Consider the following 52,900-nt stretch of genomic DNA (forward strand, 5'->3'; position numbering starts at 1 on the left):
ATCACAACGCCGAGACAGCTGAGCAGACTTCAACAGAGGCTCCTCGGAAGGCTGACGAAAAGACTGAAGTAGAAGCTTGAGGAAGGCGCGGGTGAGGGAACCCGCCTCTTTTCGCCTTCCTGCGACGACGCGTCGAGCGGAGGGGTCGCTTCAACTTTCTAGACATCCCCTTACAGAGCTTCAACTAAGCCTTAATGCTTAGTTCGGATGGCCGAAGCAATCTGCGCGAGGCCATGGATGGAGGGTTCCGCGGGGCACAGTGTTCAGCGAAGGCGTGATGCCTTCATTGCGTCGAGCGGGGAGCAGGCTGAGGGGCCGACCTCCCTTTTTTTATCAGCGCTTGACCCAACGCCACAGGCGAGCGACAAAGCCATTGTGATTCCGCTGAATCTCGCGGTCCTGCCAAGCCTCGCAATCAGCCAGATCAATCTCTTCAGGCAGTGGAGCCCAGCCACCTATCCATGCGTTGATCTTCTGCGGCTTGCGGTTGCAGGGCAGCGTTGAGAGCCAGTCGATGTAGACCCGATTCATGATCCGTGGCTATGGGTGGAGATGAGACGAGATGCCGAGGTAAACGGCGGTCTTGGCTCGGGGGATCTGATCGCTGGCTGACGGATCCCCCTGCGTGGAAATGGTGTGAGGCCTCGTTCTCAGCCGAGGCCCCATAGTGGCGGGAAAGCTCAAAAAACAGCCACCGAGGAGGAGTCATGGAGATGGGCTGAGCTCAAGAAACTGGCTGAGGACAAGCGAAAAACCGTCCACCCACGACTTCCGCAGTGTCAGCTGAGTAGAGATGCTTGATCTGTGAGGAAAAACACCTCACGGGGTGGAAACAAGGTCACACTCCCGAGAGACGTTTTGGAGCCCCTGCCTTCGGCGGGGGTTTCTTTTTGGGGAATGGCCTCCAGCCAAAGATCTGGCTAAGGGTTGAGTTCAACCATCACGATCTGAATGTCCTCTGGATATCCAGAAATAACGGAGCAGGATCCATCAGCGTCAATGCAGGCTGGGGATCGCCGAGAACGACTCGCAAAGTTCGTTGGCGAATTGTGGGCACAACGCCGACACGTTGTTGAGACTCGGCGCCGTATCGATAAGAGATTCGCGGATGAGAGCGACTGGTTTGTCCGCAAAGACACTGAACTCGTGGACTGAACTCCTGTCTGGCTGTGGCAAAGCACAGACCATCAGAGCTATGACTTCAATAGAGACACGTCCCCACGAGAGGGTGGTGGGCTTGGCTCAGGTGATCTGCTCTATAGAGCTGCAGCGGATCACCCTGTCTGCGATTCGGTAGTAAGTAACGCGATCTGACTGAAGTCAGTGCGGTTACGAATGAATTGCACCGCAACTGGCAGAGCTGGTGGTGCAGCGGAGCTTCAATCGCTCGGGGCTCCGCTTGCCTGGATATTGGATGAGGGCACTGAGCTGAATCCAGCTAGAAACGCACTGTGTATCCGCCCGAACGACACATGGGTTGACGCCTCCCTTATAAGGGATCTGTAGCAACCGCTACCAACAACGTTCACCTCGCTTCTGCAAGGCGCAGATCACCAGGCCAAGGAACGGGGACCTGGATTTCTGAGGAACCTCAAATGACCCTGACCTATCGCGGCCAGAAGTACGACCAGCAAAAAGTGGCTGGCGACTCCAACAAACCTGCTCTGACCTACCGCGGAGTTTCCTACGCCAAGTGATCAAGGCTTAATCAGAAGATCCAAAGCCCCTGCCCTAGGCGGGGGCTTCGTTTTGCCACTGCTGAGCCTCTACTCGTTCACCTGCCAGGTCAACAATCGATTGGGCGATGGGTATGTATCGATGATCGACACTTCCGTCTTCGTTCTTTGGTGTGGTTACCTTGTTTAAGGTTCATGTGTCAATTGAGGCAATCAATTTTTTTCCACGCGGAAAACTTGTAATCACCTGCTGGTAGCTCATTGTCCTGGCAGATGGTCATGTGAAATACCTGAATAGATATTCACTTAGATTCGGCTTGGGAAGTGTTGCCGTAGGCTCCGCCTAAAGCACGTACTCCGTAAACATGAACCATCAAGACAATCCAAAAATGGATTGGTTTCACTTGAGTTCCTGGTGGTGCCGCTGTGTTACTGCGTCACGCTGACGGGGTCAGATAACGGGCTCTACTAAGCAGTGCCTAAAGCTGCTTGATCCCTGGCGTCTGACGGCGCGAATGACGACTTACTCCCGAAGGCATTCAGAGTCACCCATTTCTTTTACGTGGATTCCAAACCACGAGTGTTTATGTCTTTGCTTTGACTTACAGGGAGTCAGCAAGCTTCTCCCTGTATACATGGGTGCTTAAGCAAATGCTTTCTCCCTGTATACATGTGGGGTCGCCAGACCCTTCCAGAAGGCCCTGAATGGAGCCAAGAGTGCTGCCTTGTGATTCATCATTATGCGCAAAACAGAAGCCTTAGAGAGGCATGCAGGCACAAGCTGACTCTTCTTGATTGAAATGAATGACTGCACCATAGAGAAACGCAATTGCCTCAATCAAGCAACCACGAGTCAATCTGTTTCCATACAGGAGTCAGCGCATTTCTTAAAACCTCTGGGTCATATCCATGTCCATAAACGTTAGACATCTGACTGATCGAAAGCCTATGACCAAGCAGTGCCTCGATGTGAGCAGGATCTACCTGATTGCTCCTCCCTAAGTCTGTAATGCCATGGCGAAAGCTATGGGGGTCAGGTAAGGGTTGAGGCTCTTCAGCCTGAGATTGATTTGAGAGGCCGTCCCCCAGCCCTTTTCAAAAGGAAACTGGTTCAGCAGCGCTACAACCTTGGGCGGCAACGGAATTGTCCTGACAGAAGCCTTGTTCTTTGCGGTGCCTAAAGCAATTTGCATCGTGCCGAGCTCCAAATCGAAGTCTTCACGGTTCCGCTTTCTGACTTCACTAATCCGGGTACCGCAATAGACCTGAATCAAGACAGGGATGAGCTGTCTATCGAGGAGCTTCGGCAAAAGGCCCAACAGATCGCGATAGTCCTTTTCGGCAGCTGTATAGATGTGGTCTGCTTCCCCTGCGCTGTAGTCCGCAGTATCAAAGGGGTTCATCGCCATCCCTCGGAGCAACCCAGACTTCATGCACATGGAGACCAGCCCCGACAGCAGTGAGCACTTGCTGTTGATGGTCAGACCACTAAGTCCTGAGTCCTGCATTTGATCGATCCACTCCCTGATGGCTTCTGGAGTGGCCTCAGCCAGTTCGAAAGGACAGTGCTTTAGGCGATACCCACGTTTCGATGCCAGCTGGCTGACAGGGGCAACTGGTTCTTTCTCCTGCGGATCCGCTCCACCTCACGAATCAGATCGTTCCAGACGACTGGTACTTGCCTGTTATTCAAGGCTTTAGCGAGTGCTTAGGTATTCGGATCGAGGTAGTCCCCAGTGACCTCGTCTTGCTCCCACTTGCCCGTGTAGTTCTCGGCGGCGGTCTGTATGTCGGCGGCATCAGCTAGTTCGAGCAAGTTGACGAACTCCCTGGCTTCCTTCCACCTGGTCACACCTTGCTGCTGGGCCCTGTGCGCAGCCTCAAGTTCCGCCATTGCCTGACCTGCTCGCAGGTGAGCAACCTCGCTGCCCCTGGTCTGCAGAGAACGCATCACACGCCTGCCGCCCAGATGCAGCTGAACGCAATACACTCCGTTCGACCTTCTTTGGATCGGCTTCTTAGGTCTGCCCATGGCATCGGTACTGCGAGAGTTCTGCGACAGAGAACTGCGAGAGAGTCGTAAAACTCCCCTGACATCCTGTCTCCGCCTGACTTCATTGTCATCGCAGCCATGACTGAAGCTCCAGCCCCCAGCGCACCCACTGACGGCGCGCGTCTCAGCCGGCGGGGCGTCGAGCGTCTCGACCTATTGATGCTGACCATTGAGGCTCTTGATCTCAATGGTGGCGAGGCGATGGTCTGGGCCAGCCAGCAGAAGGGTCTCCAGGCGCAATTCCCCAACCGGGTTGAACTCTGGAAGCGTCGCTGTCATAACCCGCTTCGGCGCACCACCCGGCGGGACCAGCTCGACCCGGTGGATGCCGAATCACTGATCTGTCTGGTGTGTGCCATGGCAGATCGGCTCTACCCCATGCTCCACCAACTCCTCTCGAGCCGCGAACCGGAACAGCTCACCCAACAGCGTTGGCAGTTGTTCCACGAGCGCCTGCGGGACCTCATCGAAGAGCGAATGAATCCGCGCCGGGAAGCCGTTGTTCGCCTGCTCACCATGGAGCCGGCGGGCCCTTTGCACCGCCAGCTGATCAGCACCCTGGCGTTCTGCGCAGGCCCAGGTGGAATCGATCGACTCCGCGCAACCCTGCTCGACCCCACGCCTTAGGCCGACCATGTTGAAAACGACATACCAATACGAACAGACCGCAGCACGGCTGGTGGTGGAAGGCTTTCCCGACCTCTCCGCCGGACAGTCCAATGAGGCGATCGGCATCCTGTCGTCCTGGCGGCTGCAGTTGATCGGAGCACCGGAACTGGAAGGAACCCGGGATCATCTCGAGGCTCTGATGGCAGCGGTGATGCCCTACGCCAGGCATCGCTTGTCCGGCGTGCAGCGCCGCTTTGGCCTGGAAGGCGGTTTTGTGAGCATCGCACCGGATCAAGCCAACCATCGGCTGGAACTGCGCAGCAGCCGAGAGGGCGTCGAGCCGTTACAGCTCAAGCTCGATGACGCCGAACTGGCCGATCTGGTGCGTTGCCTCGATCGCTTGCGTCTCGACAACCGGGTCAAGCTGACCTGGACGTTCCCCGAGGACCGCCCGTTGAAGCGTCAGGAGATCGTCGATCGCATTCCTCTGCAGAAACGCCTTGGACCACCCCTTCTGGCCGGGATTGCTCTGGTATGCACCATTGCCACCGCCTGGCTTGTTCCTCTGCCTCAGGAAACCAAGGACACATCGCCAGCACCGGCACCGGTGGACAAGCCTGAAACGCAGTCCGACCGTTGACGTGCAGGAAACACGCTTCAGAATCGCCGCAGTGACGGCACCCTGATCACACCGATGCCATGAGGAAGGCGCGCCGAAGCAGTACACGCGATCAACGACGGGTCTTCCGTCCCCGTCGTCGCTTCCCCTATGGCCCCGTCCTGCGTCAGTTGACGGTTGTCGTGCTGATGCTGGCTGCTGCCGCAGGGATTGCAGTGCTGCTGAATCAGCTGCCCCAGCAGGTGGACATCATGCTGCTGCTGAGCAAGGCCATTGATGACCTGATCGGCGGCGTTCAGCAACTGCTGGAAGCCATGCTCGGGCTCGCCGCCATCGTGCTGATCGCTGCTATCGCACTTCTGGCGGGCATCCTCTTGCTTGGTGCGCTCTGGAGGTTGATCCGCATCATCCGACTGGTGTTGTCGCCCCCTATTCAAGGCAGGCGCTGAAGCCGAAAGCACCAGACATTCCGTAAAAATCGGACAAGATCGACCCCGCAGATTGCAGCGCTGGCGGACTGGACTGGCGATCCACCGAAAGCATGAGCCAGCCCGTCGACCACGACATGACAGCCGTCCTCGAGGCCATCGATCACTACAGCGATGGCGACGTCAACCAACCGCAGGAAATCATGGTGAAGCTGCAGGAGGGTTGCTCCAACAAGCACAAACGGCTGAACAAAAAGGTCTACGAAAAAGAGCTGGCCAAACTCCAGACGGAACTGGTGAAGATGCAGTACTGGGTGAAAGTCACCGGCTTTCGCATGATCATCCTGTTCGAAGGGCGGGACGCCGCAGGCAAGGGAGGATCGATTAAACGGCTGACGGAGCCCTTGAACCCCAGGGGATGCCGGGTGGTGGCCTTGGGCACGCCTTCAGAGCGTCAGAAAAGCCAGTGGTATTTCCAACGCTATGTGGAGCATTTTCCCAGTGCCGGAGAAATCGTTGTCTTTGATCGGAGCTGGTACAACCGGGCCGGCGTGGAAAAGGTGATGGGCTTCGCGACACGCGAACAAGCGGAGCAGTTTTATGTGTCGTGCCCACAGTTTGAGCCAATGCTGGTGCAGGACGGAATCCTGTTACTCAAATACTGGTTCTCCATCAACGATGACGAACAGGAAAAACGTTTCCAGTAACGCATTGATAACGAAGAGCGTCGCTGGAAGATGAGTCCGATGGACATCGAATCGCGCAACCGCTGGGTGGAGTACTCGAAAGCGAAGGACACCATGTTTGCCAAGACGCATATCCCGGAGGCCCCATGGTTCACCGTGGAGGCCAATAACAAGCGCCGCGCCCGCTTGAATTGCCTGCGCCACATTCTCAGCAAGGTGCCCTATGAAGACATGACACCGCCACCCATCAAGATGCCGAAGCGCCCGAAGCAAGGAAGCTACAAACGGCCTCATTTCAACGAGAAATTCTTTGTACCTAACAACCATCCATACAAGGACTGAGAAAACAGTGCGCAAAAGAGAAAAGCAATAAGTTCAGGTCAACTATTAGCTTAGACTGCTTCAATCAAGCAGCCCTTTTTCAGGGAAAAAATAATTATTTTTACGTTCACTTACTCAAGTAAAAGCTAGCCGACCCGCAAAAAACCACCTCGCTTGGCTTGAGGTCACACAGCAGCACGCTTTAAGGTGATCTACCATCCAGTTCTGCAGGCTTTGCTCGGTTCCTGGCAAGTCCTAATGCGGTGTATCGCAAGCGCACTGTTCCTGGTGGCCCATGGTCTGCTGGTGCTAGAGCACATCACCATTGGAACGGCACTGCATGGGATTGCGGAGTTGTTCCTTGCCCCCTGGGCCATCCGCCACAAAGCCTGGGACATCATCGTGATCGGACTGATTTTCTGCGTCTTCGACCTGTGGGGAACACTACGTCTGACCGGCGTGTTGGTCTAAGGCCCTTCAACCACTCAGCCTCTGGGACCAAAACCCAAACAGCTGCCACGACGACCAGAGGAACATCCCCAGGAAGACCCAGTTCAGCCAAGCCGGACGTCGGTCGTTTTCAAACATCTCTCAGGACAGCGAAAGGCGACACCTGACCTTATCGGTGTCGACCGGATCACTTCGCCGACGAACTCCAATCGGCGGAACGAAACGACACATTGGCACCACCACTACGTTTCAGGTCGTGCATGCCCTCCAGCTGGTTGTACACCGACAAGAGCTGCCGCCGCATGTGGTCGGTATGGGGCAGATCAGCGATCAAACGCAACACATCCTCCAGGGATCTCTTGGCATCGATCACCAAACGACAATCGGGGCTGCCAGGCTCGTCTCGCATGGGATCAAGAGCGATTTCATCCATTCAGCAGAAAATCTCTGCTTGCGGGTGTCTGAATCCCTACCAACGCGGCGATATTCAGCAGAAATTCAGAGTTTGGCCACAACCGGCAATCTGAGGCTGCTGAACCACGACAACAACACCAGCAGGGATGAAACCCAAAGGCAGGCCTGCATGCCCGCGGCTTCGGTTTGGCCGAGCATGAACACAGCCCCCGAGAGCAACGTGCCCACCAAGCGTCCGGCAGCGTTGGCCATGTAGTAGAAGCCCACATTGAGGCTGACGCTCTCCGCATCGGTGTAAGCCAGCACCATGTAGGAGTGGATCGACGAATTCATCGCGAACACCACCCCAAAGGCGGCAAGGCCTGCGGTGATGGCGACCGCCACATCCACCTGGCGCCACAGCGCCACCGCGATCAGGGCGGGAATGGCGGTGAGCAGAGCACTCCAGAACTGCACAGCAGAAGGTCCCGGGGATGTGGTCTGCCCCCAGAGCTGTCTCAGACCAGGCGCTGATCCCTGAACGAAGCCGTAGCCAATCACCCAGAGACCGAGGAAGCCACCGATCTCCCAGAAACTCCAGCCCAGGGAGGCCTCAAGGAACACGGGCAAGGCCACCACGAACCAAACATCCCGGGCACCAAACAGAAAGAAGCGCGCCAGGGACAGCACGTCGATGCCCTGGGATTTGGAGAACAGCGACGCAAAGGCCGGCTTGGACTTCATCTTTCCGATTTCCCCGGGCAGCACCAGCGTGAGCAGGAAGGCCAGGGCCAGACCTGCCGCCATCCAGCCCACGGCAGCATTGAAGCCAAAGGCAGTGAGCAGCACCCCACCGAGGAAGAAGCCCACACCCTTGAGGGCGTTCTTGGATCCCGTGAGGATCGCCACCCACTTGAACAGCTGCTGCTGCCCCTGCTGCTGATCCTCCGGCGTTTCCGAAACCACCGTCTTGATGGCACTCTTGGCGCTCATCTTGTTGAGATCTTTGGCGATGCCGCTGATGGCCTGAGCGGTCAGCACATAGATCACGCTCAACAGTTTCGGCCAACTGGCGGCGACGGGCATCAGCATCAACAACGCAAGAATCTGCAGCAGCGTTCCCACCCAGAGGGTGAGCCGAAGCCCATAGCGGGCACCGATCCAACCGCCGTACAGGTTGGTGAGCACCCCAAACAGCTCATAAAACAGAAACAGGAAGGCGATCTCGAGGGTGGTGTAGCCGAGTTGATGGAAGTGGAACACCACCAACATCCGCAGGGCCCCATCGGTGAGCGTGAAGGCCCAGTAGTTGGCGATGACAATGCCGTATTGCTGCAGAGGGGAGAGCTTCATCCGTCCAGACCAACCACGTGGCAGGTGAGATCGGCCATGCGGCAGCTGTAGCCCCATTCGTTGTCGTACCAGGCAAACACCTTCAACTGGTTGCCATCAACAACCATCGTCGAGAGGGCATCGACAATCGAGCTGCGGTTGTCGTTGGTGTAGTCGCACGACACCAACGGGCGTTCCTCGCAACCCAGAATTCCCTTCAGAGGCCCTTCCGCAGCTGCTTGGAACGCAGCATTCACCTGCTCCACCGTGACGCTCTGCTTGAGCTCGAACACCGCATCGGTGAGCGATCCATTCAGCAGGGGAACACGAACGGCATGACCGTTGAGTTTGCCCTTCAGCTCAGGAAAGATCATCGCGATCGCCTTGGCCGAACCGGTGGTGGTGGGAATGAGTGAGCTGAGCCCGGAGCGTGCCCGGCGCAGGTCGCTTTTGAAGGAATCGATCGGCACCTGGGTGTTGGTGATGTCGTGAATGGTGGTGATCAGGCCGTGCTCGATGCCGAAGCTCTCGTGCACCACCTTCACCACAGGCGCCAGGCAGTTGGTGGTACAGGAGGCGGCCGTCACCAACTTGTGGCGCGCCGGTTCATAGAGGTGGTGATTGATCCCGTAAACGATGTTGAGCGCGTCCTCACCGGCAACCACACCCTTCACGGGACAGGCCACCACCACCCGTTTGAGGCCCAGCTGATCGAAATAGGGATTGAGCGTCTCCGGCGTTTTGATCTTGCCGCTGGCTTCAAGCACCATCTCCACCCCCCGATCGCTCCAGGGCACGGCGGTGGGGTCCTTCTCGCTGGACCAGGTGAGTGCGGATCCCTCCACCCTGAATCCATCAGCACTGCTGGTGATGCCTCGATCCCAGCGACCATGCACAGAATCGAACTCCAGCAGGTGGGCCGCCGTTGCTGCATCGCCAGCGGGATCATTGACATGCACCAGTTCGATGCCGGGCCGTCCCCAGAGGGCCCGAAACACCAGGCGACCAATCCGTCCAAAGCCATTGATGCCGATCCGCATGCGAGCTCCTTTGATCAATCAAATTATGTTGATCCAAACAGAGCGGGGGACACTGCTCTTGTGATCCAGAACACCCTCAACAGGGAGCAGTCGAGGCAGCTGCTCAAAGCACTGGCCGACCCGATCCGTCTCGACGTGATCCATGCGCTGGCACAGGGGGAACGATGCGTCTGTGACCTCACCGGTGAGCTCAACCTCTCCCAGTCGAAGCTCTCGTTCCATCTCAGGGTGCTGCGAGAGGCGGGGCTTCTGACGGATCGGCAGAGCGGCCGCTGGATCTACTACCGCCTGCAACCGGACGCCCTGGCAGCCCTGGAAGCCTGGCTGGCCGACCTGCGCCTCCACTGCAGCCAGAGCGCTGCCCCCTGCCCGAGCTGACGATGGACCAACGGCTTTTCTTCCCGGCCACGGAACGCAACCGCGGCCCCATCGGAGATCTGCTGAAGCAGCTCTTGCCTGGCTCAGGAGCCGTGCTGGAACTGGCCAGCGGCAGTGGTGAGCACGCCGTCTGCTTTCAGCAGCGCTTTCCCCATCTGCGCTGGCAAACCAGCGATCCGGATCCAGACCATCGCGCCAGCATCAACGCCTGGATCCAGCACCAGGGTCTGAGCCAGGTGATGCCAGCAGCCCTCAACCTCGATGTTGAACACCGCCCCTGGCCCCTGCCCCAGAACCTCCAAGGGGCCGTGAAGGCTGTTGTGTGCATCAACCTGCTGCACATCAGTCCAGCCAGCTGCACGGATGCCGTGCTCGAGGAATCAGCCCTGTTGCTGCCCAGCGGCGCCCCCTTGATCATTTATGGCCCATTCAGGCGCAATGGTGGTCACACGAGCGCAAGCAATGCCGCCTTCGACCAATCCCTCAGGGAACGCAACCACCAATGGGGATTGCGGGAGCTGAATCAAGTGACAGCCATCGCCGCCAAGGCTGGCTTCAACAACAAAAACGTGTTCTCCATGCCCGCTAACAATCTGACTTTGGTGTTTCAGCGCGCTTGAGCCCCACCTCGCTTGCCAGCTTCTGGAAAGCCACCGACAATCACGCGGTAACTCCGGTGTGGCGATGGATCTGACTGATTTCTTAGCGAAGCTTCTGATCGGTTCAGCCATCACTCTGACCCTGGCGTTCCTTTGTAAGACAGTTTTTCCTCGGTTCACGAAGCGAAGCAAAACCGACTTCGACGACTTTGTGCTCAACGCCTTCGCCGCTTCGGTGGTGCCTTTCGGCTTGGTGGTCACGCTGATCCTTGCTCAGGATGATTTGGGCTTGCCCAACAACATTGCCAGGGCCTACGACACATCGCTGCGCATTGTTGGCACGATCATTCTGATTAGGTTGGTCAACCGAATCGGAGCGCGATTCCTGTTCGGATTGGTGCGCCGTGCAGGCGCGGATGATCTTCAACAACTCCTCCAAAGCCTGCTCCCGCTGCTGAAAACCGTGGTGTGGGCGATCGGCACCTTGGTGCTGCTGCAGAGCCTGGGCGTGAAGATGACGGTGATCTGGGGTTTGCTCAGTGCCGGCGGCATCGGCATTGGCTTGGCCCTGAAAGAACCGGCCCAGGAATTGTTCGCCTACCTGATGATTCTTCTGGACAAGCCTTTCACCGTTGGGCAATTCATCACGGTGGGCTCCACCTCAGCAACGGTGGAACGCATCGGTGTTCGCTCCACCCATCTGCGCAGCCTGCGCGGCGAACAGGTGGTGATGAGCAACTCAACCCTTACAGGCTCCACCATCCTCAATTTCGCTGAAATGGCGCAACGCCGGATGATCTATTCGATTGGCGTCACCTACAGCACATCGCTCGAGCAGATGAAGGCAATCCCCACGATGGTTCAGGCCGTGATCGACGCTCAGGCCCACAGCACCTTCAACCGCTGCCACTTCACCGAATTTGCTGATTCAAGCTTGAATTTTGAACTGGTTTATTACATCGACACCCGCGATTTCACGGTCGCTCTGAACGAACAGCAAGCCATCAACCTCGGAATCATGGAGGCCTTCGCCCAAGCAGGCATCGACTTTGCCTTCCCAAGCAGGACGCTCTACTTGGAGGGAGACTCACTCGCCGGCAAAGCCTCCTGAGCCGTGGGCACAGCAGAGCGCCAAACAACACCACCGATCAACAGGGCCAAGGCCGCCACAGCAGCGGTAAGGGGGATCAAGCAACGACGATCAGGACTGGAAGCACGGGCGATCTGGCTGGAGAGGTTGTCGCGTCGAGATGCCAGAAATGTCCCCTGCCGGCAGCGGGTGCACACCGTGTTGGTGACGCCTGCACTCTTCAACTTGAAGCCGTAACGACCCGGAATCTCAACGGGTGTTCCACAGCTGGAACAAGGGAGAGAAAAAACTGCCATGGGGAATCTGCCCTCAATTCAGATCTATCACCCTGGTTTCACTCCAACGGAACGTCACCCGTGGCACAAACAGAACCCCAGCAGAGGCTGTGGTCCGCCGTCCAGAAGGGCTGCACCTCTCGCCAGTCCTCGCCCTCACCAACCCGCATCATCATCTGGCCGCTGCCGTCATGGACAAATTCGACGCGCTGCTGATTCCAGGTCAACACCCAGCGCTCTCCAGGACTGGCGGCCACCATCCGACAGGGACTCCAGGCCTGCTGCGCGATCCGGCAGCGCATCGAAGCCGCTGCTGCTGAGCCCCCAGCTGCAGAGCTGCCCATCAGCAGCAGAGCCGCGGTCCAGAGCTGAATGCGAAACACAGACACAGACTCGGCAGCACGCTGGCGAAAGGCCTCCTTTTCACCATGGGACCGGGCGATGGTCACGCCGTTGAGGCGCACCGGATCTCTTCAGGGTTTGGTGTCTGTCAGGATTTGATCAGACCAGTTGCTGATCGTGCCGCGTTTTCAAGCCCGCGTCCTCGTGCGTCTGCGCCCCTCCGTACTCGATCCAGCCGGAGAAGCCGCGCGTGGTGCCGCTGAACGACTTGGGGTGGAAGGCCTCAGCAAGCTTCGGATCGGTAAAGCCGTAGAAATGGAGCTTGAGGCTCCTGATGAGGCCGAAGCCCGCCGCAGGTTGGAACTGCTTAGTGATCGCTTGCTGGCCAACCCGGTGATCGAAGACTGGAGCCTGGAGCTGGAGCAGTCATGAGCATCGGGGTCATCGTTTTTCCCGGCTCCAACTGTGACCGGGATGTGCAATGGGCAACCGAGGGTTGCCTTGGGATGAGCACGCGTCGGGTCTGGCATGAGGAGACCGACCTCAGCAGCTTTGACGCCATCGTTCTGCCGGGAGGCTTCAGCTACGGCGACTACCTGCGTTGCGGCGCCATTGCCCGCTTCGCACCAGCCCTGCAGTCCTTGATCGACTTTGCAGCCAAGGGCGGTCGCGTGCTCGGCATCTGCAACGGATTTCAGGTGCTCACGGAACTGGGCCTGCTCCCCGGTGCCCTCACCCGCAACCGGGATCTGCACTTCATCTGTGAAGACGCACCCCTCAAGGTGGTGAGCCAGCGCACGGCCTGGATGCAGGGGTACAACGACGGGGCCCTGACCCTGCCGATCGCCCACGGTGAGGGCCGCTACCAGTGCAGCGATGACACGCTCAAGCAGCTGCAGGACGACGACGCCATCGCCCTGAGCTACGGCAATAACCCCAACGGATCGGTGTCCGACATCGCAGGCATCACCAATGCCAGCGGCAGCGTTCTGGGCCTGATGCCCCACCCCGAGCGAGCCTGTGATCCGGCCACGGGAGGAACCGACGGCCGCCGCATGCTGGAAGCCCTGCTGGGCTGATGCCAACCCGCCGGACGCTGCTGATCTCAGGGGCATCCACTATCTTCACGGCCCTGCTCTCCCCCAGGGCCATGGCGGCCCAGCGCAGGCTGAAACCCTTGAAGCCTGGATCACGCATCCGCGCCGTGAACCCCGGCACCTGGATGGATCCGGACACGGATCTTCAAGCCTTGCGCGAACGCTGCGATCAACAGCAGTGGCATCTGGAGATTCCCGCAGTCGTCAACCGTCAATGGCGCTATTTCTCGGGAACCGACCAGAAACGGGTTGAGGATCTGAGGTCAGCCTGGAACGATCCAACGCTGGATGCCGTGGTGACCCTTGGCGGGGGCTGGGGGGCCGCCCGCGTGCTCGAAGCCGGTTTCCGTTTTCCGCGCCATCCCAAATGGAGCCTGGGGTTCTCCGACACCAGCTCCCTGCTGCTTGCCCAGTGGGCTGCTGGCTTGCCAGGGGCCATCCATGGATCCAGCGGCGGCACAGAGGCGCAATGGCAACGCACGGTGGACTTGCTCTGTGGCCGTCCCGTACCGCCCCTGCTGGGCGAGCCACGACGGCGGGGGATCGCCCGCGGACCCTTGGTGGTAACCAACCTGACCGTGGCGACCCACTTGATCGGCACGCCCTGGCTTCCCTCCCTGAAGGGAGCCATCCTGGTGCTGGAAGACGTGGGCGAAGCGCCCTACCGGGTTGATCGGATGCTGACCCAGTGGCGCAGCGCAGGCCTGCTGCAGCAGTTGGCAGGGGTGGCCTGCGGCCGCTTCAGCTGGGCTGAAGACGACATCCTTCCCGGCGATTTCACAATGGACGAGATCCTGGAGGAACGCCTTGGTGATCTGGGCATTCCACTGGTGCTGAATCTGCCGCTGGGCCATGGACGGCCCAACAAGGCCTTGCCCCTGGGAGCGCAGGCACAACTCGACGGCAACCACGGTCTGCTCAGCCTGATGGCCTGATGAAAGCGTGACGCTGCTCACGATCGAGCAGCCCAACAAAAAGGGGGGCCTTTCGGCCCCCCGTGGATGAATCAATTGATCGTGATAATCAGGCAGCGACGGCAGCCTTGGGATCAAGAGCACCCTTGGCGTAGAGGCCGGCGTAATAGGTGATGCTCTGCTGCTGGATCTTGCTGGCGTTGCCGGCAGCCCAGAACTGCTGGTAACGGTCCAGGCAGACCTGCTTCATGTACTTGCGAGCAGGCTTGTTGAAGTGGCGGGGGTCGAAGTTGGAAGGATCGGCCATGGCCGCTTCACGCACAGCAGCGGTGAAGGCGAGACGGTTGTCGGTGTCGATGTTCACCTTGCGCACACCGTTGCGGATGCCTTCCTGGATTTCCTCGACGGGAACGCCGTAGGTCTCGGGGATGGCACCACCGTGATTGTTGATCATCTCCAGCCATTCCTGGGGAACGGAGGAGGAGCCGTGCATCACCAGGTGGGTGTTGGGGATGGCTTTGTGGATCTCAGCGATGCGGCTGATGGCCAGCACTTCACCCGTGGGCTTGCGGGTGAACTTGTAAGCGCCGTGGCTGGTGCCAATGGCGATGGCCAGGGCGTCGCACTTGGTCTTGGCAACGAAGTCGGCAGCCTCAGCGGGATCGGTGAGCAGCATGTCCTTGGACAGCTCGCCCTCGAAACCGTGGCCGTCTTCGGCTTCACCCTTGCCGGTTTCCAGGGAGCCCAGGCAACCCAGCTCACCCTCAACGCTCACACCCACGGAGTGGGCGAAGTCCACCACCTGCTTGGTGACGTTGACGTTGTAGTCGTAGCTGGCGGGAGTCTTGGCGTCCGCTTCCAAGGAACCGTCCATCATCACGGAGGTGAAACCGTTGATGGCAGCGGAATAGCAGGTGTCAGGGGCGTTGCCGTGGTCCTGGTGCATCACCACGGGGATGTGGGGATAGGTCTCGGTTGCGGCCAGGATCAGGTGACGAAGGAAGATCTCACCGGCGTAGCTGCGGGCGCCGCGGGAGGCCTGGAGGATCACAGGGCTGTCGGTCTCGTCAGCCGCTTCCATGATGGCCTGGACCTGCTCCAGATTGTTCACGTTGAACGCAGGAATGCCATAGCCGTTTTCAGCGGCGTGGTCGAGCAGGAGCCGAAGCGGAACGAGCGCCATAGGAAAAGTCTGAACGGAGAACCTTGACGGATAAGACTCCGCCGGGGGACGACTTTACCTAGTTGTGTTCAAATTGTCACCAAGCCCTGTTGAACGAACGACAGGGCTTGGTGAAATCCGATTCAGTAGGTGTAACCAGCGACAAACAGCTGCTCATCCGAGGAAGGCTGTGATCCAGGCACGTACTGACCTCGAGAAGCCTCAGAGTTGGCCTGAGCTCTTGCAAGCAGGGCTTTCTGACCAGCTTCCAGGTTGGAACCAGCCCAGCCTTTGAGGCAGGAGTGCTGAAGAGCACGGCCATAGGAGAAACCCAGGTTCCACTTGGCTTTGCGCTCAATGCTGTTCATGTGATTGAGGTAAACCGAGGCGGCCTCCTCACTCAGACCTCCGGAGAGGAACACGATGCCGGGGACACTGGCAGGAACACTTCTCTCAAGGGTTCGCACCGTCATGGCAGCAACTTTTGCTGGATCGGCCTTTTCAGCACAATCAGCCCCTTGAACGGTCATGGAAGGCTTCAGAAGAGTGCCTTCGAGCAGAACACCGTTGGCGTGACAAGCGTGATAAACCTCCTGAATCACATGCTCCTGGATACGAGCTGTGGTTTCGATGCTGTGATTGCCGTCCATCAGAATTTCGGGCTCCACGATCGGCACCAAACCTGATTCCTGAACAGAGCGGGCATAACGGGCAAGGCCCCAAGCGTTTTCGCGAATGGAGAGCGCTGAAGGACAGCCATCTGCCGTGATCTGCAGCACAGCACGCCACTTAGCGAAGCGTGCACCTTGGGCGTAGTAGTCGGCAGCACGCTCAACCAACCCATCAAGTCCGGTGCAAAGCGTCTCGACGGCATTGGCTCCGCCCAGGGGCCTCAGGCCCTTATCAACCTTGATGCCGGGGATGATTCCAAGCTTGCCCAATTTGTCGACCATCGACTCGCCATCGGCGTGGCTTTGGAACAGGGTCTCTTCGTACAGAATGGCGCCGCTGATGAATTCACCCAAGCCTGCTGTGGTGAAGAGCATTCCGCGGTAAGCCTGACGGTTCGCTTCCGTGTTCTCGACACCGATTGAGCCGAGACGTTTACCAATTGTCTTGGTGGATTCGTCAACAGCCAAGATCCCCTTACCAGGAGCGGCTAGGGCTTGGGCTGTAGCCATCAGTTCCGAGGAGTAATCCGCCAGAGCCATGGGGTCAATTCAGTGGAAGGCAATTCTTCGATCTGAAGCGACAAACAAATTGACTTGAGTTACAAAAACGCCTTCAAATTGGAACCAAGGGATTGCATCATTTGGCGCAATCAGTTGTGAGCAAGTGACGTCTGTGCTTGGTCGCAGGCCACACGACTGGCCACGCCCTCGGCCAGTCCAGGCAGCATCGGTCGCCCACTGCGGATGCTCTGGGCCCACCAGCCGAACACCCTAGCCACAGGGGCGATGCGGCCATCCGCCCAGGTTTGCGGAAAGGCGAAGTCGGCATCGGCTTCCACGGCGCGGAAGGGCTCACCGAGCGGGGCGTGCTGCAGCTCAAAGCCATGCACGTAGTCCTTCTGATTGGTGCTGCTGAGCAGCAGCGATCCCGACGACCCCACCACATCCAGGCAGAACCCGCGACCGTTGCGCGACACGGAACTGAGGCTGACCTGAGCCGGCACCGGCAGGTCCTGCCTTCCCTGCCAATGGGCCACGGCCTGCAGCAGCGACACATCGGGGGCGTCCACGGCGGCCAGACCACCCTCTGGGTGGGGACGTTGCTTAATCGAAACGCTGTTCAGGGCCTGGACGGCCCCCAGGGGACCGATCAGCCAGGCCAGCATGTCCATGGCATGGGTTCCGAGGGCTCCGATCACACCGCCGCCCTGATCCGCCTGGGCATACCAGTTCCAGCCGCGCTGGGGATCGGCACGACTGCCCATCAACCAGTCGAGCTTCACCAGCCAGGGCGTGCCGACAGCACCGGCCTGGAGAAGGCGTGCGGCTTGCATGAACAGGGGAACAGCGCGGTATTCGTAATCCACAGCCACCGACAGCCCCCGTGCCAGTGCCAGCCGCTGCAGCTCGCGGGCTTGATCGGCATGCAGCGCGATGGGCTTCTCCAGCAGCAGATGCTTGCCCGCCTCCAGGGCCCGGCGGGCCAGGTCGAAGCGGGGTGCAGGGGGTGTGGCGATGATCACCGCATCCACCGCGGGATCAGCCAGCAGAGCGTCCCAGTCGCTGAATCCCTTCAAGCCATGGGCAGCCGTGGCGACATCCAAGCGCTCCTGGCGCGGGTGCCAAAGCGCCACCGCCTCAAGATCAGTCGCTGCTGCAAGAGCCGGCAGGTGCACCTTCTCCCCGAAGCCGAGACCGGCTATGGCAACACCAAGGGGTTCTGGAGACATCTCAGCTGGAGAGGGGTTCGGTGCAGACAGCCTCAATCACGGAGGTGATCAGCCCGTCATCCCCGGCAGGCTGCCATTGGGCACGAAAACGCGGCAAACCATTCACCTGTTTGTCGCGATACAGCTCCTGGGAGCAGTCCAGCTGCATCACATAGAGCTCGCCGGAGGGCTGCTCTCCATCCTCAGTAGCCGCTGGGGTGAACCGGCTGAGCACGGTGCGGTACCCATCCCGATCGATGCGCACACTGCCGCGGTCCCACCACTGCTGGCCCGCGTCAGTGGCAGGCACCTCAATCCATTCCACGGGGCCCGCCAGCACGGGGGCGACCCAGCAAACCAAGGCCAGGATCAGAACACAACCAGCTTGGATCATGCGCTGGTGAGCTCCATCGGTTTGAAGCCGTGTAGGCGCAGAAGATTGGCCAGGGTGGAGCGCAGCTGGGTGCGAGGAACGATCGTGTCCACGAAGCCGTGCTCCTGCAGATATTCGGCCGTCTGGAAATTGTCAGGCAGCTTCTCCCGCAGGGTCTGCTCGATCACCCGGCGGCCAGCAAAACCAATCAACGCCTTCGGTTCCGAAAGGGTCAGGTCGCCCAGCATGGCGAAACTGGCGGTCACACCCCCCGTGGTGGGGTGGGTGAGCAAGGGCATGTAGAGCAGCTCGGCTTCGCGGTGGCGTTCCAGCGCTCCGGAGATCTTCGCCATCTGCATCAGGCTGAGCATCCCCTCCTGCATCCGGGCACCGCCGGAGGCACAAACGATCAGCAGCGGCAGCTTGCGGGCGGTGGACTCCTCGATCAGACGGGTGATTTTCTCCCCGACCACCGAGCCCATCGATCCCCCCATGAAGCGGAAGTCCATCGCTGCCAGGCCCATGGGGATGCCTTCCACCCGGCAGAGCCCGGTGACGACACCATCCCGCAGCCCCGTTGAGGCCTGACTTTCCCGCAGCCGATCGGCGTAGGCGCGCCGGTCTTTGAATCCGAGGGGATCCACCGGTGACAGATCCGCGTTAAGCACCTGGAAGCTGTCGGGGTCTGCAATCAGTGCGATGCGCTCAGCACTGTCGATCCGGTGGTGGTGGCCGCAGTTGGCACAAACACTGGCATTGAGTTTCAGGTCTTTGAGATAAACGACCTGACCACACTCCGGGCATTTGCTCCACAGCCCATCGCCTTCATCGGGTTCCTGCTTGACGTTGGCGACGTACTGACCCTTGCGGCGATCAGCAAACCAATCGAACAGAGACACACAGGGCCGTCAGCTCACACCATTAAAAGCCGGACTGGGAAGAGACGCTGGGGAATCAAGCGCCCAACAACATCACCCAGGTGTTCCACCACCACCGCGGACCGGTCAACCAGATCAGCCAGATGCCCAGGGCAATGAAGGGACCGAAGGGGAACGGTTCCCTGGGGCCCAACCGGCCGCTGAGGCGAGCGGCGCTTCCAACCAAGGCTCCCGAAACAACCGCAAGGGCCATCGCCGCTGCGATGCCCCCAGGGCCCAGCCATGCCCCACCCAGCGCCGCCAACTTGGCATCGCCCAGGCCCAGCGCAGGCTGTCCCAACAACCGTTCGGCCAGGGCACTGAGGCCTTCCAACAGCAGCAGGGCCAGCACCACCCCCCAGCGGCACAGGGGCTCCGGCAACCAAAGGTGATCCAGATCGATCAACACCAGCGGCAACAGCAGCGCGATCAGGGGGAAACCAGCCCAAGGGAGCCAGAGATCAGGCAGCACCCCACCAGCACCAGGCCACACCAAGAGCGCCGAGGTCCAGAGGCCGGCACTCAGGGCCTCCACAGCTGGGTAACGCCAGCTGATCGCTGCATCACAGTCGCGGCAGTGGCCCCTCAGCAGCAGCCAACCGAGCACCGGGAGATTGTCATGCCAGCGGATGGCATGGCCGCATTTGGGGCAGTGGCTACCGGGAAAGACCACCGATTCCTGGCGGGGCAAGCGCCAGGCCACCACGTTGGTGAAGCTGCCGACGCAGGCGCCCAGCAGGCCGGTCCAAGCCAGGATCAACCCTTCCATCGGGTCCGACCACGACTCGTGCGCCCCCGGATCAGATCGATGGCAATGAACTCTTCGTCCGGCAGAAGAACAGGGGTCTCGAAGACCACGCGACCGTCGGGTTCCCGCGGATCCACCACCACACCGAGAGGCTCCTGCCCCACAGGAGTGCTGGAGAGATAGGCGAAATAAATGCGACGGGCCTGGGCGATCAGCGAGCGGCTGTCAATGCGGTCCCAGCGGGGAGACGAGGGCGCCCCCGAGGCTCCGCGGATTTCAAAGGAGGGCGTTGACAAAGAAATAGAGCCCACCTGATCACTCAGATGGGCCCATTGTAGAGACGATTTTTGGTAGGAGAAGCGGTCAGCTGAGCTTGTTCTTCTCTTCGATCATGCGGTGAATGATCGGAGTGAGGATCAGTTCCATTGCGAAGCCCATCTTCCCGCCGTTCACCACGATGCTGGTGGGGCTGGACATGAAGGAATCGTGGATCATGTTCAGCAGGTAACCGAAGTCGATCCCCCACTTCTCACGAGCACCCTTGCGGAAGTGGATGATCACGAAGCTTTCATCCGGGGTCGGGATGTTCCGACAGATGAAGGGGTTGGAGGTGTCCACGGTGGGAACACGCTGGAAGTTGATGTCGGTCTGGCTGAACTGCGGGCAGATGTGGTTGATGTAATCAGGCATCCGGCGCAGGATCGTGTCAACGATCGCTTCAGCGGAATAACCACGCTCAGCGTTGTCGCGGTGGATCTTCTGAATCCACTCAAGGTTGGTGATCGGCACCACACCCACCAGGAGGTCGGCCAGGGCGGCCACGTCGTAACCCTCGCCCTTCACACCGCCGTGGAGGCCTTCGTAGAACAGCACGTCAGTGCCGGTCGGGATGTCTTCCCAAGGCGTGAACTGACCCGGCTCGAGGTTGACGCCAAGACGGGCATTGTGTTCAGCCGCTTCTTCAACACTGTGGAGGTAGTAGCGCTTCTGACCAGCACCGGTTTCGCCGTAGGTGCGGAACAGTTCTTCGAGCTTGTCAAAGAGGTTGGCCTCAGGGCCGAAGTGGGAGAAGTTCTCACCCTTGGCCAGGGCATCCGCCATGGCCTGTTTCATGGGCATCCGCTCGTAGCGGTGGTAGCTGTCGCCTTCCACCACTGCAGGGGTAATGCCTTCCCTCGCAAAGATGTGCTCGAAGGCGCGCTTGACGGTGCTGGTTCCAGCTCCGGAAGAACCGGTAACAGCGACAACCGGATGACGCTTCGACATCGACGCAGGGACTACGGGCCCGGCGATCCTGCCAGATCAGGGCCCGATTGCACCAATCTCTGGCTTACAGAGCTTTGAGCAATTGCTCACCCATGGCGCAACAACCCAGCTGAGTGCAGCCTTCTGCCATGAGATCACCCGTGCGGAAGCCACCGGCCAGAACGGCATCCACAGCGGCCTCAAGATCATCGGCAGCCTCGGCCTGTTTGAGGCCGATGCGCAGCATCATTGCGGCCGACAGCACCATGGCCATGGGATTGGCCTTGTCCTGACCGGCGATGTCGGGGGCTGAACCGTGCACAGGCTCAAACAACCCAGGGCCCTCACTGCCGAGGGAGGCGGAGGGCAGCATGCCGATGGAACCGGTAAGCATCGCCGCCTCATCGCTGAGGATGTCGCCGAAGAGGTTGCCGGTGAGCAGCACATCGAACTGGCGGGGATCACGCACCAGCTGCATCGCCGCGTTGTCCACATACATGTGGCTCACCTCCACAGCGCCGTAGCTGGGCGCCATGGCATCCACACGGTCCCGCCAGAGCTGGCTCACATCGAGCACATTCGCCTTGTCCACCGAGCAGAGCCTGCCCCGCCGCTCCTGGGCGATCTCAAAGGCCACCTTCGCGATCCGATCCACCTCCGAGGCGGAGTAGGTCATTGTGTTGAAGCCGCGCTCGTCCCCCTCGGTCTCAATGCGTCCCTTGGGCTGACCGAAGTAGATCCCCCCGGTGAGTTCCCGCACCACCATCAGGTCCACCCCCTCGATCACCTCACGCTTGAGGCTGCTGGCATCGATAAGGGCCGGAACAATCTTCACCGGCCGCAGATTGGCGAACAGCTCCATGCCGGCTCTCAGGCCGAGCAGGCCGGTTTCCGGCCGTTTCTCGCGGGGGAGGCTGTCGAAACGGGGGCTGCCGATGGCGGCGAGCAACACCGCATCGGCTGCCTTGCAGGCTTCGAGGGTGCTTGCGGGCAACGGCTCACCGGTGGCATCGATGGCGCTACCACCGATGGGCTGCTCCTCGAAGCTCAACGAAAAGCCATGCCGCTGGCTCACCACCTCCAGCAGCTGACGGGCGACAGCGGTGATCTCAGGGCCGATGCCATCACCGGGCAGGAGAACAACGCGGTGCTGAGCCATGACGGTGCGGTACGGCAGGTCGACCGCTGAGGTTACTGAGGGGTGTCCCGCTTGAGCTCCCGCAGGGTCTTGGCCATCTCCGGCAGCTTGCTGAAGGTGGTGGCGCATCGCAGCCAGAGGCGATTCGGAATCGCGGGAAAACCACTCACCACCTCTCCCGGGGCGACATCACAGTGAATGCCGGTCTTGGAGCTGGCGATGACGCGATCACCGACGACAACACGATTGGCGACCCCCACCTGGCCCGCCAGGATGACCCCCTGGCCGATGTGGGCGCCGCCGGCGATGCCCACCTGGGAGGCGAAGGCACAGCCGCGGCCAGTGGTGACGCCATGGCCGATCTGCACAAGGTTGTCGATCTTGGTGCCGGCACCAATGCGGGTCTCGCCGACGGAAGGGCGATCAATGGTGGTGCCGCTACCCACCTCAACGCCGTCTTCAAGAACCACCTGGCCGGTCTGCGGCATTTTTCGCCAGCCCTTCGCCGTCGGCACGAAGCCGAACCCCTCAGAGCCGACAACGGCATTGGAGTTCACCACACAGCCACGCCCGAGACGGCTGCCGGGGTGGAGCACGGCATTGGCATGCAGCTCGCAGCCATCACCCACCACCACGTTGTCGTAAATCACAACCCCGGGGTGAACGATGCAGTCGGCGCCAAGACAGCTTCCCTCCCCAATGCAGACACGCGGGCCCACCGCTGTGCCGGGGCCCACCACAGCCCGTTCATCGATCACCGCCGAAGGGTGAATCTCCGCCAAGGGCCGGCGGCGGGGATGCAACTGATCGAGGGCTTCAGCAAAGGCCAGACGCGGATCCGCGAAGACCGCAAAGGCGATGCGACGCTGCGAAGCCAGATCAATCAGATCCTGTTGGTCGGGCAGCAACAGAGCACCCACGCCGCTTGCGCCCAAGACCGCGGTGAGGGCGTTGCCCTTCTCCAGAAAGCTGAGCTGCACGGCTGAGGCCTGATCGAGTGAAGCGGCACCCTCAAGCCATGGGTCCAAGCCCGGCTGGCTCCAGCGCAGACCTGCATCACCGGTCTGCAGAACCTTGATCAGGGTGCTGAAACGCATGGAGGCCAGGGCAGTCCGGCGGATCGTAGACGTGGTTAACGGCTGCGAAGCACCAGACCATCGCGATGCACCACCACCGGGGAGGACTCCCCCGGCGATGGGTCATTCATCGCGGCCCGCAACTGGTCGCTGTCCATCGAACAAAGGCCACGGCCCAGATCCTCTCCATCGGGGTCCAGCAACTGAACGGGTTGATTGGCGGCGAAGTCACCCCGCACCGCCGTCACACCCACCAGCAGCAGAGACGCACCACGGTGCTGCAGCGCAGCACAGGCCCCCGCATCCAGCTGCAGTTCACCCTCAGGCCGAAGCACGTGGGCCAGCCAACTGCGTCGGTTGCCCAGGGGTTCGGGGTGGGGATGGAACACCGTCCCCCCCCGTTCGCCCAACAGCAAAGCCTCGAGGCGAGCAGGGTCGCGGCCATCGGCGAGCTGCACGGTGATGCCACTGGCGGTGGCGATGCGGGCTGCCGCCAGCTTCGTGGTCATGCCCCCGGTGCCCCAGCGCCCCCCGTCGCCAGCGCCCTGTTCCAACGAGTCCAGCTCCCGGGGGTGGCGAACATCCGAGATCGGTTCGGCGTTGGCATCCACCCGCGGATCCGAGGAATAGAGGCGATCAACATCCGTGAGCAGGATCAGTTGCTGGGCTTCAACGGAGGCGGCCACCAACGCCGAGAGGGTGTCGTTATCGCCGAAGCGCAACTCCGCCGGCGAAAGGGCATCGTTCTCGTTGATCACCGGCAGCACCCCCCAGCTCAGCAGCTGCCGCAAAGTGCCCGAGGCATTTTGATAACGACGCCGATCGGCCAGGTCGGAGCGGGTCAACAGCACCTGCGCCACGGAACGACCATGGCGTTCCATGGCCCGTTCGTACAGCGCCATCAGCGCGCCCTGGCCGATGGCTGCAGCCGCCTGCAGGGCCACCACCGTGTCGGGTCGGTTGGTGAGGGCCAACTTCTGGCAGCCCAGGCCGACGGCACCACTGGTGACCAGCACCACCTGGTCACCGCGGTCCATGGCCCCTGCGAAGCAGCGGGCGTAGCCATCAATCGTGGTGGCGGTCTCCCCCCGAAGCAGGCTGGTGCCGATTTTCACGACCCACAGGGTCATGCTGCAGGCGCCCCCATTACGCGGGCCATGGCGCGTTCAAACCGCTGCACCCGGTCATGGCGGCAGGGCTTGCCGTCGTCTCGAACCGGGCGCACCAACACCGTGTAAAGCCCCATTCGGTTGCCGCAGAGCACATCCGTGAACAGGCGGTCGCCGATCATCGCGATCGCCTCCGGGGGCAGCGCGAGATCGCGAACCACGGTGCGCAGGGCGCCACGGCGGGGCTTGCCGGCACCAAAGGTGAAGCTGACCTGCAGCTGATCAGCCACGGCCGCAATCCGATCGCGGGAAGGGTTGTTGCTGAACAGGTGCAACTGCAGGCGGCGGCCGGCATCAACCAGCCAGTCGCGCACCGGCCCTGGCAGGGTCACGTCACGACCGGGCAGAAGGGTGCGGTCAACGTCGATCACGGCGGCCTTCAGGCCGTGGGCCGTGAGGTGAGGCAGCGAAAGCTGGGCAATGGTGAGGTGGGGATCCCAATCGGGGGTCAACCAGTGCTGTGCCGTCAATCCGGCCATTCACGCTCCTCCAGTTCCGCCTCAATCAGGGGTTGAACGCGGTCGAGCTCATCGTCGCTCAGCAGCACCGCCTGTCCATCCACCATCCGCACCAACACCAGGAACGGGTCGAGGGGGATGTAGAGGCCGTATTCCTCCGCGTCGACCATGAAGCTCACCAGCAGCTCAAAGGTCTCGGCGTCCTCATCAACGTCGTCGTCCTCTTCCAGCTCGTCGAGCTCGTCCTGATCCGGCTCCTCCAGTTCACCACTGACGGTGAGGGTGATCGCCGATCGCACCAGCACCAGGTCGTGCTCCTGGAGCACCACATCAGCCACCGAGAGAATCGGCTCGCTGCTGGCAACTTCCGTGATCGGCACCGGCTCTGCATCGTCATTGAGCCGAAACAGCGACACCGGTGTGTCGACCGGCGAGAGCAGGGCGTAGTCCTGCCCCTCGATGGGGATCAGATGCTCGAGGAAGCACAGCAGGTCATGGCCCTCGCGGTCGCGGACCAGCAGGGTGGGGTGATCGCTGCTCTTACCGGGGCCCGACTCAGACATCGACGCGGCTCTGACTGGGCTCAGGATCCACCATCGCCCCCCCCGGCGCCCGACCTTGACGCACTCTGTTGGGCCGGTTTGAGCTCCGGACCCTCCGCCAGCCATTGCTCAAGCAGCAGAGCAGCAGCTGCACTGTCCAGACGTCCGCTGCGATCGCCCGTCAGCCCGAACTGTTCACCCGCCGCCCAGGTGCTGCTGTGTTCATTCACCCAGGCCAGGGGCAGATCGAGGGCGGCAGCCAGCCGTAGGCCGTAACGCTGGCAATGCTCCGCCTGGGCCGTGGGCTGGCCCGCGGCATCCAGAGGCAAACCCACCACAAGCCCCTGCACCGACCGTTCACGGCAGTGGGCCCGCAGAACGACCAGATCCGCATCAAAGCGACCACGACGCAGGGCAGCGAGGGGCGTGACACTGATGCCCAGGGCATCGCAGCCGGCCAGGCCGATGCGCCGCCGGCCCACATCGAGGCTGAGGATCGAACAAGGACGCGGCCGCATCAGTGCCGATCACCCAGGCTTGGTGTGGGCAAGGGTGTGCCCTGGGGCCGCAATCGGCCCAGCACCTGATCGAGCGATCGGGTCAGCTGCAGGTTGCGCTGGGGTGACTGACGCCGCCACATGCTGCGTCCGAGCAGCAACTGCTCGTCGCCGCGGGTCCAGCCCTCCACCTCCAGGATCCGGCTGAGGGGGGCATCGTCAAAGGCCGTGAGCAGTCCGCGGGGGCGGCCGCGCTGAAGGATCCCGTTCAAAACCTGGGGAAGGGCCTGATCCAGCCGGGGATCCCAGGCGACATCGCGCATCAGTTCCAGGAACCCTGCCTCTCCCGCATCGGGAAGGCGGATGCAGCCCGCCAACACAGCATCTCCAGCCATCAGCACGCCGCAGCCGGGGCCGTTACGGTCCAGCAGATCCAGCCAATGGCGGTCGGTGATCTGACGCAGATGGCTGTGGCTGCCGCCCTGCTCGATCGGCCAGAGCAACTGGGCGGTGCGGCGGTTCAAGGCCGCCCAGCGCAGACCCCCTGGCAACTGATCGGTGCCATTTGGATCAACTCCAGCCCCTGGTGGACACCAGCACTGATACGGACGAAGCGGTTGAAAGCCCAGCTCCCGCAGCAGAGCAATGGCATCGGCATCGGTGGCCGGGCAGCGGATCACCCAGCTGCAGATCTGGGCCGTCCAGGACTGCAGAGCCTGCTGCAGTAGTGACTGCTGAATGGTGCGGTGGCTGTGATCGTCCAGTGGGCCCAGCAGCTCCGGCAGATGAAGGATCCAGCAGCTGCCGCGGCGGTTGAACGGCCGGGCCACCACACTGGCCACCGGGCGATCCCCCGCGAGGGCCATCAGGCAACGAGGCGAACGGCTGGGGAGCAGATCCGGGAAGCGTTGCTCGACTCTCGAGAGCCATTCACCGATCAAAAAGCCCTGAAACCGTGAGAGCTGATCGATCGGCGCGTCCTGAACCCACTGGGCCAGGTGGGCTGGATTGAGGGGCTCAATGCGGATGGAGGTGGTCTTGGGTTCTGTCACCGGACACCCTCCAACCCCAACTGCTCACAATGTATCGCTCATTCCAGGCCTGGCCGCACCAACACCAGGGGGGTGCGCTCATTGGCATTGCCGGCGGGATTGGGACGCAGGGCCCGGCCCAGCAAGCCCTCATCACAGCCGGGGCTGGAGGCCAGCACCTTTACACGGCCGAGGTCGTTGACGTCGACGATGGCAACGTCGACCCCGAGTTCGGCCGAGGCATCACGGCAGAACTGCTCAGCCCGGGATGGCCCCAGAACAATGGTCTGGTCATAGGGCGGTGTGGTGCCGGTGATGTCGTCGATCAAGCGGGCCTGGTCACTGGCGAGGCGATAGAAGCCACCGGGGATGCCCACCAACTTCATCAGCAGCCCCCCCAGCCAGGCGGCCAGCACCCGGGTGGGCCCCACCAGATCGATCAAGGTCTGCATCCCGCAGGCCGTGGCCAGGCTGCTGGTGGGATGAAACACACGGCAGGCCAGGCGCGCCACCATGCCGGGTTCCACCTCACTGGGATGGCGGTAGCGACCCTGGATCACAGCCATGGGGGTCTCGCCGATGGTGAGGATGTCGCCGGGCTGCACCAGATCAGCGGCGTAGGTGCGCAGGACGTCGATGGCGTCGTCCAGGGGGCCGAGCAGGTGGGTGCGCAGCGGCAAGACGCGGCAACCTTCCCCCTGGCAGAAGTGGGCTTGATCGGGCTGCAGGGGGTCAGGACGGCGCAAGGGCACCAGCACGCCCTGACGGCGCTGCAGGCGACCGAAGGGTCCGTAATTCACCCAGTGGGCATCCACCCAGAGGCTGTCGACCCGAGCGGATGGGGTCGGGCCGGTGATCTCGATCGAGACCCGGGCACGCGTGGTTTTGCGTCCTTTGACGATGTAGGCCGCCCAGTAGCCGTCTGCGCGGGTCTCCTCGTCGGGATGGTCGGCAATGGTCCGCGTTTTTACCTCCAGGCCGGCGGGATCAGAGGACCCCAGCAGCACGGGCTCGACCCGCAGCTCCGGCACAAAAATCTCCATGCGGGGGTGAGGGTTGCTGATCTCCAGCACACCCTCGACACGAAGCCGCCCGCCCAGATCATCAACCCGCCAGTCGCGAGGGGTCATCCGCAACGGTGAGGCGGGCCTGAGGCGATGGCGGAGCTCCAGCCAGGCCACAGCAAGTCCTAGGCCGAGCGGAGCAAGCAGCAGCGACACAGCGGATCCGGCTCAGCGACCGGGACAACTGGCCGGCAGCGTAGGCGCCATGGCGGTGGGCGTCTCAGTTGGCGGTGACTTCGATGTTCACTTCGTTGAAGCTGCCTTCCTGATCAATGCGTCCCAGATCCGGAGCGGGAAGACCGGTGGAGGCGCTGATGGCGTCGTTGATCGCCGCCAGGGGAACCTGTCCGTTCTGGTCGAGCACAACCCGGCCATCGGTGCCGATCACCACCACCTGCGGAATGGTTCCCGACCAATAGGTGGCTGGATCACCCGCACCCAGGGATTCACGGCCCTGCAGCGGATCGGTGGAGAGGGGGAGCAGATCGATGCTGCGGCCCCAAAGCCGTTGCAGTTCCGACACCACCGGAGCGAAGCGTTTGCTCACGGCGCTGTCGTCCAGGTAGTAGACGATCACGGCTGTGCGTCCCTCAGCGAGGGACTCCTCCAAGGTGCTGGCGGGAGGGACCAACGAGCCATTGCCGGCGTAGAGGGCGTAGATGTTGCCGTCGTAGCTGTCGCTGTTCAACACAGCGGCGGCTGGTGCGACATGGAGCAGCAGCGCGATCGAAACGGTGATCAGACAGCGCACCAAAGCAAGCATCAAGCCGAAGCAGCGGATCGCCATTGTGGACCCAGGGGCCTAACCGCGGCCGAAGCTGCGTCCCATGCCCTGGGCAATGCCCCGCCCCACCAGACCGATGGCGCGCCCCAGCACCTGGGTGAGCAGGATCACAGCAAGGTCGCCGATGCGGCGCACCAGGGCCTGCACCTGGGGTGCGAGGGCATCCCGGGCTTCCAGGAGCAAGGCCACCTGCCGCTGCCACCAACCCAACTGATTGAGCTCCTTGTCGCGGGGCTCCGTCAGCAGCAGCGGTTCGATGCGACCGGAGCGCAACTGAAACAGGGTGCGCTGGCTTTCGTAGAGCTGAATGGGGCGCTCCACCCAATCAGCCCAGCGCAGCTGGGTGTTCAAACGGTTCCTGAGCCGGTCGAGTTCCCTGGTCGCCAGGAGGGGGTCTCGCAGCAGGTAACGGCGCAGCTCCGGCCAGTCACCACAGGCATCAAGCAATTCGGCACCAATCAGTTCCGCCGTCCTCACCAGCCAATTGCTCACCAAGGTTTCCAGTTGCAGGAAAGCCCGCGGGTCATCGGCCGGCAGCAGCAGGCCGTTCACCAGCATCGGTTGATCGGCCACCAGCGGCGCCAGCATTCCGGTTGGATCGGGCAGCTCGCCGTCGGCACCGGTGAGATCAGCACGGCTGAGCAGCGAAGCCACCACCGGCTGCAGCTCGCCGTCGCAAGGGATCTGGACGTAACTGCCGGCCAGGGCGGTGAGGGCTTGCTGGCGCAACTCGGGCTGCAACGAATCCCAGGCCTGGGCGATCGCCGTGCCGTCCTGACGGCTGCGCAGACGCTGCAAGACCTGATCAAGCTGTTGCAACAGGGCCAGCAGCAACTCCCGGCGGCGATCCGGGTGCAGACCCTCAATCGCCAGCAGACGGCCGGTGGAATTGGTCAATCCAGCCTGAACCGATGCATCGATGCGGTCGCGGATGGCATCCCATACGGCAACGGCATTTCGTTCGCGCAGGCTGATCGCCGTGGTGGTGGCTGATCCATAGCTGGACACGGAGGGGCCCAGCGGTTCTGCATGCTCAAGGCCCATCTGCAGTGGACCCCAGAGCCAGAGCAGCAAGCCCTTGGCGAAGCGCAATTCGCGGCGGCGCCCCTGCAGCAGCAGGAACAGCAACGGCTGCTCCGGGGGTGGATTGAGCAGGGCCTCCACCCGTTGCAGGTCGCGGCTCACCTGCTGCAGGCCACTCACCAGCAACCACTGGCCCAGACCCATGGTCTGCTGCTGGCTTGGCGTCTCCGGCGCAGCTTCCAGGCGAATGTCCCGTCCCCCCTGCAACAGGGTTTCGATGGCGTTCTGCAGGCCCTGGGCATCAACGTTCTGCAGCAGGCCGGCCGCCGGCAGCTCCAGCAGCTGCTCCCGCGACAGGCGTAGCTCGCTGGGCAGCAGCAGTAGCACCGGAGCGGGCTGCCAGCGCTCCTGCAGGGCAAACAACTCCTGCTGAAGCGACGCCAATGAGGCCACGGTGTCGATCGACCAGATCACCAACGCCGGAGCACCCGTCAGGCGCTCAGGGCGAAGCACCACCTCCCATTCCTCCCGGGCGGAGGTGAGTTTCAGCGCCAGCGACTCCCCGAGCAGATCCGGCGCGAGAAGCAACATCCGCACCGGCGAAGGGGAGACCAAGGGTTGAACCCGAAACAGTTGGGCTCAAGGTAACGAGCTTCTGCTCAGTTCTCCAGGGTGCGCCGGCCGTTCAATTGCAGGGTGTACGACTCGATGCGAAAGCCGGTGCGCTGTTCGATCTGACGCAACAGGTCGTCGGGAAGAACAACGTCGATGTCTTCGATCGAACCGCTGTCCAGACAGGTGAGATGGCTGTGGGGATCACTGCGGTAGCCGTAGAGGCGACCACTGGCGCGGTCGAGACACTCGATCACCCCAGCCGACTGAAGGGCTTCGAGGTTTTGATACACCGAGGTGTGGCCGATGCTGCGGCCCCTCAAATTCAGCTGTTCAAAGATGTCGCGGGCGCTGAGGTGGCTCTTCTCGCTCCAGAGCAGATCGAGCACCATGCGCCGCTGACGGCTGAGGCGCATCCCCAGCCGCCGGCACTGCTCAAACACCTCCTGCAAGCTGCCCGCGGGGGACGGCGTGCTGCTCTTGCCAGCGGCTGCAAGTACCACAGAAGGTGCCTGCTGCTTCAACCATAAGGCCCTACGCCAGCTCAGGCGATGTCTGCCGCCACGGCGGTGACGTCTTGAAGCCTTGCCTCGCCCAACGCAGCGATGGCCTCCGCCAGGTCGACACGGCCGTCGTAGAGGGCTCGGCCAACGATCACCCCCGTCACACCAAGGGGCTCCAGGGGCAGGAGCGAGAGGAGGTCGGCCATGCAGCCGATGCCACCGGAGGCGATCACCGGAACGGCGCTGCACTGCGCCATGGTTCGCAGGGCCTCCAGGTTGGGGCCGGCGAGGGTGCCATCGGTGGCGATGTCAGTGGTGATGATCGCCGCGATGCCGGCGGCACTGAACTGCTTGGCCAGATCGGTGGCCAGAACATCGCTCTGCTCGATCCAGCCCCGGGTGGCCACCCGGCCATCGTTGGCATCAATGCCCACCACGATGCAGCCGGGATGGCGTTGGGCTAACTCCTGAACCAACTCCGGCTGTTCAATCGCCACCGTGCCGAGGATGACCCGATCCAGGCCACAGGCGATCAATTCTTCGGCGCGCTCGAGCGAGCGCACACCACCACCGAGCTGAACAGGGATGTCGAGGGCAGCGGTGATGGCCCGCACCGCTGCGTCATTGATCGGCTCACCCCGTTTGGCGCCATCGAGATCCACCAGGTGCAAACGGGTTGCCCCCTGGCTCTGCCAGCTGAGGGCCTGCGCCACAGGATCCTCACTGAATCGGGTCACCTGGTCGTAATCCCCCTGGTGAAGCCGAACACAGGCTCCATCGAGCAAATCAATGGCGGGAATGATCTCCATCGGGGTCGGACCAGAGGCCCTCCATCCTGCAGCGCCACGCTTCAATGGCTGCGCTTTTCGGGCCCAAGTGCATGAAAATCCTGGTGATGGGGGGAACCCGCTTCGTGGGCCGGCCCCTGGTGGCCCGCCTGCAGGCCCAGGGCCATGCACTCACCGTGTTCACCCGCGGCAAGAACCCCGTCCCCGCCGGCGTAGAACACCTGTGTGGCGATCGCAGCAGCGATGAAGGCCTCAGCGCGCTGCAGGGCCGCAGCTTCGATGTGATCGTCGACAGCTCCGGACGCAAGCAAGAGGACAGCAGCCGTGTGGTGGCCATCACCGGGGCCCCCAGCCATCGCTTTGTGTACGTAAGTTCAGCCGGGGTGTACGCCGATTCGGAGCAGTGGCCCCTGGATGAATCCAGCCCCACCGATCCGCAGAGCCGTCACGCCGGCAAGGCCGACACCGAGGCCTGGCTGCGCAAGGAGGGCATCCCCTTCACCAGCTTCCGGCCCACCTACATCTATGGCCCGGGCAACTACAACCCGGTGGAACGCTGGTTCTTTGATCGCATCGTTCACAACCGCCCGATTCCGCTGCCCGGTGACGGCAGCACGATCACCCAACTGGGCCATGTGGAGGATCTGGCGGAAGCGATGGCCCGTTGCATCGAGGTGGATGCTGCCGCCAATCGCATCTACAACTGCTCGGGCAAACAGGGCATCAGCTTCCGAGGCCTGATCCGCGCCGCCGCCGTGGCCTGCGGCCGCGATCCCGATGGCCTCGAGCTGCGCAGCTTCAACCCCAGCGATCTGGACCCCAAGGCCCGCAAGGCCTTCCCGCTGCGGCTCAATCACTTCCTCACCGACATCACCCGAGTGGAACGCGAACTGGCCTGGCAACCCAGCTTCGACCTGGCCAAGGGCCTGGCCGACAGCTACAGCAACGACTACGCCCTGAACCCAACCGCAGCGCCAGACTTCAGTTCTGACGAGGCGCTGATCGGGGCGTGATGTAGCCCAGAGCTGAGCTCAGAGCCAGGGCGAGGGAGGGCCAGAACAGCCACCAGCCCAGGCTCTGAAGCCCGGCAGCAGCGATCCAGCCGGAGGGCCAGAGCATCAGCAACAGGCTGAGGAATTGAAGGATCGTTTTGGCTTTGCCCGACAGCGAAGCCGGCCCACCATCACTGGCCTGCGACCGCCAACCCGAGATCAGCAATTCACGGGCCAGCAACAACCAAACCGTCCAGAGCGGCAGCACAGCGGACGACGCCAGCCAGAGCAACGGTGCCGCGATCAGCACCTTGTCGGTGAGGGGGTCGAGGCGGGCGCCCCAGCTGCTGCCACCCCCGGCGCGCCGGGCCAGCCAACCATCGGCCGCATCACTGAGCCCGGCCAGCAGCAGCAACCACCAGGCCCAGCCCTGCCAGCCGAACTGCAGGGCAAGGATCAGCGGGAAACCGGCAACGGCTCGCGCCACGGTGAGCCCGTTGGCAATCGAACGCAAAGACAGAAACAACGCTCAGAATGTGAAGAGCTGAACCTTGATCATGGTCCTGCAGCTGACGGTGGCTGATGTGATGACCCAGCCGGTTCTGACGGTCACGCCCGACACCCCGTTGCAGCAGGCCGTTCAGATGATCAGCGACCACCACGTGAGTGGTTTGCCGGTGGTGAATGGAGAGGGACGTCTGATCGGCGAGCTGACGGAGCAGGATCTGATGGTGCGGGAGAGCGGTGTTGACGCCGGCCCCTACTTGATGCTGTTGGACAGCGTGATCTACCTGCGCAATCCCTTGAACTGGGACAAACAGGTGCACCAGGTGCTCGGCACCAAGGTGAGCGATCTGATGCGCAAGGACTCCCACAGTTGCGATACGGCATTAGCGCTGCCCAAGGCGGCATCCCAGCTGCATGAACGGGGCACGCAACGCCTGTTCGTGCTGGACGGCAACCAATGTCCCGTCGGCGTGATCACCAGAGGCGACGTGGTGCGTGCCCTCGCCGCCCATCAAGACGGCTGATTCAACTCATCGTTCGTTCCCCCTTTCCAGGCCGATGCTGCGCTCCTTCCTCATTGCCTGTGTGCTGGTGGTTGTTCCCCTGCAAGGCCACGCCAACCCCACGGCCGAGACCAAGGAAATGGATTTCCTGGACTTGGTGGATGGCGAGGGAAACGTGCTGATCCAGGCCAAAGGCGTTGATGCCGTTAACGCCGAAGCCCGGGCTCAAGGCCTTGCTTTTCCGGCTCTGGGGTACTGGTCTGTTGAGGGGCACTGCTTTGTGAAACCTGCTCCAGGCGACTGCAACGGCGTGTTCAAGCGCTAAGGGCGTTCCGCCGTTTGCGATGCCGGAGCAGGCGGCACGCGGTTGTCCACGCGCAATGGCGAAAACAGCACGAGGTTGCCCGCCACCAGACCGGCGGTGACAACAACAGCCGCGAGAACCTCTAAGCCTTCCGATGCTTTGGCTTGCATGGCTCAAGCATGCGCCGTTGGATTGCCCATGGCGAGACCTTGTTTGGCTTTCAACGTGTGCGAACAAACGGAGTCAGTTGATACGTCAACCGTCGAACCAGGAGCGTTACGACGGAACAGTTGATGTGCCCAGAGCTGTGTCGCTCATCTCACGATTTCACGACGACACAGGTGATGTACCTCCGATCAAGTTCGAGACCGGGCATCAGGGAAAGAAGGCAAAACGCCTGACTCGATTCCTCTGGAATCAAGTGATTCAACTGCTGCTGGCTGGCAAGGAGTTAGAAGCCAACTCGCTGTTGGAAGAATTTGATGAACCACCGCTTTGGGACGACCCACTCGACTGACAGGCCATGGGAACGCCACTCACGCAATGGCTTCAGCTGGTGGGCTGGGTGCTGCTCGCCACAACCCTAATTTGCCTGAGTGCAACCGGGGTTTTCTGAATTGAGTGATTGGATCAAAACCCTCACCAGCCATCAATCTGACCTGCAAAATCAGTGATCAAGAACATCGAAATCAATCCGGTATGACTTGCTACATCGATCCCGAAGTCTTCCTTGAATGCATCAGCAGCGGCATCCAATTGGATTTTTGATTGATGCATGCATTGATTGAAACCAATGGCTTCTTATCAAATCACGATCACCACATCGGAAGGCTCCTCCAGCTTTGCCTGTGCCGACGATCAGTACATCCTTGATGCTGCAGAGGAAGCGGGTGCTGATCTGCCCTATTCGTGCCGAGCTGGTGCCTGCTCCACCTGCGCAGGCAAGCTCTCGAGCGGCTCTCTGGATCAGTCGGATCAGAGCTTTTTGGACGACGAACAGATCGCCAAAGGATTTGCCCTTCTTTGCGTGGCTTACCCAACAAGTGATTGCCAGATCAAAGGAGAAGCCGAAGAGGACCTCTGAGCTGACCAACCCCATCCTCAAGATTCAAGTCCGAAGCCTCCCGCCGGGGAACAATCGACGCCCGTTCCCCTTTTTTGATCAGCTCAATTCATTCCATTCAGCAACCACCTAATTCGCGCAGGCGGAAGTCATCAGGGATAGGCGCCCAATGCCGCCATGGCTCTCCCGTTGATTGCACCTGCGAGGAGCGGCGAAGCCAGCTTCCAAGGGTGTGGCTTGCCTTGCCAAGCAAGGCTCGTCTTCAGGCTTAGACGCCAAAGAAAGCAAGGACTGCTTCTAGGGCTCCGAGACCCAACAGGAAAACACCAGCGAGCAAAGCAAAGTCTTTTTTGGAGTTAGCCACAGATGCAACGGTTGCTCCGACGAACGCCAACAGGACAAACCTAAAGAGAACTGGAAGGGCAAACATTGCGGAGGATGTACATCTCCGATGAGTTATGTAAACCCCCTGCAGTGCAGGGAGTTAACGGCTCGATACCAACGTTGAGTTACTTAATTCCTCTCAAAGGAGGTAATCAGGATGACGAAAGGCAACCCTCCTAAAAACTGCTCTGGCTCTGCCCAGCAAAGCGGCTGGCGTAGTGCTCTTCACCATCCATGCGCTGAAAGATGAACTGACAGATCAACGTGCCCGGCACCACCGCCAGTGGAGCCGGACCAAAGTTGCTCATCTCCAGCACCTGCTGACTATCGATCCCCGGCCCCATGAACGGTGCACTGATGTGCACCATCAGCCCCAGGCGAGCAAAGCGGCTGCGACCCTCAAGCCAACCGCAAAGGCCAGGCCCGAGCCTGACCCGTTCGCGGGTGATCCCCAGCACGGTCTCCCCCGGCATGATCAGGATGTGGCCGCCCTCAGAGACTTCCAACTTGTCGGTGCATTCGCGGTAGTCGGTGTGATCGCGAACCTCGATCACTTCATGCACCTTGCGGAACACCCGAAACGTGGAGCCGAGGGTGAGATCCACCGATGCAGGCCCAACATGGTCGGCATTGAAGGGCGTGATCGCAATCAGGCCCTCGTCAACCGCTTGAAGAATGGCCTGACGCCCAAGCACCGCCATGGGTCGATCCCCTGCTGGGCAAAGAGTATGGACGCCTCAGACGCCAGGGTGCTCAAACAGAATTGTCGACTGTTCTGACTCGCCAAGTTCGGCAGCGTCTTGTTTCTGAGGCTGCTCAAGCGGTGGAGCATCGGGAAGACAAAAGGCTTTTTCGAGGTCTGTCTTGATGGCACCAAAGGGGTAGGTCACAAAAAAAGAGGAACGCCCACAGCCCCCTCGAAACGACTTGACGACGCATCCCTGCGACTCCGTTACATTAGTCAACAAAGTTTTGCAACGAGAGCCGTGGCCTTCACCACACAAGACCTGCTCATCGCGTTCGGCAGCTTCGGCATGGCCCTCTTCGCTTTGAACCTCTACAAGCTGACCAAGCCGGCCAACGGTTGATAAGGCAGTGAAAAACCCCGTCTTCCGACGGGGTGATTTTTTGTCGGGAGACGGATAGCGACAACATCAGCACCCCGAGGCTGTCGAAAATTCGATATCAGAACTTCCTCGGGTAAGGGGGTGTTCCTGCCATCTCAACGTTGATCTCCCGGCAGATGTTCATCCATGCCCCCAAGCCGAAGTTCACACCATTGGGGCCGTCGATGAATTCCTGGAATTCCTCTGCTGTGATTCCCTCGCGGACTTCCCAGATGCAAAAGGCAGGGCCCTCAGGACCAATGGGGCAAAACGAATGGTTGTAGAAGCCCGCTTCAAGGTTTTTGGCTACAGCCTCATCCCAGCCACCACCGGGCGCCATCGCCGCTTGTGCTGTCTCCCACCACTGCTGGGCTTTGCCAGCGCGGAACTCATGATGAACGTGGAAAAATTTTGATGCCATTGCTGATAAGGCGTGGGAATGGATGGAAGAGCGGCCATCAAAAGATCCGCCGCCCTTCTGAACGCGAGCACCGCTCGTGAATCAACCAGCGATGTTGACCCCCTCCTTGGTCACGATCTCCACAACCTTGCCCATATCACTGAGGTCCTTCTGGTTTGCCTTAAGGCTCTTGAAGACAGACTCAACGCCGCCAGGCTGGCCGACCATGACGTAACGGCAGAAGTCACCGTTGGGGGTGGGGGCATGGACGACACCTGCTTTGACCTGATAGCAACCGCCTATTCCCACAACGGTTGGCTGGTCATTGATGTTGAGGTTCAACTCCCCTTCCAGCACCAAATAGGTTTCGTCCCAGGCATGGGTATGGGGAGGCTGACCGACTCCACCAGGGGTCGCGAACTCAGCAACGCTGTACTTCCCATCGGTTTGCTCAGCGGTGAGGCGCAGGGTGATGGAATCACCAAGAACGTTGCAAACCTCGGGCTTCTTCTGAAACAGACCAAACATGGCATCAGCACAAATGCGTCGTCAGCTTCTCAGCTTTTTTAAACGCAGGACGTTTTGCTGCCGACTGCTGACGGATTCTTTTGTGCTGCGGTGCCGACTGTCCGTGCAGCATCAACGTTCAATCTTTTGGTTATGGGCGGGCAGCGGTTTCAATCACCCTTACCTGACCAACCTCAAACCGGACATTTGAAAACGCTGAGCCGGCGCCCCTCATCCGTTTGAACGTGCCCTGACTGGACGCAACCCAGCTCTGCTGGCGGCAGCCGAGACCCGATGTGGGTCGTGAAACGCTCGGTGCTCTTCGCCCCAGTCGTCAACACCACCGCACAAGCAGCGAGTGAGAGAAAAGCCGTAAGCAGCACTCGCATGCGCAAGCAGAACAAGGAGTTCCAGTCTGCTCGGGTGAAGCCGTTGGTAGTGGGCCGCGGAGAAGAAACGCCTCCTTAGGCTTGGCTGGGGAGAGCGAGCCGATGGACAACACCAGAGAGCCGGTTGGTCATCTCAGCGCAATCATCGGGATCGGGCTCTTGCTGATTGGCCTCGTTGTCTTTGGGGTGGTCCAACAGAAAGCCTGGAGCCATCAAGCGGAACTCAGCCAAAGCTTCGAAGCATGCATGGAGAGCGCTCCCTTCAAACAGTCTCTAAGAGTGCCGCGGCCAGAAGCTGTGCTCACAGACGAGCAACTCCAGGCCCACTTTGACGCCTTTGATCAACTGCTCAAAGAAACAGGTTTACCGCCGATCTGGAATGGCAAAACCTTGGTGCCCTGGAAGGACTACCACAAAAACTCGATTGAATTCGCAAGCCAATGCCATAGCCAACTGGGCATCGATCAGCCTCAACGGCAATTGAAGGGCACCTACGCCAAACCCGTCTGGGATCCCCACTCTTCCATCTGGCGGGAGGCTGATTGATGAGCACGCGTCGGTTCAAAGGGCTCTACCTGCAAGCCACCGATGATCCCTGCTGCTTTTCCTTTGTGACCTACACACCACAAACCAGAGAACAAATGCTGGCTTGTGGGGATCTGGATGAAAGCGAAGAATATTTCAATCCAGTGATTTTCGATTTTCTGTTGTTCGCCTCAGAGGCCGCCCTTGGAGCACCAGCCGGAGACTCATTCCCCATCACCTACGACGACGTTTCAATCATCACATCAAGGCAAAGAGGCTCAGGCATTCAGCACGAATATCTGATCAGACTCTCAGACCACGACTGGAATGATGCAAAGCAGTCTGCAGTGGATCAACTCCAAGAGGTGTTATCGAGTGAGCGATGGAATGGAGCTCGGCTGAGGGATTGGCGCGATTGAAACAGGATCAAACCGCCGAGGGTGAGCTGAGTCCTTTAGCGTGCCGGCTTCAACAGCCAGACCAATGATCCCAGAGCCCCACGAGCCCTTTGACATCAACCGCAAGGAGGACTCGATCTTCCTGCTGGGTTCCATGTTCACGGTGATCTTCCTCTTCCTTCTCTAAAGAGAAAAGACTCAACCTCAGCATCAAACAAAAAGCACCTGCTCGAATCGAACAGGTGCTTTTTTGCTATTAGTTTGATATCAAAGAACCACTAGTTACCAGTTCAATCTCAGCGGCGCGGCAGGCTCACTTGATACATCGTATCGTCAACTGGTTTCCACTGCACAAGGTGGAGCCGGTCGATCTTGTTGTTATCCAAACAATCCCAGATCGTGTCTCCAGACAGTGTGGCCATCGACCACACATCGCCCTGACTCTTCATCTGCTTGCGGTTGCGATCTTTCCATTCCGTCCAGCTGATTTTTGGGTATGAGCCAACCTGCTCACTCAGAATCACCACCGTGAATTCCACCGAACGCGAACCAAAACCGTCCTGAACTCTAAGTTGCTGAACCGCAATTCCCTGGCTCAGCCCACGGGTTTACGCCAGATCCGCCACACCAGCCAGCCCGTCACCCCGAGCCAGAGGAACGCCACAGCCGAAAGGATCGGCACGACGATCAGATAGCTCCACACCCCCAGGGCCACCCAGGCGAGCAAAGACGTGATCAACGCCTTCTGAAAGTTGTTGGCCTTGGCGAGACGTTGCTGCAAAAGAGATCTCACGCTGTTGCTCGATGCTCCATCCCTTCCTCTAGCCACGGATGCCCTCAGCGACCGCAACGCTGAAGCCCTCCTGGCTCCAGAGGCGGAGCGAATAACGCGAACCATGCAGCCATGCCGCGGCCCCGTCCGAAGCGATGGTCACGTTCGCCAGTCCGCCGCCAAGCCCCAGACCCGCTGCCTTCAACACAGCCTCCTTCGCCGTCCAGGCCTGAATCAGCGTCCAGTGCTCCAGGCAGTCCGTCGCTTCAGCGGCCGAGGCAAAGAGGCGCCGCGTCAGCAGGTCAGATGCCACACGCAACGGCCGGTCCAGCGCTTCCACATCGATGCCAATCGGATCTAGCCCCACCACGCCGATGCTGAGGGATCCGGTGTTGGAAATGCTGTGGTGCAGCGGGGAATCGCGCAGCTGCGGCTTGCCGTAGATCGTGCGGCCGATGTCATCCGCAACAACCATCTGGCCTGCATCGGCAAACAACCGGCAGGTGAGGCTGTCGCTCAAGGCCCGCTGCTCAGCGCGCGACGGGGGCTGAGCGAGATGGGCCACCAACACCCGACGTTGCGTGCTGGGGATCGACCACCAGGACCAAACGGCGTCCAAGCTCAATCCTGAACAGGCGGCACGGGCACCGGCGGCAGGGGCGGCAAAGCTGGCGGCGGCATCACCGATGGGGCTGGCTCATCCAGCAGAACCTCGGCGGGGTTGAGCATCGGCTCATCGAGCACAATCGGCGGCGGCAGATCGGGAGGCAACGGCACAAACAGCTGCGGCTCTATCCAGTTGTCATCGGAGCTGGCATCTGAGCTGTCATCGGAACCGAGTTCAGCTGGCTCCGGCCCCCGGATCACAGCGGGCGGCTCGCGCAACACCAAAGGATCGGCCGTGATCGGGGGTTCCCTCAGGGGGGCACGGTCCAGATCGACGCTGCGGTCGTCGGCATCCGTGGGCACACCCGGCTTGGTGAGGTTGTTAGTGGGCCCCCAAATCATCCGGGCCAGAGGTTCCACGCCCTGTTCCATCACCCGGTTCAGGCCCGCCAGGGCGCGATCGGCGAGGTGATTGCCGAAAGACGACACACAGTCGAGCGGGCCATCGCAACCTTCATCCAGCGCCAGCTTGGGCGTCAGCGCCGCAATCAGATTGCCCTGCAGGGGGATCTGGCGGGGGCTCAACCGCAGCAGGTAGGGCACATGCACAAAGCTGGTGGCACCGCCGCTGATCCAGTTGGCGTCTTCTTCGGTGAAGCCCTTCACCCCAGGGATGATCAAACGACTCTTCGAGGCATGGTCGGGCATGTAGGCCGCCAGATAGCCCCGGCGACGGGCGAGGTCTTTGGTCTGCTCGAGGGTGAGGCCATCACGGCTCATCAGCACCTCCATGTGGCCGTCCTGACGCAGGCCCATCACCATGCGGATCCGCGGCAGGTAGTAGCGGATGCGCTGGCCCATGCTGATGCTGTAGGCCCCCTTGTAGCTCTCCGGCGGAGCCTCGATGTCGTTGTAGAGGCTGTGCAGACCGCCGATGAAGGTGTCGTAGGTGCGGCTGCGCTCATCGGTCAGCTCCCCGTAGCCGAAATCAATGCTGCCGTCGTGGCGGATGCCGACGAAGGCCCGTTGGCGTGAAGCCGAGCGGTTCCGTCCGCGCCAGACCTGCTTGCCGAATTTGAGATCCCCCAGGGGAACTGTGATCTCGCGGCCATCGTCGTCCACATGGCGCTCATACATCGGGCCGGACACATAGGCCAGGGCAGCGCTGTCCTGGTAGGCGTCCTGTTCGCGATCCCAACCCTCCAGCAGCCCGAAGCGCACCCTCCGTGGATCGAGGTCCAACGCGTAGACCTCATCGTCGGGGAAATAGCGGAACGGCTTGGCTTCCCGGCCGCGCTGCTGGGCCGAACGAACAGCTTGCTCCTGCAGCTCGGAGCGCTCGGGAGCCACAGGCGCTAAGGCGATCAGGCCGCCGAACACCACAAACGGCATGGCCAGCAAGAGCCAGCGCTTACGCAGACGGATCCTGCGCTTGGGCCGGGGCTTGGGTCGCGGCGCAGCAGGCTGAGTCACGCGACCCTTCGCTCTCGGGTGTTGGGGGTTGCGTCGAACCAAGGAACGATGGAGCCTTCGGCCACCAGCCATTGCTGGTAACGCTCGCCGCAGTCATGGCCTCCCGTCAACTGCCCGAACGAAGGAATCACCAGACGCGGCCCCTCCGGATCAAAGGCGAAGCAGGGCAAACGCAACTGATCGGAACGGCTGCGAATCCGGGTGGTGGGGTGCAGGTGACCGCACACGTTCAACAACCCCGGCTCCGGCACCCGTTCGGGCATGTGGCTCAACCAGAGATGGCCCAGACGCTGAGAAGGCTGCTGGGGTAAGCCTTCAATCCAGCTGTCCTGGTCATGGTTGCCACCGATCAGCACCACCGGACAACCACAGAGATCGGGCAGCGCCAGCAGGGTTTCGCGCAGGGGAGCGGTGATGCCGATCCGGGCATGCACGAGATCACCCAGCACGAACAAGCGCTGCGGTGACCAGGCATGGCAGAGCTCCAGCAGCGGATTCAGGGTGCCTTGATCCCCATCGCTGGGCATGGGGATGCCGTGGGCCTGGAACACCTCGGCCTTGCCGAGATGCAGGTCGGCAACAAACAGCTCCCGCCCCTCAGCCCGCCACAGGGCCCGCTGGGGCAGGAACGTGAGTGGGCTGTTGCCCCAGGACCACTCCAATGCGCTCATGAACGGTGCAGATCGCAGATCTGTAGCGCTGGCTGCATTGGATGGCTGACGTCGTGCCGCAAGCTTCGGGGGCCTCCAGAAGACTCATTGTGGCGCGGAGCAATGGCCTCCACCAGGGCGCGAGTTCAACCCTGCGCACGCTCGAACAACGCTTGAGCCTGCTGGAAGAGGAAGGCCGTTTCGAATGTGCCTACGCCCTGAGGATGGAAGTGGCCGACTGGCTGCTCGGGGCGAGGGATGCCAACCTGAGCGCACCATCGTTGTCCTGACGTTTCCATGACCATTGCCCTGCTGATCGCGCTGGCGGGTTCCCTGGCGGCAATGGCCGTGATCGTGCGTCGTCTGGAACAGCGCTGATGCGAGGGGTCCGGCGCTGGTCCGTCGTCTTCGCGCTGGCCTGCTTCGGCACCTCACTGCCCCTGCAGGCCAATCACCTGAAGGTGGGGATCAGTGGATCGGCCCCCTTCGTGATCAAGAACGGCGATCAGCTCAGCGGCATCAGCCTCAACATCTGGCGCCGCGTCGCCGAAGACAACAACCTCAGCTACGAGCTGGTGGAGCAGCCATCCCCCAAAGCCGGAATTGAGGCGGTGGATGACGGTGAGATCGACGTGCTGGTGGGCCCGATCAGCATCACCTCACGCCGCCTGGCCATGCCAGGCATTGACTTCACCCAGCCCTACTACCTGGGCAAATCTGGGGTGTTGCTGCCTATGCGCCCGCCCTCGATCCTGAGCCGCGTTCAGGTGTTCTTCGGCTGGGCGGTGATCTCCTCGGTGCTGGTGCTGATCAGCGTTCTGCTGGTGGTGGGCAGCTTGATCTGGCTGGCGGAACGCAACTGCAACAGTGAGCAGTTTCCGCGGGACTGGCTACCGGGCATCAGCAGCGGCATGTGGTTCGCCCTGGTGACCTTGACCACGGTGGGCTACGGCGACAAGGCGCCGATCACACGAACCGGTCGGGGCATCACCGGTGCCTGGATGGTGATCTCCCTGATCGCAGTGTCGTCCCTCACCGCCAGCCTCGCCTCGGCGTTCACCTTGTTCCTCTCCAGTGCCACCGAATCAGGCATCAGCACTCCTGCACAACTGAACGGACGTCGGGTTGCTGTGGTGGAGGGCACCAGTGGCATGGAGCTAGCCCAACGCGGCGACATGCGGATCGTTAGCGGCACCAACCTCAGGAGCGCCGTACAACTGTTGGTGGATCAGAAGGCTGATGCCTTGATCTTTGATCGACCGGCCATTCGCTACCACCTCAAAAACAATCCCGATCTCGCCCTGCGCCTCGCCCCCTTCACGCTGTCGGAAGAGACCTACGGCTTCGTGATCAAACCGAACAGCCCCCTGCGCACGCCCATGGACGTCTCCATCCTCAAGTTGCAACGGCAGGGGAAGGTTGCAGCCATTGCCAACCGGCTGCTGGATTGAAACGAAAACCTCAGCCCACTCAGCCCAGAGGGCGATGACGACGCAGGGCCTCCTCCAACAGATAGGCGGCCAGATTGCCGCAACTGCGCCCTTCAGCGAGGGCATGACGCTTGAGGTCATCCATCACCCCGCGGGGCAGGGTGACGTTGATGCGCTCGGAGCCGGCGGCATCCGCCACCGCAGCCGTACTGGGAGCCGCGGCCTGACCCTCGATCCGCTGCTGCAACTCCTGAACCAGATCCTGAAGGAGAGACACGATCTCGTGAAAATATGCTCACATGGAGCAAACGATATCGTGCTAGACAAGATTGCGTAATCTTGGACACACTTTTTGTGGCGCCATGCAACCCCTGCCGCTGAAGCTTGCTCCCGGCAGTGATCTGCGCCTCAGCCTCGAAGAACTGGCCCAGCGGGACGGCATCAGCGGATTTGTTCTCGGCGTGGTCGGCAACCTGACCAAGGCGTCGTTCCAGTGCCCCGGCCAGGCGGAGCCCACCGTGCTGGAGGGCGATCTTGAGGTGATCACCCTCAATGGAACCTTTTCCCCTGAGGGCGTGCACCTGCACCTGAGCCTCTCGGATGGGGCCTGTCAGGTGTGGGGAGGCCACCTAGAGCCCGGCACGATCGTGCAGAAGGGCGTCGATCTGCTGATTGGCGTGCTGGAGCAACGCGAAGGCCGCCCCGCGCGTCAGACGGCAGCAGCAGCTCCAAGGATCGAGATCGCCGTGCTGCCGGGATGCCCCTGGTGCAGCCGCGCCCTGCGCATCCTGAGAACCCTAGATCTGCCCCACACCGTCACCACCATCAACGACGACGCAGCCTTCCAGGCCGTGCAGCAGCGCAGTGGAATGATCACCTTCCCCCAGGTGTTCATCGACGGATTGGTGATTGGTGGCTACGACGATCTCGCCGCCATGCAAGCCGCCGGTGAACTCGCCGCCCTCCGCTGAGCCGGCGGAGCGGAAGCCTCAGCCACAGCCTCCGTTCTGGTCGCTGAAACCCTGGTGGTGCCAGCCCTGGTCAATCATCTCCACGGGCGTGCTGATGGTCGGCGGGTCCTGGGTGCTGCTACACCGCCTCTGGATCAGCCTTCCCCTGGCCCTGAGCGTACTGGCCTGGTGGCTGCTGTTTCTGGTGCTGGTGCCCGCCGCCTACCGGTCGTCAGCGGAGCCGAATCAATAACGTTCTCGCCCTTTCGCCGCATCGATCCGCCCGCGATCATCCGTCGGCCAACTTGATGTCCCGCAAACGGGCATCAATCGATGCGAGGAGTTGCACTGCAAACATCGGCGTCTCCTGAACCGCAAACAGGAACTTGTCGCGGTTCATGGCAATCAAACGGCAATCACTGGTGGCCGTAGCGGTGCTCAGACGCTGATGGTCCTCCATCACCAAAGCCCCCGCACCGAACACATGACCCACAGTGATGTCTTCATGTCCCTCATGGCCTGCTGAATCGATCCAGGTGAGCCGCACCAATCCCTCCAGCAGGCCGTACATGCAGGTGCCGGTTTCGCCGGTACGAAACAGCACGTCACCCTGATTGAGATTAATCACTTCGGCCTTGCTGGCCAAAGCACGCATGGTGTCGAGGGCATGCATGGAACCAGCGCGACTCAGACAGAGGTCAGAGTCAGTGCTGCGCCAAAGCCTTGGCGCACATCCTCCTGAGAGATCAGGCCGTCATGGTCCTGATCGAGGGCATCAAAAATGGCATCACTTCCGAGCCATTCGTCGCGGGTGATCGAGCCATCACCGTTCATGTCGTTGAGCATGAAGATCTCGGAAACGGCGTGGCGGAAGGCTGATCCACCCTCCAGTTCAGCCAGACGATGGGCCAGTTGATGCTCCAGGGTTTCAATGGCTTTGCTGAAGCCTTTAATGCCCTCGGTGAGTTTGTCGCTGGCCATCCGATCGTCCTGCATCAGTGCATCAAAGGTGGCGCGATCGACGTGGATCTTGGCTTCGCCATCGGTGGGATGGGTGGCATCCAATTTCTGGGTCAGCACAGCATCAGTCTCACGGAGCTGATCCAGCAACTTCGGTGAAATCGTGAGCAGATCACAACCGGCCAACTCCGTGATCTCATCAATGTTGCGGAAGCTCGCCCCCATCACCTCCGTGCCATAGCCGTGGGTCTTGTAGTAGTTGAAGATCTTGGTCACCGAAATCACACCCGGATCCTCAGGTCCGGGGTAAGAGTCGCGCCCGGTTTCGGCCTTGTACCAATCCAGGATGCGCCCCACGAAGGGGGAGATCAGAGTGACGCCGGCTTCGGCACAGGCAACGGCCTGAGCGAAACCAAACAGGAGCGTGAGGTTGCAGTGAATCCCCTCTTTCTCCAGAACCTCGGCGGCTTTGATGCCTTCCCAGGTGGAAGCAATTTTGATCAGAACGCGATCGTTGCTGATGCCGGCATCGTTGTACAGACGAATCAGCTTGCGCCCTTTTTCAATCGTGGCGTCGGTGTCAAAACTCAGGCGAGCATCCACCTCCGTTGACACACGACGGGGAACAATCTTCAGGATCTCCTTGCCGAAGATCACACTGATCTCATCGAGCGCTTCCCGCACCACGTCTTCCACCGCTGCATCACCACCCATTAACTTGCGCGATGACCGCAAAGCCTCATCAATCAGGCTCTGATAGGCCGGAATCTGTGCAGCAGCCAGGATCAACGACGGGTTGGTGGTGGCATCCCGAGGGGTGAACTTGCGGATCGCCTCCAGATCACCCGTGTCGGCAACGACCACGGTCATTCGTGAAAGCTGATCGAGCAGGCTGGCCATGATGTAAGACGGCTCAATACCCGTAACGTAGCCGCACTTTTTGATGCGTCAGCTGTTCAAAAGCTTGTTCAATTCAGCAGGTTTTGAGGGGGCGATGCGCTCCACAACCAGCAAGGCATCAATGATCTGTTTGGCGACAGGAACGGCCACGGTGGAGCCATAGGCGTGTTCGCCTTGGGGCTCATCCACCACCACAAACACCACATAACGAGGATCCTCAATCGGCAAGGTCGCCACAAAGCTGCAGATCTTGGCTCCTGGGAGATAGATCCCATTGAGGGCCTTCTGCGCCGTTCCTGTTTTGCCACCAATTCGGTAGCCGGGTGTTTTCACACCCTTGCCACTGCCCTGATCCACCACAGATTCCATCCACTGGAGCACCGTGCGCGTGACCTCCGGGTTCAGCAACTGCTGACCACTGGGTGCCGCCGCCGGAGCCAAAGCATCACCCGAACGGAAGCCACGGGTGATGTGGGGACTGATCAACTTGCCACCGTTGGCCAGCATCCCGTGCAGCTGCACCAGCTTGAGCGGTGTGAGCGAAAACCCCTGACCAAAGGCCGTCGCAGCCGGCTCGATCGGCTGACTGGTGAACTGCTTCTTGCTCTTGAGCTGACCAGCCACCGCTCCAGGCAGGTCGGTGTCAGGACGCTGATTGATGCCAAGACGCTCCATCCAGTTCCAATAGGCGTCGTCGTCAAGACGGCGCATGGCCTGGACCATGCCGACGTTGCTTGACACCTGCAGCACGGTGGCGAAATCCACCAAACCATGGGCTTTTTTGTCGTGGTTGTTGATCGGCCAACCACCGACTATCAGCTTGCCCACATCATTCACCCGATCCGTCGCCTGAATGGCACCGTCCTGAAGGGCTAGGGCCAGGTTGATCGGCTTGAACGTTGAGCCTGGTTCATAGAGATCCTGAACGGACCATTCACGAAACCGCCCCGTGGGGAAGTCCCAGTAGCGGTTGGGGTTATAGGTGGGTGTCGACGCCAGCACCAACAATTCACCGTTGGTCGCATCCATCACGATTGCGGCGCCCTTCTGGGCTTTCCACTTGGCAACCTGCTCCGCAAGAGCTTTGAGGGCCACCTGCTGGAGCCTGGAATCCAGCGTCAGCTGCAGGCGCAAATCATCGCCATAGAAGGCTCCCGGGGCGAGGTTGGCCGGTAGCGGCGTGCCATCAGCACCCCGGCGGAGGTATCGGGTTTGCTCATGGCGAGCCAGATCCCCATTACGGCTCTGCTCAAGACCAGCTTGAGGTTGCCGCTCCGCATTGAGAAAACCCACCACGTTGGCGAACAACGACGCCTGGGGGTACACCCGCTGGGGATAGGCCTCCAGATCAAGGCCGCTGATTCCAAGGGCCCGGATGCGATCGGCCGTTTCCGGATCCAGCTCCTCAGCCAATTTGATCCCCGAGGCCTGGGTTCCCATGGCCCTCAGCAGCGCAGGCGCAGGACGAGCCAAGGGATCGGCCAACACCGCCGCCACATCTTCGGCAGGGCGGACAAGGTTGGGGGCATCTCCCGGCATGTTGAAGTAGCGGGGATGGGCCCAGAGCCGGAACCGCTTTTCATCCATCGCGACCAAACGGCCGGTGCGATCGACGATCGGACGGCGTTGCCCCAAGGGTTGGGTGCGCTGGGTTTGCAGCTGACGGGCACGCTGCTCCAGGTCGGGGGCTTGCACCAACTGCAGCCAGGCCATGCGACCCACCAGCCCCAGCAAGCCTGCCGCCAGGATCCAGAAGATGATCCAGAGCCGCTTGGGGGGAACCTGGGTCAGGGGAACGACCCGCGCGCGGGAGCGGCGCGAACGGATGGGTCGACGCCCCGACACCCGCGTCATCAGTACCCCGCCCTGATGGGCTGATTTCCCAGGGCCTGGAGCGATGCCATGGGAGAGGAGGCGGACGCTTGCAACGCGCCCAGATCAGGGCGATCAAGATGCACCAGATTGGCCACCTGCGTTGGCACCAGACGGTTGGGCTGCTGAGACCGCAGCAACAGGTGCTGCTCCATCACAGCGGTTGATTCCGTCAACCGGTGCGCCTGGGTTCGGGTTGCCTCCAGCAGGCGGAAGGCCAGAGTCCAGCGATGCTGCCAGTGCAGCGTGAGACCAGCCAGAACGGCAACCGCCGCAATCAACCCCAGCAGCGTGCCGTCCATCAGGCGATGGAGCCCCCCAAGAAGAGGCGAGCGTCGTGCAATGCGTCCGGAGGACAGTGACCCTTGAATCAGCTCGAAAGCTGTGGTCGATGCACGCTGTTCCGGAGCGGCAACCACCGGGATCACAGGCGAATAGGCCAGTGAACCACCTGTAGAAAGGCGGGGCAAGGTTCAGAGCAGCAGCAGGTTCAGGAACGTCACGGCGTTCCAAAGCCCATGCATCAGCACCGAGGGCCACAGACGTCCGCTGCGCAGTCGCACCAAACCAAGCCCAACCCCCAACACCGTGAGCGGCGCCAACTCGCCAACACTGATGTGGGCCATGGCAAACAACAGGCCACTGAGCAGGACCCCCGGGAGGGGACCGAGTCGCATCGCCAACACCGGCAGCAAGGCACCGCGGAAAATCGTCTCCTCAAACAGCGGGGCCAGCACAACCGCAGTGAGCGCAAGCAAGGCCAGGGCAAGCGGATCACGGCTGCCGAGCACCAACTCCAACAGCGGATTGCTGCCCCCGGGATCACCGACCAGGCGCACGAGCAACCACCCCGTGAGCATCACCACCGGCGTCACCATCAACCAGCCCGCCAGGGCATCCCGCAGAGCTGAAAGCAGCGGACGCACGCGCCACTGCATCCACCCCCCCAGCGGTGCCCTCTCCCCGGGCAAAGAACGCAGTTGCCGCCACAGGATCAGCAGGCTTGGCAGGGCCATCACGCTGTAGTTGATCACCACACTGACGGCTTCACGACGAGGGCTGCCCAGCCCCGCCGTCAGTGCACCCACCAAGGGAAACGCCACCAGCGGAACGCCAACGGCACTGATCACCACAAAGCCACCAGCCACCAGCAGGGCCATATCAACCAGGGTCAGCTCCGGCCCCTGAACATCGGGCCAAGCCATCAGCCGACCACGTTGCAGACGCCAGGCCTGACCAAGCAGCAACAGTCCACCGAGCAGGGCCGTCACCAGAGGCAGCACTGTGCTGACGGCCAAACGGAACGCCGCTTGCCCCGCGGCTGCAGCATCGATGCAGAGCGTCGGATCAGAGGCGTCCGCTTCGCAATGCAGCTGCTGAAGCAACGGGTCGTCGTCTTGACGATCGAGCTCCGCGGATGCGGAACCTTGGCCCTGCAACAACAGAAGCATCTGTTGCTGCCGCTCATTGCGCGCCTCTGGGCTGATGCCCTCCAGGGCCTTGAGCAGCGCATCCCGCGGCGACTCCCCTAAAAGAGCGTCCCGCAACGGAGGCGGCACCGCTGGTTCAGCAAGAAGCGTCAGCTCCTGCTGCTGAAGGCTCAGGGCCGGTGCCACCGAAGGTCGCGAGAGGCTGTCCATCAAGCCCGACAACCAGATAAAACCGGCCAAAGCGAGGGACAAGGCCGCCAGAAGTCCCTTCCAGCGCGGGGAAACCGGTTGTGGGGAACTGGGCACCAGCAGGCTTCAACTGCCCACGATTGTCCCCCCGAAAGGCCGCTTCCATACGATGGCCGCGCCCTGACGCTGAACCGTGCCCCTTCGTCTTCTTCTGGTCCGCCACGGTCTCAGCAGTTTCAACAAGGAACGGCGGATCCAGGGCCGCGATGATCTCTCGAACCTCAGCGAGGAAGGGCACGAGCAGGCCCGGGCCCTGGGCCGCTCGCTTCAGGACGTGAGCATCCAGGCCGTCTACAGCTCCCCCCTGCAGCGGGCGGCTGCGACGACGGCGAGCCTGCTGGAGACCCAAGGTGGCCAGGCCCCAGATCCCGTCTTTGATGACGGACTGCTGGAAGTGGATCTTGAGCCCTGGTCCGGCCAGACCATCGGCGAGCTGATGCAAGGCTCAACGGAGGCCTACAAGATCTGGAAGCAGCGGCCCATGGAGCTGGAGCTCCAGCGTCGTGATGGTTCGAGCTACAAGCCACTGCCTGAGCTGATGGAACAGGCGCGGGGCTTCATCAGCACGCTGTTGGAGCGCCATCCAGCCACCGGCAACGACACGGTGCTGGTGATGGCCCACAACGCCATCCTGCGCTGCCTGATGCTGGTGTTGCTCGGGGAACCCGACCACGGCTTCCGGCGTCTCCGCGTCGACAACACCTCCCTTTCGGTCTTCAACATCCGGCTAGGAGACAACGGCCCCCAGGTGCAGATCGAATGCCTGAACAGCACCACGCACCTGCAACCGCTGCCGGAGAAGGGTAAAAACGCCAGGCTGATTTTGGTGCGCCACGGCGAAACCGACTGGAACAAAGCCGGGCGCTTCCAAGGGCAGATCGATATTCCGCTGAATGAGAACGGTCGCCGTCAAGCCGCGGCCGCCCGCGATTTCCTCAAAGACATCCCCATCGATCGGGCCTGGAGCAGCACGCTGTCGCGTCCAACCGAAACGGCCCAGATCATTCTCGAGGCCCATCCCGATGTGCCCCTGACCCAGATCGATGGACTGGTGGAGATCGGACACGGAGTCTGGGAAGGCAAGCTCGAATCCGAAATCCGAGAGGACTGGTCGGAGCTACTGGACACCTGGAAACGGGCTCCGGAAACCGTGCAGATGCCTGAAGGGGAAACCATTCAGGACGTGTGGGCCCGTTCCGTCCGGAGCTGGGGGGAGATCGCTGGCGAGCTGAAGCCTGAGGAAACGGTGCTGGTGGTAGCCCACGACGCCGTCAACAAAACGATCCTCTGCGACCTGTTGGGGCTGACCCCGGCCGACATCTGGGCCGTCAAACAAGGCAACGGTGGTGTCACGGTGGTCGACATCGCCGCCGATCCAGGCCAGCCTGCAGTGGTGACCTGCCTCAACCTCACCTCCCACTTCGGAAGCGTGATTGACCGCACGGCAGCAGGCGCTCTCTGACGTCATGAACGACACCTTGCTGCTGGATCCGGTGCGCGTCCTGCGTGGCCCCGGACATTCAGTGCAGCTCGGTGCAGTCCTGATCAACCAGGGGATTCTCGTCGGCTTTGACGACGAAGCCCGGCAGCAGGCCCTGGGCCTGGGCATCAAGGCCAGCCCAGCACCGGATCAGCTGGTCGCCCCCTGCCTGGTGGATCCGCATTCCATCCTTGAAACCCCCTTCAGTGGCGATCAAGAAACAGCCGTAAGCCTGCGCCACTGTGCCGCCGCGGGAGGCTATGGCCAGATTGGCCTGCTTCCCCGCAGCAGCAGCTGGCGCGATTGTCCGGAGCGGCTCCAAGGATTCAGCCTCGAGCAGGATCAAACAGCAACGGTTCGTCTGCACCTTTGGGGAGGCTTCAGCCGCGGCGGCAAGGCAGATGAACTCGCCCCCCACGGCGATCTTCTCGAACACGGTGCCATCGGACTGGCGGATGATGACGCCGTGGTTCCAACCCCGTTACTGGAACGGGGACTGCTGCTCGGAGAGATGGGGGGATGCCCAGTGCTCGTGGCACCCAGGGATCCCGCGCTGCAGGGGGAGGGGCTGGTGCGGGAAGGCGTGGAGACGCTGCGGGCCGGGTGGCCAGCGGATCCAATCACCAGTGAGACCGTTCCCCTCAGCCAGTTGCTGCTGCTGCATCAACGCCATCCGGAACGACAGCTACGGCTGATGAACCTCTCCACAGCAGCTGCGGTGCAGCAGCTTTCAGGCTGCGAGTTCCCGCCCCTGAGCAGCGTGAGCTGGTGGCATCTCCTCACCGACCGCAGCATGCTGGCTAGCAGCGATCCGGGCTGGCGCGTCTGCCCCTCCCTCGGTGGCCCGAACGACCGCGAGCAGTTGATCCAGGCCGTTCAGCATCGAACGATCACTGCCGTGGCTGTGCATGCTGTTCCTCTGGATGCTGAGGACATGCTGTTGCCGGGCGAGCAGCGCCCCGCAGGCCTCAGCGGCCACCATGTGGTGCTTGCTGCGCTGTGGAATGCCCTGGTTCGGCCGGGCCGCTGGACCACGGAAGATCTTTGGCAGGCCCTCAGCTTTGGGCCTTCGGCTCTGATCGATCAGCCGCCTGAACAGCTTGAGCAGGGCAGCCGGCGCTGGCTGCTGTTCGATCCCGATCAACGCTGGAGCATCAGCAGCAACACTCCCGGCGCACCGCGTGCCGCCAACATTCCCTGGCTGGGCCGCGAGCTTCAGGGACGCGTTGTGGCCTGTG

The 52,900-nt window shown here is 61.3% G+C and carries 70 protein-coding genes and 1 pseudogene (1 of these 71 cut by a window edge); 25 read left to right on the forward strand and 46 right to left on the reverse strand.

The window, feature by feature from the left end; genetic code table 11:
- Positions 1–333: 333 nt before the first annotated feature.
- Complete coding sequence (locus tag DXY03_RS04735) at positions 334–531, reverse strand: hypothetical protein (protein WP_115009396.1); 198 nt, start codon at positions 529–531, stop codon at positions 334–336.
- Between the two features lie 1,064 nt (positions 532–1,595).
- Between DXY03_RS04735 and DXY03_RS04740 the strand changes: the two genes are divergently transcribed.
- Positions 1,596–1,697 carry a DUF4278 domain-containing protein gene (locus tag DXY03_RS04740; RefSeq protein ID WP_170951981.1) on the forward strand — a complete coding sequence of 34 codons (102 nt, stop codon included), beginning with the start codon at positions 1,596–1,598 and terminating at the stop codon, positions 1,695–1,697.
- 977 nt (positions 1,698–2,674) lie between these two features.
- Here the strand turns inward: DXY03_RS04740 and DXY03_RS04745 are convergent.
- Positions 2,675–3,085, reverse strand: coding sequence for a hypothetical protein (locus DXY03_RS04745; RefSeq protein ID WP_170951982.1), 411 nt, complete (start codon positions 3,083–3,085; stop codon positions 2,675–2,677).
- A 299-nt stretch (positions 3,086–3,384) separates the two neighbouring features.
- Complete coding sequence (locus DXY03_RS04750; RefSeq protein WP_136987639.1) at positions 3,385–3,570, reverse strand: hypothetical protein; 186 nt, start codon at positions 3,568–3,570, stop codon at positions 3,385–3,387.
- A 237-nt stretch (positions 3,571–3,807) separates the two neighbouring features.
- Between DXY03_RS04750 and DXY03_RS04755 the strand changes: the two genes are divergently transcribed.
- From DXY03_RS04755 to DXY03_RS04775, 5 genes and pseudogenes are all read left to right on the forward strand, one after another.
- Complete coding sequence (locus DXY03_RS04755) at positions 3,808–4,356, forward strand: DUF3038 domain-containing protein (protein ID WP_115009400.1); 549 nt, start codon at positions 3,808–3,810, stop codon at positions 4,354–4,356.
- A 7-nt stretch (positions 4,357–4,363) separates the two neighbouring features.
- Complete coding sequence (locus DXY03_RS04760) at positions 4,364–4,978, forward strand: DUF4335 domain-containing protein (RefSeq protein WP_115009401.1); 615 nt, start codon at positions 4,364–4,366, stop codon at positions 4,976–4,978.
- A gap of 59 nt (positions 4,979–5,037) precedes the next feature.
- Positions 5,038–5,406 carry a hypothetical protein gene (locus DXY03_RS04765; protein ID WP_115009402.1) on the forward strand — a complete coding sequence of 123 codons (369 nt, stop codon included), beginning with the start codon at positions 5,038–5,040 and terminating at the stop codon, positions 5,404–5,406.
- Positions 5,407–5,588: 182 nt separating this feature from the next.
- Positions 5,589–6,413 (forward strand): annotated as a pseudogene (ppk2, locus tag DXY03_RS04770) (polyphosphate kinase 2).
- Positions 6,414–6,650: 237 nt separating this feature from the next.
- A complete protein-coding gene (locus DXY03_RS04775; protein WP_011364797.1) occupies positions 6,651–6,863 on the forward strand; it encodes a hypothetical protein in 213 nt (70 codons plus the stop codon).
- A gap of 166 nt (positions 6,864–7,029) precedes the next feature.
- Here DXY03_RS04775 and DXY03_RS04780 read toward each other — a convergent pair whose 3' ends face one another.
- From DXY03_RS04780 to DXY03_RS04790, 3 genes are all read right to left on the reverse strand, one after another.
- Positions 7,030–7,251 (reverse strand): hypothetical protein, encoded by a 222-nt coding sequence (locus tag DXY03_RS04780; protein ID WP_041435027.1) that lies wholly within the window; start codon positions 7,249–7,251, stop codon positions 7,030–7,032.
- An 89-nt stretch (positions 7,252–7,340) separates the two neighbouring features.
- A complete protein-coding gene (gene arsJ, locus DXY03_RS04785) occupies positions 7,341–8,588 on the reverse strand; it encodes an organoarsenical effux MFS transporter ArsJ (RefSeq protein WP_115009403.1) in 1,248 nt (415 codons plus the stop codon).
- Entirely contained in the window at positions 8,585–9,607 is a 1,023-nt protein-coding gene (locus DXY03_RS04790) for an ArsJ-associated glyceraldehyde-3-phosphate dehydrogenase (protein ID WP_115009404.1), read from the reverse strand. The genes arsJ and DXY03_RS04790 overlap by 4 nt, the downstream gene beginning before the upstream one ends.
- A 60-nt stretch (positions 9,608–9,667) precedes the next feature.
- On the opposite strand from DXY03_RS04790, the gene DXY03_RS04795 reads away from it, so the two are divergent.
- The 3 genes from DXY03_RS04795 to DXY03_RS04805 all read left to right on the forward strand — a co-directional run bounded on the left by DXY03_RS04795 (position 9,668) and on the right by DXY03_RS04805 (position 11,695).
- The gene (locus DXY03_RS04795) at positions 9,668–9,985 is read left to right on the forward strand and encodes a metalloregulator ArsR/SmtB family transcription factor (RefSeq protein ID WP_115009405.1); all 318 of its coding nucleotides are present in this window, start codon (positions 9,668–9,670) and stop codon (positions 9,983–9,985) included.
- A gap of 2 nt (positions 9,986–9,987) precedes the next feature.
- Positions 9,988–10,605 carry a DUF938 domain-containing protein gene (locus DXY03_RS04800; RefSeq protein WP_115009406.1) on the forward strand — a complete coding sequence of 206 codons (618 nt, stop codon included), beginning with the start codon at positions 9,988–9,990 and terminating at the stop codon, positions 10,603–10,605.
- A 190-nt stretch (positions 10,606–10,795) separates the two neighbouring features.
- Positions 10,796–11,695 (forward strand): mechanosensitive ion channel family protein, encoded by a 900-nt coding sequence (locus DXY03_RS04805; protein WP_244272323.1) that lies wholly within the window; start codon positions 10,796–10,798, stop codon positions 11,693–11,695.
- Here the strand turns inward: DXY03_RS04805 and DXY03_RS04810 are convergent.
- Both DXY03_RS04810 and DXY03_RS04815 read right to left on the reverse strand, forming a co-directional pair.
- Complete coding sequence (locus DXY03_RS04810; protein WP_115009407.1) at positions 11,656–11,970, reverse strand: Tat pathway signal protein; 315 nt, start codon at positions 11,968–11,970, stop codon at positions 11,656–11,658. The two genes, DXY03_RS04805 and DXY03_RS04810, sit on opposite strands and share 40 nt — an antisense overlap.
- A gap of 38 nt (positions 11,971–12,008) precedes the next feature.
- Positions 12,009–12,413, reverse strand: a complete 405-nt coding sequence (locus tag DXY03_RS04815) for a hypothetical protein (protein WP_115009408.1) — start codon at positions 12,411–12,413, stop codon at positions 12,009–12,011.
- Between the two features lie 55 nt (positions 12,414–12,468).
- Here DXY03_RS04815 and purS point away from each other — a divergent pair, with 55 nt between their 5' ends.
- Genes purS through DXY03_RS04830 form a run of 3 tightly spaced genes read left to right on the forward strand, consistent with a single transcriptional unit; the run spans position 12,469 to position 14,323 of the window.
- Positions 12,469–12,723: a phosphoribosylformylglycinamidine synthase subunit PurS gene (gene purS, locus DXY03_RS04820; RefSeq protein ID WP_011364806.1), complete on the forward strand. Its 255-nt coding sequence runs from the start codon at positions 12,469–12,471 to the stop codon at positions 12,721–12,723.
- Positions 12,720–13,370: a phosphoribosylformylglycinamidine synthase subunit PurQ gene (gene purQ, locus DXY03_RS04825; protein ID WP_115009409.1), complete on the forward strand. Its 651-nt coding sequence runs from the start codon at positions 12,720–12,722 to the stop codon at positions 13,368–13,370. The genes purS and purQ overlap by 4 nt, the downstream gene beginning before the upstream one ends.
- Complete coding sequence (locus tag DXY03_RS04830) at positions 13,370–14,323, forward strand: LD-carboxypeptidase (RefSeq protein ID WP_115009411.1); 954 nt, start codon at positions 13,370–13,372, stop codon at positions 14,321–14,323. Before purQ ends, DXY03_RS04830 begins: the two co-directional genes overlap by 1 nt.
- A gap of 88 nt (positions 14,324–14,411) precedes the next feature.
- Here the strand turns inward: DXY03_RS04830 and fba are convergent, their stop codons facing one another.
- From fba to hisA, 20 genes are all read right to left on the reverse strand, one after another.
- Complete coding sequence (fba, locus tag DXY03_RS04835; RefSeq protein WP_115009413.1) at positions 14,412–15,485, reverse strand: class II fructose-bisphosphate aldolase; 1,074 nt, start codon at positions 15,483–15,485, stop codon at positions 14,412–14,414.
- Positions 15,486–15,607: 122 nt separating this feature from the next.
- On the reverse strand, positions 15,608–16,675 hold the full coding sequence (locus tag DXY03_RS04840; RefSeq protein WP_114987922.1) for a class I fructose-bisphosphate aldolase: 1,068 nt from the start codon (positions 16,673–16,675) through the stop codon (positions 15,608–15,610).
- Between the two features lie 110 nt (positions 16,676–16,785).
- Entirely contained in the window at positions 16,786–17,865 is a 1,080-nt protein-coding gene (locus DXY03_RS04845) for a Gfo/Idh/MocA family protein (RefSeq protein ID WP_115009415.1), read from the reverse strand.
- Between the two features lies 1 nt (position 17,866).
- On the reverse strand, positions 17,867–18,238 hold the full coding sequence (locus DXY03_RS04850) for a hypothetical protein (RefSeq protein ID WP_115009416.1): 372 nt from the start codon (positions 18,236–18,238) through the stop codon (positions 17,867–17,869).
- Positions 18,235–19,116, reverse strand: coding sequence for an acetyl-CoA carboxylase, carboxyltransferase subunit beta (gene accD, locus DXY03_RS04855; protein ID WP_115009417.1), 882 nt, complete (start codon positions 19,114–19,116; stop codon positions 18,235–18,237). The genes DXY03_RS04850 and accD overlap by 4 nt, the downstream gene beginning before the upstream one ends.
- Before the next feature lie 55 nt (positions 19,117–19,171).
- Positions 19,172–19,903 (reverse strand): A24 family peptidase, encoded by a 732-nt coding sequence (locus tag DXY03_RS04860; protein WP_115009419.1) that lies wholly within the window; start codon positions 19,901–19,903, stop codon positions 19,172–19,174.
- Positions 19,891–20,178 carry a hypothetical protein gene (locus DXY03_RS04865; protein ID WP_115009420.1) on the reverse strand — a complete coding sequence of 96 codons (288 nt, stop codon included), beginning with the start codon at positions 20,176–20,178 and terminating at the stop codon, positions 19,891–19,893. Before DXY03_RS04865 ends, DXY03_RS04860 begins: the two co-directional genes overlap by 13 nt.
- Positions 20,179–20,245: 67 nt before the next feature.
- A complete protein-coding gene (locus DXY03_RS04870; RefSeq protein ID WP_114987927.1) occupies positions 20,246–21,148 on the reverse strand; it encodes a phosphoribulokinase in 903 nt (300 codons plus the stop codon).
- A 64-nt stretch (positions 21,149–21,212) separates the two neighbouring features.
- Entirely contained in the window at positions 21,213–22,286 is a 1,074-nt protein-coding gene (leuB, locus tag DXY03_RS04875) for a 3-isopropylmalate dehydrogenase (protein ID WP_115009422.1), read from the reverse strand.
- A 32-nt stretch (positions 22,287–22,318) separates the two neighbouring features.
- Complete coding sequence (lpxD, locus tag DXY03_RS04880; RefSeq protein ID WP_115009424.1) at positions 22,319–23,362, reverse strand: UDP-3-O-(3-hydroxymyristoyl)glucosamine N-acyltransferase; 1,044 nt, start codon at positions 23,360–23,362, stop codon at positions 22,319–22,321.
- Positions 23,363–23,397: 35 nt separating this feature from the next.
- Positions 23,398–24,471: a glutamate 5-kinase gene (proB, locus tag DXY03_RS04885; protein ID WP_115009426.1), complete on the reverse strand. Its 1,074-nt coding sequence runs from the start codon at positions 24,469–24,471 to the stop codon at positions 23,398–23,400.
- Positions 24,468–24,989 carry a YqeG family HAD IIIA-type phosphatase gene (locus tag DXY03_RS04890; RefSeq protein WP_115009427.1) on the reverse strand — a complete coding sequence of 174 codons (522 nt, stop codon included), beginning with the start codon at positions 24,987–24,989 and terminating at the stop codon, positions 24,468–24,470. The genes proB and DXY03_RS04890 overlap by 4 nt, the downstream gene beginning before the upstream one ends.
- Positions 24,977–25,531, reverse strand: coding sequence for a DUF3727 domain-containing protein (locus tag DXY03_RS04895; protein ID WP_115009429.1), 555 nt, complete (start codon positions 25,529–25,531; stop codon positions 24,977–24,979). The genes DXY03_RS04890 and DXY03_RS04895 overlap by 13 nt, the downstream gene beginning before the upstream one ends.
- A gap of 20 nt (positions 25,532–25,551) precedes the next feature.
- Positions 25,552–26,028 carry a Holliday junction resolvase RuvX gene (ruvX, locus tag DXY03_RS04900; RefSeq protein ID WP_115009430.1) on the reverse strand — a complete coding sequence of 159 codons (477 nt, stop codon included), beginning with the start codon at positions 26,026–26,028 and terminating at the stop codon, positions 25,552–25,554.
- Positions 26,028–27,059 carry a hypothetical protein gene (locus DXY03_RS04905; protein ID WP_115009431.1) on the reverse strand — a complete coding sequence of 344 codons (1,032 nt, stop codon included), beginning with the start codon at positions 27,057–27,059 and terminating at the stop codon, positions 26,028–26,030. The genes ruvX and DXY03_RS04905 overlap by 1 nt, the downstream gene beginning before the upstream one ends.
- A gap of 38 nt (positions 27,060–27,097) precedes the next feature.
- On the reverse strand, positions 27,098–28,258 hold the full coding sequence (locus tag DXY03_RS04910) for a F420-0:Gamma-glutamyl ligase (RefSeq protein WP_115009432.1): 1,161 nt from the start codon (positions 28,256–28,258) through the stop codon (positions 27,098–27,100).
- A 64-nt stretch (positions 28,259–28,322) separates the two neighbouring features.
- Positions 28,323–28,889, reverse strand: a complete 567-nt coding sequence (locus DXY03_RS04915) for a thylakoid membrane photosystem I accumulation factor (protein ID WP_115009433.1) — start codon at positions 28,887–28,889, stop codon at positions 28,323–28,325.
- 15 nt (positions 28,890–28,904) lie between these two features.
- The gene (locus DXY03_RS04920; protein WP_115009434.1) at positions 28,905–30,500 is read right to left on the reverse strand and encodes a DUF3685 domain-containing protein; all 1,596 of its coding nucleotides are present in this window, start codon (positions 30,498–30,500) and stop codon (positions 28,905–28,907) included.
- A 68-nt stretch (positions 30,501–30,568) separates the two neighbouring features.
- A complete protein-coding gene (locus tag DXY03_RS04925) occupies positions 30,569–30,937 on the reverse strand; it encodes a Fur family transcriptional regulator (RefSeq protein WP_226424454.1) in 369 nt (122 codons plus the stop codon).
- A 128-nt stretch (positions 30,938–31,065) separates the two neighbouring features.
- Positions 31,066–31,833 carry a 1-(5-phosphoribosyl)-5-[(5-phosphoribosylamino)methylideneamino]imidazole-4-carboxamide isomerase gene (gene hisA, locus DXY03_RS04930; protein WP_115009435.1) on the reverse strand — a complete coding sequence of 256 codons (768 nt, stop codon included), beginning with the start codon at positions 31,831–31,833 and terminating at the stop codon, positions 31,066–31,068.
- Between the two features lie 71 nt (positions 31,834–31,904).
- On the opposite strand from hisA, the gene DXY03_RS04935 reads away from it, so the two are divergent.
- Positions 31,905–32,825: an NAD-dependent epimerase/dehydratase family protein gene (locus tag DXY03_RS04935; protein ID WP_115009437.1), complete on the forward strand. Its 921-nt coding sequence runs from the start codon at positions 31,905–31,907 to the stop codon at positions 32,823–32,825.
- Here DXY03_RS04935 and DXY03_RS04940 read toward each other — a convergent pair.
- A complete protein-coding gene (locus tag DXY03_RS04940) occupies positions 32,794–33,330 on the reverse strand; it encodes a CDP-alcohol phosphatidyltransferase family protein (RefSeq protein WP_115009439.1) in 537 nt (178 codons plus the stop codon). The genes DXY03_RS04935 and DXY03_RS04940 overlap by 32 nt on opposite strands.
- A gap of 31 nt (positions 33,331–33,361) precedes the next feature.
- On the opposite strand from DXY03_RS04940, the gene DXY03_RS04945 reads away from it, so the two are divergent.
- Complete coding sequence (locus DXY03_RS04945; RefSeq protein WP_115009482.1) at positions 33,362–33,835, forward strand: CBS domain-containing protein; 474 nt, start codon at positions 33,362–33,364, stop codon at positions 33,833–33,835.
- Positions 33,836–33,869: 34 nt separating this feature from the next.
- A complete protein-coding gene (locus DXY03_RS04950) occupies positions 33,870–34,139 on the forward strand; it encodes a hypothetical protein (protein WP_170951984.1) in 270 nt (89 codons plus the stop codon).
- On the opposite strand, the gene DXY03_RS12215 is transcribed toward DXY03_RS04950, so the two are convergent.
- Positions 34,136–34,288, reverse strand: a complete 153-nt coding sequence (locus DXY03_RS12215; RefSeq protein ID WP_170951985.1) for a hypothetical protein — start codon at positions 34,286–34,288, stop codon at positions 34,136–34,138. The genes DXY03_RS04950 and DXY03_RS12215 overlap by 4 nt on opposite strands.
- A gap of 137 nt (positions 34,289–34,425) precedes the next feature.
- Between DXY03_RS12215 and DXY03_RS04955 the strand changes: the two genes are divergently transcribed.
- Positions 34,426–34,635, forward strand: a complete 210-nt coding sequence (locus DXY03_RS04955) for a hypothetical protein (RefSeq protein WP_136987640.1) — start codon at positions 34,426–34,428, stop codon at positions 34,633–34,635.
- Between the two features lie 122 nt (positions 34,636–34,757).
- Here DXY03_RS04955 and DXY03_RS12220 read toward each other — a convergent pair whose 3' ends face one another.
- Positions 34,758–34,895 carry a hypothetical protein gene (locus DXY03_RS12220; protein WP_170951986.1) on the reverse strand — a complete coding sequence of 46 codons (138 nt, stop codon included), beginning with the start codon at positions 34,893–34,895 and terminating at the stop codon, positions 34,758–34,760.
- A 16-nt stretch (positions 34,896–34,911) separates the two neighbouring features.
- Between DXY03_RS12220 and DXY03_RS04960 the strand changes: the two genes are divergently transcribed.
- Complete coding sequence (locus tag DXY03_RS04960) at positions 34,912–35,202, forward strand: 2Fe-2S iron-sulfur cluster-binding protein (RefSeq protein WP_025362165.1); 291 nt, start codon at positions 34,912–34,914, stop codon at positions 35,200–35,202.
- A gap of 539 nt (positions 35,203–35,741) precedes the next feature.
- On the opposite strand, the gene dcd is transcribed toward DXY03_RS04960, so the two are convergent.
- From dcd to DXY03_RS12470, 4 genes are all read right to left on the reverse strand, one after another.
- Complete coding sequence (gene dcd / locus DXY03_RS04965) at positions 35,742–36,266, reverse strand: dCTP deaminase (protein WP_115009441.1); 525 nt, start codon at positions 36,264–36,266, stop codon at positions 35,742–35,744.
- 484 nt (positions 36,267–36,750) lie between these two features.
- Positions 36,751–37,092, reverse strand: coding sequence for a hypothetical protein (locus DXY03_RS04970; RefSeq protein ID WP_038023460.1), 342 nt, complete (start codon positions 37,090–37,092; stop codon positions 36,751–36,753).
- 81 nt (positions 37,093–37,173) lie between these two features.
- Positions 37,174–37,599 (reverse strand): cupin domain-containing protein, encoded by a 426-nt coding sequence (locus tag DXY03_RS04975; RefSeq protein ID WP_115009442.1) that lies wholly within the window; start codon positions 37,597–37,599, stop codon positions 37,174–37,176.
- A gap of 443 nt (positions 37,600–38,042) precedes the next feature.
- Positions 38,043–38,180 carry a hypothetical protein gene (locus DXY03_RS12470; RefSeq protein ID WP_206749722.1) on the reverse strand — a complete coding sequence of 46 codons (138 nt, stop codon included), beginning with the start codon at positions 38,178–38,180 and terminating at the stop codon, positions 38,043–38,045.
- 84 nt (positions 38,181–38,264) lie between these two features.
- Between DXY03_RS12470 and DXY03_RS12475 the strand changes: the two genes are divergently transcribed.
- Both DXY03_RS12475 and DXY03_RS04985 read left to right on the forward strand, forming a co-directional pair.
- On the forward strand, positions 38,265–38,513 hold the full coding sequence (locus DXY03_RS12475; RefSeq protein WP_206749723.1) for a hypothetical protein: 249 nt from the start codon (positions 38,265–38,267) through the stop codon (positions 38,511–38,513).
- On the forward strand, positions 38,513–38,911 hold the full coding sequence (locus DXY03_RS04985) for a hypothetical protein (protein ID WP_115009444.1): 399 nt from the start codon (positions 38,513–38,515) through the stop codon (positions 38,909–38,911). The genes DXY03_RS12475 and DXY03_RS04985 overlap by 1 nt, the downstream gene beginning before the upstream one ends.
- A 275-nt stretch (positions 38,912–39,186) precedes the next feature.
- On the opposite strand, the gene DXY03_RS04990 is transcribed toward DXY03_RS04985, so the two are convergent.
- The 5 genes from DXY03_RS04990 to pdeM all read right to left on the reverse strand — a co-directional run bounded on the left by DXY03_RS04990 (position 39,187) and on the right by pdeM (position 42,412).
- On the reverse strand, positions 39,187–39,429 hold the full coding sequence (locus tag DXY03_RS04990; RefSeq protein ID WP_170951987.1) for a hypothetical protein: 243 nt from the start codon (positions 39,427–39,429) through the stop codon (positions 39,187–39,189).
- Positions 39,430–39,485: 56 nt separating this feature from the next.
- A complete protein-coding gene (locus tag DXY03_RS04995; RefSeq protein ID WP_115009445.1) occupies positions 39,486–39,671 on the reverse strand; it encodes a hypothetical protein in 186 nt (61 codons plus the stop codon).
- 40 nt (positions 39,672–39,711) lie between these two features.
- Positions 39,712–40,281, reverse strand: coding sequence for a 4'-phosphopantetheinyl transferase superfamily protein (locus tag DXY03_RS05000; protein ID WP_115009446.1), 570 nt, complete (start codon positions 40,279–40,281; stop codon positions 39,712–39,714).
- 2 nt (positions 40,282–40,283) lie between these two features.
- Positions 40,284–41,660, reverse strand: coding sequence for a hypothetical protein (locus DXY03_RS05005; RefSeq protein WP_371637679.1), 1,377 nt, complete (start codon positions 41,658–41,660; stop codon positions 40,284–40,286).
- A gap of 77 nt (positions 41,661–41,737) precedes the next feature.
- Positions 41,738–42,412 (reverse strand): ligase-associated DNA damage response endonuclease PdeM, encoded by a 675-nt coding sequence (gene pdeM / locus DXY03_RS05010; protein WP_115009448.1) that lies wholly within the window; start codon positions 42,410–42,412, stop codon positions 41,738–41,740.
- 89 nt (positions 42,413–42,501) lie between these two features.
- Here pdeM and DXY03_RS05015 point away from each other — a divergent pair, with 89 nt between their 5' ends.
- Both DXY03_RS05015 and DXY03_RS05020 read left to right on the forward strand, forming a co-directional pair.
- On the forward strand, positions 42,502–42,681 hold the full coding sequence (locus DXY03_RS05015; protein WP_244272325.1) for a hypothetical protein: 180 nt from the start codon (positions 42,502–42,504) through the stop codon (positions 42,679–42,681).
- An 87-nt stretch (positions 42,682–42,768) separates the two neighbouring features.
- Entirely contained in the window at positions 42,769–43,842 is a 1,074-nt protein-coding gene (locus tag DXY03_RS05020) for a transporter substrate-binding domain-containing protein (RefSeq protein WP_115009450.1), read from the forward strand.
- 19 nt (positions 43,843–43,861) lie between these two features.
- Here the strand turns inward: DXY03_RS05020 and DXY03_RS05025 are convergent, their stop codons facing one another.
- Positions 43,862–44,098 carry a CopG family transcriptional regulator gene (locus DXY03_RS05025; RefSeq protein ID WP_115009451.1) on the reverse strand — a complete coding sequence of 79 codons (237 nt, stop codon included), beginning with the start codon at positions 44,096–44,098 and terminating at the stop codon, positions 43,862–43,864.
- Positions 44,099–44,183: 85 nt separating this feature from the next.
- Here DXY03_RS05025 and DXY03_RS05030 point away from each other — a divergent pair, with 85 nt between their 5' ends.
- Complete coding sequence (locus DXY03_RS05030) at positions 44,184–44,792, forward strand: PCC domain-containing protein (protein WP_115009452.1); 609 nt, start codon at positions 44,184–44,186, stop codon at positions 44,790–44,792.
- Complete coding sequence (locus tag DXY03_RS05035) at positions 44,770–45,024, forward strand: DUF6737 family protein (RefSeq protein WP_115009453.1); 255 nt, start codon at positions 44,770–44,772, stop codon at positions 45,022–45,024. Before DXY03_RS05030 ends, DXY03_RS05035 begins: the two co-directional genes overlap by 23 nt.
- 36 nt (positions 45,025–45,060) lie before the next feature.
- On the opposite strand, the gene DXY03_RS05040 is transcribed toward DXY03_RS05035, so the two are convergent.
- The 5 genes from DXY03_RS05040 to DXY03_RS05060 are packed head-to-tail and all read right to left on the reverse strand — an operon-like array spanning position 45,061 to position 50,239.
- On the reverse strand, positions 45,061–45,444 hold the full coding sequence (locus tag DXY03_RS05040) for a Crp/Fnr family transcriptional regulator (protein ID WP_115009454.1): 384 nt from the start codon (positions 45,442–45,444) through the stop codon (positions 45,061–45,063).
- A gap of 14 nt (positions 45,445–45,458) precedes the next feature.
- The gene (locus tag DXY03_RS05045; protein WP_115009455.1) at positions 45,459–46,631 is read right to left on the reverse strand and encodes a transaldolase; all 1,173 of its coding nucleotides are present in this window, start codon (positions 46,629–46,631) and stop codon (positions 45,459–45,461) included.
- Positions 46,632–46,679: 48 nt separating this feature from the next.
- Positions 46,680–48,485, reverse strand: a complete 1,806-nt coding sequence (locus tag DXY03_RS05050) for a penicillin-binding protein 2 (RefSeq protein WP_115009456.1) — start codon at positions 48,483–48,485, stop codon at positions 46,680–46,682.
- Positions 48,485–48,973: a hypothetical protein gene (locus DXY03_RS05055; protein WP_244272327.1), complete on the reverse strand. Its 489-nt coding sequence runs from the start codon at positions 48,971–48,973 to the stop codon at positions 48,485–48,487. Before DXY03_RS05055 ends, DXY03_RS05050 begins: the two co-directional genes overlap by 1 nt.
- Positions 48,974–48,976: 3 nt before the next feature.
- Entirely contained in the window at positions 48,977–50,239 is a 1,263-nt protein-coding gene (locus tag DXY03_RS05060; RefSeq protein WP_115009457.1) for a CPBP family intramembrane glutamic endopeptidase, read from the reverse strand.
- Between the two features lie 76 nt (positions 50,240–50,315).
- On the opposite strand from DXY03_RS05060, the gene DXY03_RS05065 reads away from it, so the two are divergent.
- Together DXY03_RS05065 and DXY03_RS05070 are read left to right on the forward strand one after the other, a co-directional pair.
- Positions 50,316–51,644, forward strand: coding sequence for a histidine phosphatase family protein (locus tag DXY03_RS05065; protein WP_115009458.1), 1,329 nt, complete (start codon positions 50,316–50,318; stop codon positions 51,642–51,644).
- 4 nt (positions 51,645–51,648) lie between these two features.
- On the forward strand, positions 51,649–52,900 hold the 5' portion of the coding sequence (locus DXY03_RS05070) for a dihydroorotase (protein WP_115009486.1). 14 nt of this gene lie beyond the right edge of the window; only the first 1,252 of its 1,266 coding nucleotides appear in the window; the start codon lies at positions 51,649–51,651; the stop codon falls past the right edge of the window.

The sequence above is a fragment of the Synechococcus sp. N5 genome, assembly GCF_900473925.1.
GTDB lineage: Bacteria > Cyanobacteriota > Cyanobacteriia > PCC-6307 > Cyanobiaceae > Parasynechococcus.

Bases quoted from the DNA above. Each gene is read 5' to 3' on its own strand.
- DXY03_RS04735 (WP_115009396.1), bottom strand. From the start codon at position 531: ATGAATCGGGTCTACATCGACTGGCTCTCAACGCTGCCCTGCAACCGC.
- DXY03_RS04740 (WP_170951981.1), top strand. From the start codon at position 1,596: ATGACCCTGACCTATCGCGGCCAGAAGTACGACCAGCAAAAAGTGGCT.
- DXY03_RS04745 (WP_170951982.1), bottom strand. From the start codon at position 3,085: ATGGCGATGAACCCCTTTGATACTGCGGACTACAGCGCAGGGGAAGCA.
- DXY03_RS04750 (WP_136987639.1), bottom strand. From the start codon at position 3,570: ATGGCGGAACTTGAGGCTGCGCACAGGGCCCAGCAGCAAGGTGTGACC.
- DXY03_RS04755 (WP_115009400.1), top strand. From the start codon at position 3,808: ATGACTGAAGCTCCAGCCCCCAGCGCACCCACTGACGGCGCGCGTCTC.
- DXY03_RS04760 (WP_115009401.1), top strand. From the start codon at position 4,364: ATGTTGAAAACGACATACCAATACGAACAGACCGCAGCACGGCTGGTG.
- DXY03_RS04765 (WP_115009402.1), top strand. From the start codon at position 5,038: ATGAGGAAGGCGCGCCGAAGCAGTACACGCGATCAACGACGGGTCTTC.
- DXY03_RS04775 (WP_011364797.1), top strand. From the start codon at position 6,651: ATGCGGTGTATCGCAAGCGCACTGTTCCTGGTGGCCCATGGTCTGCTG.
- DXY03_RS04780 (WP_041435027.1), bottom strand. From the start codon at position 7,251: ATGCGAGACGAGCCTGGCAGCCCCGATTGTCGTTTGGTGATCGATGCC.
- arsJ (WP_115009403.1), bottom strand. From the start codon at position 8,588: ATGAAGCTCTCCCCTCTGCAGCAATACGGCATTGTCATCGCCAACTAC.
- DXY03_RS04790 (WP_115009404.1), bottom strand. From the start codon at position 9,607: ATGCGGATCGGCATCAATGGCTTTGGACGGATTGGTCGCCTGGTGTTT.
- DXY03_RS04800 (WP_115009406.1), top strand. From the start codon at position 9,988: ATGGACCAACGGCTTTTCTTCCCGGCCACGGAACGCAACCGCGGCCCC.
- DXY03_RS04810 (WP_115009407.1), bottom strand. From the start codon at position 11,970: ATGGCAGTTTTTTCTCTCCCTTGTTCCAGCTGTGGAACACCCGTTGAG.
- purQ (WP_115009409.1), top strand. From the start codon at position 12,720: ATGAGCATCGGGGTCATCGTTTTTCCCGGCTCCAACTGTGACCGGGAT.
- DXY03_RS04830 (WP_115009411.1), top strand. From the start codon at position 13,370: ATGCCAACCCGCCGGACGCTGCTGATCTCAGGGGCATCCACTATCTTC.
- fba (WP_115009413.1), bottom strand. From the start codon at position 15,485: ATGGCGCTCGTTCCGCTTCGGCTCCTGCTCGACCACGCCGCTGAAAAC.
- DXY03_RS04840 (WP_114987922.1), bottom strand. From the start codon at position 16,675: ATGGCTCTGGCGGATTACTCCTCGGAACTGATGGCTACAGCCCAAGCC.
- DXY03_RS04845 (WP_115009415.1), bottom strand. From the start codon at position 17,865: ATGTCTCCAGAACCCCTTGGTGTTGCCATAGCCGGTCTCGGCTTCGGG.
- DXY03_RS04850 (WP_115009416.1), bottom strand. From the start codon at position 18,238: ATGATCCAAGCTGGTTGTGTTCTGATCCTGGCCTTGGTTTGCTGGGTC.
- DXY03_RS04860 (WP_115009419.1), bottom strand. From the start codon at position 19,903: ATGGAAGGGTTGATCCTGGCTTGGACCGGCCTGCTGGGCGCCTGCGTC.
- DXY03_RS04870 (WP_114987927.1), bottom strand. From the start codon at position 21,148: ATGTCGAAGCGTCATCCGGTTGTCGCTGTTACCGGTTCTTCCGGAGCT.
- leuB (WP_115009422.1), bottom strand. From the start codon at position 22,286: ATGGCTCAGCACCGCGTTGTTCTCCTGCCCGGTGATGGCATCGGCCCT.
- lpxD (WP_115009424.1), bottom strand. From the start codon at position 23,362: ATGCGTTTCAGCACCCTGATCAAGGTTCTGCAGACCGGTGATGCAGGT.
- proB (WP_115009426.1), bottom strand. From the start codon at position 24,471: ATGACCCTGTGGGTCGTGAAAATCGGCACCAGCCTGCTTCGGGGGGAG.
- DXY03_RS04890 (WP_115009427.1), bottom strand. From the start codon at position 24,989: ATGGCCGGATTGACGGCACAGCACTGGTTGACCCCCGATTGGGATCCC.
- DXY03_RS04895 (WP_115009429.1), bottom strand. From the start codon at position 25,531: ATGTCTGAGTCGGGCCCCGGTAAGAGCAGCGATCACCCCACCCTGCTG.
- ruvX (WP_115009430.1), bottom strand. From the start codon at position 26,028: ATGCGGCCGCGTCCTTGTTCGATCCTCAGCCTCGATGTGGGCCGGCGG.
- DXY03_RS04915 (WP_115009433.1), bottom strand. From the start codon at position 28,889: ATGGCGATCCGCTGCTTCGGCTTGATGCTTGCTTTGGTGCGCTGTCTG.
- DXY03_RS04920 (WP_115009434.1), bottom strand. From the start codon at position 30,500: ATGTTGCTTCTCGCGCCGGATCTGCTCGGGGAGTCGCTGGCGCTGAAA.
- DXY03_RS04925 (WP_226424454.1), bottom strand. From the start codon at position 30,937: ATGCGCCTCAGCCGTCAGCGGCGCATGGTGCTCGATCTGCTCTGGAGC.
- hisA (WP_115009435.1), bottom strand. From the start codon at position 31,833: ATGGAGATCATTCCCGCCATTGATTTGCTCGATGGAGCCTGTGTTCGG.
- DXY03_RS04935 (WP_115009437.1), top strand. From the start codon at position 31,905: ATGAAAATCCTGGTGATGGGGGGAACCCGCTTCGTGGGCCGGCCCCTG.
- DXY03_RS04945 (WP_115009482.1), top strand. From the start codon at position 33,362: ATGGTCCTGCAGCTGACGGTGGCTGATGTGATGACCCAGCCGGTTCTG.
- DXY03_RS04950 (WP_170951984.1), top strand. From the start codon at position 33,870: ATGCTGCGCTCCTTCCTCATTGCCTGTGTGCTGGTGGTTGTTCCCCTG.
- DXY03_RS12215 (WP_170951985.1), bottom strand. From the start codon at position 34,288: ATGCAAGCCAAAGCATCGGAAGGCTTAGAGGTTCTCGCGGCTGTTGTT.
- DXY03_RS12220 (WP_170951986.1), bottom strand. From the start codon at position 34,895: ATGCATCAATCAAAAATCCAATTGGATGCCGCTGCTGATGCATTCAAG.
- DXY03_RS04960 (WP_025362165.1), top strand. From the start codon at position 34,912: ATGGCTTCTTATCAAATCACGATCACCACATCGGAAGGCTCCTCCAGC.
- dcd (WP_115009441.1), bottom strand. From the start codon at position 36,266: ATGGCGGTGCTTGGGCGTCAGGCCATTCTTCAAGCGGTTGACGAGGGC.
- DXY03_RS04970 (WP_038023460.1), bottom strand. From the start codon at position 37,092: ATGGCATCAAAATTTTTCCACGTTCATCATGAGTTCCGCGCTGGCAAA.
- DXY03_RS04975 (WP_115009442.1), bottom strand. From the start codon at position 37,599: ATGTTTGGTCTGTTTCAGAAGAAGCCCGAGGTTTGCAACGTTCTTGGT.
- DXY03_RS12470 (WP_206749722.1), bottom strand. From the start codon at position 38,180: ATGGCTCCAGGCTTTCTGTTGGACCACCCCAAAGACAACGAGGCCAAT.
- DXY03_RS04985 (WP_115009444.1), top strand. From the start codon at position 38,513: ATGAGCACGCGTCGGTTCAAAGGGCTCTACCTGCAAGCCACCGATGAT.
- DXY03_RS05005 (WP_371637679.1), bottom strand. From the start codon at position 41,660: ATGCCGTTTGTGGTGTTCGGCGGCCTGATCGCCTTAGCGCCTGTGGCT.
- pdeM (WP_115009448.1), bottom strand. From the start codon at position 42,412: ATGAGCGCATTGGAGTGGTCCTGGGGCAACAGCCCACTCACGTTCCTG.
- DXY03_RS05020 (WP_115009450.1), top strand. From the start codon at position 42,769: ATGCGAGGGGTCCGGCGCTGGTCCGTCGTCTTCGCGCTGGCCTGCTTC.
- DXY03_RS05030 (WP_115009452.1), top strand. From the start codon at position 44,184: ATGCAACCCCTGCCGCTGAAGCTTGCTCCCGGCAGTGATCTGCGCCTC.
- DXY03_RS05040 (WP_115009454.1), bottom strand. From the start codon at position 45,444: ATGCATGCCCTCGACACCATGCGTGCTTTGGCCAGCAAGGCCGAAGTG.
- DXY03_RS05045 (WP_115009455.1), bottom strand. From the start codon at position 46,631: ATGGCCAGCCTGCTCGATCAGCTTTCACGAATGACCGTGGTCGTTGCC.
- DXY03_RS05050 (WP_115009456.1), bottom strand. From the start codon at position 48,485: ATGACGCGGGTGTCGGGGCGTCGACCCATCCGTTCGCGCCGCTCCCGC.